Raw genomic sequence first — 57,356 nt, 5'->3', positions numbered from 1 at the left:
GATGAGGTCGGCAACGGCACCGGCGTTGGGGCGCGAGACGTCGAGGACATGATCGATCGGCGCGTCAGCCAGCGCCTGAACGCGCCCGGCCATTCCCGTGCCGTAGGCCGTCACGGCCGCGCCGAAGCTCTCGAGGTCGGGTGCGAACGTCGGACCGGCAGTGGCGATCACCCGGGCCCCACGATCCAGCGCGATCTGAACGGCGGCGAACCCGACCATGCCGCCGGCACCGTGGATCAGGACCGTCTGACCAGGACGTACGTCCATCAGGTCGAGGGTCCAGACCGCGGACTGCAGCACCATCGGCAGCGTGGCCGCGTGCACGGCATCGAGCCCGGACGGAACCGCGAACCACAGGCTCAGGATGGCGAAGTCGGCCACCCCGGCGCTCGGCTGCGCGGCGAAGTCCGACACCCCGAACACCAGGTCTCCGACCGCGACGTCGTCCACGCCGTCGCCGATCGCGTCGACCGTGCCGGCCACGTCGCAGCCGATGCCGCGGGGAAGCGCGCCCGGCATGAAGCCGCGGCAGAGCTCCCAGTCAGCGGGGTTCAGACCGGTGGCGGCGACGCGGACCCGGATCCTGCCCTCGCCCGGATCGGCGACCTCGGTCCGCTCCTGAAGGAGGACGTCCAGCGGCTCGCCCGTCGTGTGGAATCGGACAGCGCGCGACTCGATCATGCTCACCAGGCACTCCTGAATGTCAGTAACTGACGCCGCTTAGCGTCAGTGGCTGACGCTAACACGTTGCGACAGTGACTGCCACTACGTGCGCTAGGATGCCTTCATGCCGAGAAGTGGGAAGGAAGCACGAGAACGCCTGGAGAATGCGGCGCTCGAGCTCTTCGCCGTACGCGGATTCGACGCCGTCACCACAGCCGAGATCGCCGCGCTCGCCGGCGTGACCGAGCGCACCTTCTTCCGGCACTTTCCCGACAAGCGCGAGGTGCTGTTCGACGGCGAACGGCGGCTGACCGGGTGGGTGACCGAGGCGCTCGCCTCGGTGCCGGCCGGTGTCGCACCGTGGCCGACGATGCGCCGGACGGTCGACCTCCTCGTACCGCCGCTTGAGGCGAACCGCGAGGGTGGCGAGCGCCTGGCCGCGATCGCCGCCGCGACACCAGCTCTGCAGGAGCGCGCGGCCGCAAAGGAGGCTCACCTCATCGCCCTGATCGCCGAGCTGCTGATCGCCCGCGACGTGACGCCGGAGGAGGCCTCCCTCGTTGCGCGCACCTGCTGGGGTGCACTCGCGCACGCCATCGGATCATGGCGGGCGGCCCCCGGCACGTCGCTCCAGCCGCACGTCGACCGCGCCTTCGACCTGCTCGAGGGCCTCCTGTCCGGGGCATCCCCCGGTTCGCACACCGGCGCGGCCTGACCGGACAGCGGCAGCCCAGTCCCGGAACCCACGATGCCCGCAGCCCAGGCGAACTGCGGGCGTCGGTGAGGCGGGCTACTCCTGGATCACCTCGACGTTGTGCTTCGCCAGCAGGGCGAGCACGTCGTCGAGCCCTTCACAGTGCTGCCGCGCGACGGCGAAGTCCGTCCAGATCAGCCGGAACGGCCCCTTGGCACCGAAGTACGGACCGCTGAGGCAGTCGTCAAACGCATGCTCACCCCAGCCGTAGTAGCCGCCCGGACCGTTGATCGCCTCCCCCATAGCGCAGAAGAAGCCGGCAATCTCGGTGACGTGCCGCCCCTCCAGCCGGTACGTCTGCCCCGGCGGATGCTCCGGCTGCGTGCTGTGGTTGTTGAGGGCCATCAGAATCCAGTCGACCCGGCCGGCCGGGTCCAGGGACGCCCACGTCCCGTTCTCCCGGGGCGGGGAATCCAGCCAGGCCGTCCAGCGGTGACGTGCGGACACCGGCATGGGCTCCCAGAAACCGTCGTCCAGGGCGACGTCGAGCAGGTCCCCACCGTGGACGGACGGCCGCACCTCGGCGATCTCGGCGTGCAGACCCGAAATCGAGGTCCGGATCATGCGCCCGTCGCTGTCCTGGGCGATGACGGTCGCCCGGATCGTGACGGGCTTCCCCTCGCTGTGCCGCATCTCCTCCCGCAGCCACGGCTCGGGGCGGAACCCGATCAGGGTCACGTCGGGCGGCCAGTATTCCGGACGCTCGCGGTACAGGCCGGTGGCGGTCCGGAAGGTGCCGAGCAGTTCCGCCTCGCCCGCACCGATCCGGCGCAGCTCGATTTCGGGGACGTCCGGGTGTTCCTCGTCCGGCAGGTACTCCATGCTCGGATGGACCCGTCCTTCCAGGACCAGAGTCTCGCCGGCCACCTCCACCACGGTGACGTCCTGCAGGTAGTTCTCCCTGTTTCCGGCGGTCAGCGCTACCTCGCCGAGTGGCCCCGGGCCGATCGTGGTCGTGGCGGTCCAGCCGTGCAGGGTCCAGCGTTCGACCGCCGGGTCGGCCTCGTCGGCGAACAGGCCGTCGACCTCCACGCACACCCCGACCGGACGATCACCGTCATCGTGGTGCTCGTCGACCAGGAACCAGCGCAGCAGCGGATCGGCATCCTTCACCGCCCGAGCCTAGCTTTTCGGCACCCGCGTCGATGTCGGCGGTGGGCGCGGGTTCGCGGTCCTGTGTGCCGGGCGGTTCACCAGGGCATAGCATGGTCGCGACCCCGTACCGACCTCACAGCCGAGGAGCCCGCAGGTGAACACCGCGATCGTCCACATCGACTGCGCCACCGACTCGATTCCCGAGGTCGCCGAGGCGTTGGCGGCCCTCGACGGGGTCAGCGAGGTCTACTCGGTGGCTGGCAACGTCGACCTGATCGCCATCGTGCGGGTGCCCCGCTTCGACGACATCGCCGAAGTCATCGCCGGCCGCATCTCCAAGACCCCCGGCGTGCTCAACACCGAGTCGCACATCGCGTTCCGCGCCTACTCCAAGCACGACCTGGAGGACGCCTTCGCCATCGGTCTCCCCGACGCTGACTGACCCGGCACCGGGCTGACTGAGCCGACACCGGACTGGCCGGGGTCGACACGGCGCTGACCAGGAAATTCGCTGCGCAGACCCCGCAGCCGAGCGGATCCACAGTCGTCCCGACGCGGGGCACACGCCCGAGTGGACACCCGCCCGGCGGGGTGGACCCGCTCGGGCCGGCGCTGGGCCGTTTGGTGACTGCTCTGACGCGTACCCGATGAGAGATTTGTCCAGTCGAGGATGAGATCTGGGCGATATTCGGTCAGTTGAGCTGCGGTTACGCTCGCTTTCATGATCATTTCGCTGGCTGAAGAGATCGCGCTGATCGCGTACCACGACGACGGCATCGCGCGGGGCACCCGGGGCATGCTCGACTACGGCATCGGCGGGGCGCTCGTCGCCGAACTGCTGCTCACCGAGCGGATCACCGTCCCCGAGAAGAAGACCGTCGTCAGCGATGCGAGCCCGACCGGCAGCGCGGTGCTCGACGAGGCCCTCCTGCTGATCGCGGCCAAGGACGGGAAGCGCCAGCCGCACGAGTGGATCTACACGCTGGGGCGCAAGCTGCGGCCGCGGGTGCTCGATTCCCTCGTCGAGGCCGGAATCCTGCAGCGGCAGCAGGAGAAGGTGCTGCTCGTCGTCCCGGTCACCCGCTATCCCACTCCGGACGGTGCCGAGCCCGCCGCCGAGACCGATGTGCGGCAGCGCCTGATCGCCGCGGTGACCGGCGACGGCCCGGTCGACCCGCGGACCGCCTCGCTCTGCCTGCTGATCAAGACGCTGGGCTGGGAGAAGATGGTCTTCGCCGACCTCGGGACGCCCCGCAAGCAGGTCAAGTCCCGGCTTACGGAGATCAGCGAGGCGGCGTGGGCCCCCGAGCCGGTCCGCCGGACCTTCGACGACCTGTACCGCTATCTCGTCGTGGCGGCCGCCGGCGGCGCCTGACGGTTCCGCACCGCTCCACAAGAAGACAGCAGACCAGGAAAAGGCGAAGGGCCCGCCGGAGCGGGCCCTTCGGTGAAGCAGTGGTGCAGCGGTCAGCGACCGGACTTGATCTCTTCGCGCTTCTCGCTGCCGATCGGTGCCGGCGAGACCGGCACGTCGGCCGGCTTCTCGACCGGGAAGAAGAAGCCCTTCACTGCCGGGGCGAGGGCGCCCAGGCGGTTCATCTTCTTCGGGACGACCCAGCCCGCGTATTCCAGCGGGATCGGGTGTCCGTGGTCGTCGACCGGGCCGAGCGGCTGGTGCACCTCGACGAACGCGCCGTTGGGGAGGCGCTTGATGATGCCCGTCTCCACGCCGTGCGCCAGGACCTGGCGGTCGTGCTGCTGGAGGCCGAGGCAGATCCGCACCGAGATGTAGTACGCCAGCGGCGGCAGGATCAGCAGGCCGATGCGGCCGGCCCAGGTCATCGCGTTCAGGCTGATGTGGAACTTGTCGGCGATGACGTCGTTGCTGCCGGAGATGGTGGCGACGATGAAGAACGTCAGCGCCATCATGCCGATGCCGACGCGCTCCGGGTTGTCGCGGGGCCGCTCCAGCAGGTTGTGGGTGCGGTTGTCCTTGAGCTTCCGGGCTTCCAGCCACGGGTACGCCATCGGCAGCGTGAACAGTGCGCCGAGGCCGACCACGGCGGGCCAGAACATCGGCGGGAGGCTGTAGCCGTTGCCGATCGGGATGTAGATCTGCCAGTTCGGCATGAGCCGGACCAGGCCGTCCATGAACATGACGTAGAAGTCGGGCTGCGACGCCGACGACACCTCGGAGGCGCGGTACGGCCCGAACAGCCAGATCGGGTTGATCTGGAACATGCCGGCCATCAGCGCGATCACGCCGAAGACCGCCATGAAGAAGCCACCCTGCTTCATCGCGTAGCGGGGGAACATCCGCTCGCCGACCACGTTCGTGTTCGTCCGCATCGGGCCCGGCCACTGGGTGTGCTTCTGCTTGAACACGATGCCCAGGTGGACGCTGATCAGGGCGAGCAGGATGCCCGGGATGAGCAGCACGTGCGCGATGTAGAACCGGCCGATGATCAGCTCGCCCGGGAACTCGCCGCCGAAGACCGCCGCGGAGATCCAGGTGCCGACGACCGGGAGGGCCAGCATGATCGCCGAGGCGATGCGCAGACCGGTGCCGGAGAGGCCGTCGTCGGGGAGCGAGTAGCCGGTGAAGCCGGCGAAGAAGCCGAGCAGGAAGAGCAGGACGCCGATGACCCAGTTGATTTCACGCGGCTTGCGGAACGCGCCGGTGAAGAAGACACGGGCCATGTGCACGATGATCGACGCCATGAACAGCAGCGCCGCCCAGTGGTGCATCTGGCGCATGAAGAGGCCACCACGGACCTCGAACGACAGGTGCAGCGACGACTCGTACGCCGCGGACATCATGGTCCCGCGGAGGCCGAGGTATTCGCCGTCGTAGGCGACCTCCTTCATCGACGGGTCGAAGAAGAGGGTCAGGAACACGCCGCTGAGCAGCAGCACGATGAACGAGAAGAGGGCGATCTCGCCGAGCAGGAAGGACCAGTGGTCCGGGAAGACCTTGTTCAGCAGAGCTCGCAGCGGGGTGGCGGCCTGAAAGCGGTCGTCCACACCCTTGGCGAACTTGACCGGCGCATCGGCCAGGTCATTCTTTCGGCTTTTCACGGCCGCTCCCAGAAGTCGGGTCCGACGGTGTCCTTGAAGTCAGACGCTGCCACAAAGAATCCTTCCTCGTCCACCGTCAGCGGCAGCATCGGCAGACGCCGGGTCGCGGGTCCGAAGACCGGCTGCGCGTTGTCGGTGATGAGGAACTGCGACTGGTGGCACGGGCAGAGCAGGCGGTTCGTCTGCTGCTCGTACAGGCTAGCCGGGCAACCGGCGTGCGTGCAGATCTTGGAGTAGGCGACGTAGTTGCCCCACATCGACCCCACGTTGCGGCCGTTCTTGTCCTCTTCGGCGTTCTTGCGGGTCTCGGCCGCGTCGTCAGCCCGGAGGTGGATCAGCAGCGTCGGCGAGTCGGCGTGCTGGTTGGTCGTGCCGTGCGGGATGCCCGGGTAGACCGTCATCTGGCCGCCGGCGCTGACGTCGTCGGGACGGATCGGCGTGCCGTCGTCCCGGATCAGCCGAACCGGCTTGCCGCCGTTGTTCGACGGGTGGAACCCGGTGGTGTACATCATCGGGTGCTCGCCCTTGTGCGGGTTCTCGATCAGGCCACCGACCAGCGGGGCCGCCGCGGCCAGGCCGAGCGGCGCCAGGCCGAGACCGATCGCGCCCTTGAGGAGCGGGCGGCGCTGCACACCGAGCTCGTCCGCGACGAACATCATGGTCTGGCCGGTGATCAGGCGGTCCTCGTCCGATGAGGGCTCACCGTGGCGCTGCTGGATCGAGAGCTCGTGCGGCAGCAGCTTCTTGGCCCACGCCAGGATGCCGAAGCCGAGCGAGAGCAGCGAGATGCCGAGGGTGATGCCGAGGATCGGCGTGTAGTAGTCGCTCAGCGTGTGGCCGAGCTCCCACTCCCAGGGCCAGACGATGTAGAACACCAGGAACGCCAGGCCGGCGATGCCGGCGATGACGAACAGCAGGGAGATGTTGCGGACGACCCGCTTCTCCGCCTTGGAGTTCTGACCGTGGAACTGGGACTCGTACGTGACGATCTCGATGTCGTCGCGCCGGAGTCCCTCCTTGACGATGTCGAACCGCGTGAGGTGCGGATCGAGGACGTCGACCGGCTCGGCGCCGGTCTGGTCCGCGTGGTGCGTAGTCGTCATGACTTCCCCGCAATCCAGAGCGACGTGAAGACCAGCAGCGTGATACCGACCAGGAAGATGGCCATGCCCTCAGTCGACGGCCCGTAACGGCCGAGGTTGAAGATGCCGCCCGGGTCCTTGTCCTCCTGGAGCTGCGCGGTGATGTAGGTGATGATCTGCTTCTTCTGCTCCGGCGTGAGCTGGTTGTCGCCGAAGACCGGCATGTTCTGCGGACCGGTCAGCATCGCGGCGTAGATCTGCTCCGCCGTCGCGTCGCTCAGGCTGGGAGCGAACTTGCCGGACGAGAGAGCGCCGCCGCCGCCGCCGAAGCCGTGGCAGGAGGTGCAGTTGACCCGGAACAGCTCGCCACCGCGGGCCAGGGCCTCCGGGTTGCTCTCGAGGTTCTCGACGAGCGAGCCCGTCGGGATCTCCGGGCCGCCACCGAGCTCCTGCACGTACTGCGCGAGCTGCTTGGTCTGGTCCTCGTCGAACTGCGGCGTCTTCTGCTCGGCCTGGGCCTCCTGGCGGGCCATCGGCATACGGCCGGTGCCCACCTGGAACTCCACGGACGCGGAGCCGACGCCGATCAGGCTCGGGCCGCGGTCCTCGACACCCTGGCCGTCCCTGCCGTGGCAGGTGATACAGCTGTTGTCGAAGAGCGCCTTGCCCTCCTGCGCGGCAGCGGAGAGCTGGACGTTGTCCTCGGCGAACGCGCCCGGCGTGAAGGCGGTGTACACGCCTCCGGCGAGCACGAGCGCGGCGAGCATGCGTACCGCTGCGCCGATCCGCCGGCGTGCCCGGCTGGGCGCGGAGCGCCGCCGGGAGAACACCCGGGCACGCCTACGGGCGGGGGTGTCAGAAGTCATGGGCTATGTCCCTCTGGTGTTGAAACTTCAAGCTCGGCGGATGCGGCGTCACTGCAGCCAGTAGATGATGGCGAACAGCGCGATCCACACGACGTCCACGAAGTGCCAGTAGTACGACACGACGATCGCTGACGTCGCCTGCGCCGGGGTGAACCGGCCCATGGTCGTGCGGATCATGTAGACGATGAACGCGATGAGGCCACCGGTCACGTGCAGGCCGTGGAAGCCGGTGGTCAGGTAGAACATCGATCCGTACCCGTCACCGTTGAGCTTCACACCCTCATGGATCAGAGTGCGGTACTCGTTCGCCTGGCCGAGCACGAAGATCAGGCCCATCACGAAGGTGACGGTGAACCAACGCCGGAGCGCGAACACGTCGCCCTTCTCCGCCGCGAAGACACCCAACTGGCAGGTGACCGAGGAAAGCACCAAGATCACCGTGAAGGTGGTCGCGTACGGGAGGTTGAGCACCTCGGTGTGCTTCTCCCACTGCTCGGGCGCCGCCGCGCGAATGGAGAAGTACATCGCGAACAACGCCGCGAAGAACATGAGCTCGCTGGAGAGCCACACGATGGTCCCGACGCTGACCATGTTGGGTCGGGTCAGCGAGTGGATCCGGCTCTTGTCGATGGCTGCCGCTGTCACGGCCTCATTATTCATCCGAGATAGGTCCAAGGTCCCCCGGGGTCCCCAATCCGGCCCCGTGGGCGGCCCGGAATAATCCGTGACCAGGGGGTAGGCCTAGCCTCGAGGGGTGCAGCTTCCCGAATTGCCCTCACTTGTGGCCGCCGTGGGGGACACTGGTCTCCCACCGTTCACCGCGGCGGCGATCTTCACCCGTTGGAACCTGACGAGCCTGATCGCGCTGGGTCTGGTGGTCTCGGCAGCGCTGTATCTGTACGGCGTTCACCGGTTGCGCGAACGGGGCGACCACTGGCCCCCGGGACGCACCGTGGCGTTCGTCGCGGGTGGACTCGGCTCGCTGGCCGCGGTGACGGTGACCGGCATCGAGGCGTACGACACCACCCTGATCTCGGTGCACATGGTCCAGCACATGGTGCTGTCCATGGTGGGCCCGATCTTCCTGGCCCTGGGCGCACCGACCACTCTGGCGCTGCGGACGCTGTCGGCCGGACCTCGCAAGGCGCTGCTGGCCGTCGTCCACAGCCGGTACGTCCGGACCCTGACCCACCCGCTGGTCGCGTTCGGCCTGTTCATCGCGAATCCGTTCGCGCTGTACTTCACCGGCCTCTACCGGCAGACCCTCGAGCACCCGGTGCTGCACGAGTTCGTCCACTTCCACTTCATCGTGACCGGCTGCCTGTTCTTCTGGCCGCTGCTCGGCCTCGATCCGCTGCCGAACCGCTGGCCGTACCCGGGCCGGGCGCTGCTGATGGTGCTCTCCGTCCCGTTCCACACCGTGCTCGGTCTGACGATCATGCAGAGCCGGGAACTGCTGGGCGGCGACTGGTACCCGAACCTGGGCCTGAGCTGGCACGATCCGGCCGCCGACCAGGTCGCGGCGGGCGGCATCCTGTGGGCCGGCGGCGAGATCGTCAGCGTCACGATGCTCGGCATCCTGGTGGTCCAGTGGGTCCGTCAATCGGAGCGCGAGGCGAAACGGATCGACCGGGCTCTGGACCGGGCCGAGGCCGAACAGGCCCGCAGCACCGCCGGCACGATCACGAATCCCGACGTGGCGGCACGACCGGAGACCGACGCCGGATAACGGATTCGGTACGATCGGCGGGACCTACGACGTGAGGTGGGGCACAGATGAGCGACTACACCGTTCTCCTCTACAGCGACGACGCCGCCGTGCGCGACCGGATCCGGCTCGCGATCGGCCCGCGACCGGCCGCCGACCTCCAGGTCGAGTTCGCCGACGCGTCCTCCTGGGAGGAGTGCCGGCGGTTGCTCGACGACTACGAGATCGACCTGATGGTGCTGGACGGCGAGGCCACGCCCGCCGGTGGGCTCGGCATCGCCCGTCAGACCAAGGACGAGTACCGCGACCCCCCGCCCACCTGCGTCGTCATCGCCCGGGCCGCCGATCGCTGGCTCGCGGCCTACTCGCAGGCCGACGCGACCCTGCTGGCCCCGCTCGACCCGGTCACCACCGGTCAGACCGTGGCCGGCCTGCTCCGCGGCCGCCGGGCCGGTGCCATCCCGCTGGGCACCATCGGCACCACCCCCTGACCCACTCTGCACCCCTCGACGGAGGACCCGACATGGGCGCACGCACCTGGCCCAATCTGACGAGTTCCCTGCTGCGCGGCGAGGAGCTCGCGACCGCGGACACCTCCTGGGCCATGGGCGAGATCATGGCCGGCAACGCCACTCCGGCCCAGATCGCCGGGTTCGCCATCGCCCTGCGCGCCAAGGGCGAGACGCCCGGCGAACTGGCCGGCCTGGTCGAGGCGATGCTGGCCAACGCCACGCCGGTGACCCTCGACGAGACGGTGCGGACCCGGGCGGTCGACGTGGTGGGCACCGGTGGCGACCGGGCCAACACGGTCAACATCTCGACCATGGCGGCGATCGTCACGGCCGCCGCCGGGGTGACCGTGGTCAAGCACGGCAACCGGTCGGCGTCCTCCACCACCGGCACCGCCGACCTGCTGGAGAACTTCGGCATCCCGCTCGACCTGGGCCCGGCCGGGGTGGCCGCCACGGTCCGCGACGCGGGGATCGGCTTCTGTTTCGCGGCCCGCTACCACCCGGGCATGCGGCACGCCGCGGTCACCCGCCGGGAGCTGGGCGTGCCGACGTTCTTCAACGTGCTCGGCCCGCTGACCAACCCGGCCCGGCCCACCTCGGCCGCGGTCGGCTGCTTCGACCCGCGGATGGCCCCGGTGATGGCCGAGGTGTTCGCCCGGCGTGGCGACGCGGCGCTGGTCATGCGTGGTGAGGACGGCCTGGACGAGTTCACCACCGCGGCGCCCACCCGGATCTGGCTGGCCCGCGACGGCAAGGTGGAGGAGATGCTGGTCGACGCGGTGGAGCTGGGTCTGCCCCGCAGCCGGCCGGCCGATCTGCGGGGCGGTGACGTGGCGTTCAACGCCGACGTGGCGCACCGCACGTTCGCCGGCGAGCAGGGCCCGGTCCGGGACGCCGTGCTGCTCAACGCGGCGGCGGCACTGGCCGCGCAGAGTGGTTTCCCCGGTGATTTCCGCGACTGCCTGCGGGCCGGGATCAACCGGGCCGCGGAGACGGTCGACTCGGGTGCCGCGACCGAGCTGCTGGCCCGCTGGGTGACCGCTGCTCAGGCTGCCAAAGCCGCGGAGTGAGAGCCCTCTGACGGTTCTCTCCGGCGAGTGACGAAAAACCGCCTGACACGCCGGACTCAATGCCCCAGTTTGCCCGTTTCACATGACACCGTCTGAATGACATTCGGGTAATTCCACCTTCCGGCGAAGGAGACACCCGTGCACGAACGTGAACTCCGCTGCGTCATCTGCGACGGCGACATGCTCTTCGAGGTGCCGCCGTGCGAGGACGGCCACGACGAGTGCCCCGAACTGGTCTGCACACGCTGCGGCGCCGCCGAGGTGGTCGCGCCGATCGTCGTCCACTTCTGGCCGCAGCCGGGTCCGCCCGGTCGCGTCGCCCCACACCAGCGCCGGGCGGCCTGAGAGCGCCCCTCCCGCCTTTTCCGGTGTACGCGCAAAGCCCGGTGACCGTGCAGAACCGGTCGCCCGCAGGCCGTGATCACGGGCCGGGCCCCCGCACGGCCGGCGGGCGGCGCCACCGCCTCCGGAACCGCTGAACCGGCGGTCCGACCGCCGGCGAGCGGTGACCACGCGATGCCACTCAGCGCACGTTGATCATGAATGTGACCGTCGACTCTGCCGCGGCCGCGATCACGTCTGCCGGGCGCCGCCCCCGGTCGCCTCGTACGTAGCCACCGTTCAGCCACTCACGGCCTCCCCCGAGTCGCCGCCGAGATCGGAAGGGGTCGAGTGGCGTTCCGGCCATCCCGGCCGTAGGGCATCCCGGCTGTAGGGCATCCCGGCCGTAGGCCATGGTCCATCCCCGAGCCGAAAACAACCACGGACGACGGCCGGATGCCCCGAGCCGTCACCGACGGCTGACTCCACCCTCCCGAACAACCGCAACCGACGGCTCAACCAACCCAGCCGTCAACTACGGCCCACCCACGCGCCGAAAACAACCACGGACGACGGCTGGACACCCTGAGCCGTCACCGACGGCTGACTCCCACCCTCCCGAACAACCGCAACCGACGGCTCAACCAACCCAGCCGTCAGCTGCGGTCCATCCGCGAGCCGAAAACAACCGTGAGCGACGGCCGGCAATCGCACCATGCCACCCAGCCAAAGTTGACCTTGGACGTGACCCCGCACTGCGACAAACGGCTGAGCCGCGCTGATGCGACCGCCGCCACCGCCGCCACCGCCAACGCCGACCGCCGACCACTGACCACCGATCGCCGACCGCCGACCGCCGACCGCCGACCGCCGACCGCCGAGGATCGCCACGGCGAAGGGGACCACATAGTTACCTGGTCACAGCTTTGATCAACTTAAGCTAAGCGGCACTGGGTGATCACGCACGTCGGAGCCGGAAGTACAGCCCAAGCACCCTTCGGCAGCAGCCCTCGGCGCGGCACGGAACAGCACGACACGGCATGACACGGCACGGCACGGCACAGCACGGCACAGCACGGCTGGAGCTGCCGACGGATCATGGCCGGGCCCGGGGGTGGTGGCACGACGGGACCGGGCTTTGTGCGTACAAGACAAAGAAGGCCCGCACCCCGGTGAGGGTGCGGGCCTGTCTCCGAATGACTCAGTGTTCGGCCGGGCGGGTTCCGGTGTAGTACTCGAAGATCATCGCGCAGGACGTGAAGATCACGAGGACGAGGCCGAAGGCCAGCAGCCACCACATCCAGAACACCAGTCCCAGACCGGCGATCGCCGCCGACAGGGCGATACCGAACGGCCAGTAGCTGCCCGGGCTGAAGAAGCCCAGCTCACCGGCGCCCTCGGCGATCTCGCCGTCCTCACGGTCCTCCGGGCGCAGGTCGATGCGCCGGGCGACGAACCAGAAGAACCCGCCGCACATCGAGCAGAGCAGTGCGGAAAGGATCAGGGCAACGGTGCCGACCCACTCGACGCCGCCCTGGAAACCGTCGCCTTCGCTGCCGGAGGCGTTGCCGGAGTAGGCGGTGTAGAAGCCGTAGACGGCCGCGGCGCCGAAGAGGAAGACGGCGACGCCGGCGAAGATCTTGTATTCGGTCCTCACGTCGGTCCTACTTCCCTGCGGCTACGTTCTCGGACTGGTTCCAGGAGTGCGCCTGGCGACGGGTGTTGAAGGGCGACGTGGTGGTCGCGTAGGGCTCCTCGCCGATGGCGGTGAGCGCCTCCTGCGTGGTCTTGCCGTCCTTCTTGGCGTCCAGGAACGTGTCGAACTCCTGCGGCGTGACCGTGACCAGCTCGAAGTTCATGAAGGCGTGGTAGGTGCCGCAGAGCTCCGCGCACCGGCCGACGTAGCGGCCCTCCTTGTCGAGGGTCACCTCGAAGACGTTCCGCACGCTGCCCGGGAAGACGTCCCGCTTGAACAGCATCTCCGGGACCCAGAAGGAGTGGATGACGTCCTTGCTGGTCTCCTCGAAGCGGATCTTCTGACCGACCGGCAGCACCAGGATCGGGATGACGTCCGACGAGCCGACGGTCGACGCGACCGTGTTCGCCTCCTCGCCCATGCCGTCGCGGTAGTTGAACTGCCAGTTCCACTTGAAGGCCACGACCTCGACGACCTGGTCGGGGTTCTTCGACAGCTTGTCCACGTTGGTCTGCACGATCGCGGTGTAGTAGAAGAGCACCGAGACGATCAGGACCGGCGTGACCGTGTAGAGGATCTCCATCGGCATGTTGAACCGGGTCTGCACGGGCAGCTCTTCGCCACGCTTGCGATACCGGATGACACACCAGAAGATCAAGCCCCACACGCCGAAACCGACGACGAGAGCGGCGATCACCGATGCGATCCAGAGGTCGTACATTTCGTGCGCCTGCAGGGTGATGCCGTTGCTCGGCCAACCGAAATGGCCGAACGCACTACCCCAGTCCTCTATCGAGCAGCCCGAGAGCAGCATCAACAGCGTCGCACCGCCGAGACCCAGCCCGGCCGCCCGGCCAACTGCCCGCGGCCGTGTGGCCGAACTCCTTGCGCCCACCTGCTTCTGCCTCCTTAGCAGCGCCGCCCTGCCGAGAATCGGACACCTGGCGGCAAGGCTCACCGACGGTCGCACACTACTCGACCAGGCCCGGACGGCCCGCCACCGGGGGCCGTGCGGACCGGAAAAATCAAGTCCAGACAACCGGACGATACCGTTCCCTGTGTGGATTACACAGGCGATCCGGCCGGGGCGGCGGTGTACCTCGACGCCGCCACCGCTGCGCCGCTGCATCCGGTGGCCCGGGAGGCGATGCTCGCGTCTCTGGCCGACGGATGGGCGGACCCCACACGTCTCTACGCGGCCGGGCGGCGGGCCCAGCAGCTGCACGAGGCGGCCACCGCGGTGGTCGCGCAGATCCTGAGGGTACGCCCGGACGAGGTCTCCTTCTGGCCGTCCGGCACGGCCGCCGCGCAGGCGGCCGTCCTGGGCGGACTGGCCGGACGGCGGCGTTCGGGCAGCTCACTGGTGCATTCGGCGATCGAGCACTCGGCTGTCCTGCACGCCGCGCGCACGGTTGAGGCGCATGAGGTGGGTGTGGACCGGACCGGCCGTCTCGACCTGGACGCCTGGGAACGGGCGGTGTCCGCGTCCGGTGTGGCCCTGGCTTCGCTGATCAGTGCCAGTCACGAGGTCGGCTCCGTGCAACCGGTCGCCGCGGCGGCGGCATACTGTGCGGAGTCCGGGGTACCCCTGTTCGTGGACGCCGCCCAGTCGGTGGGCCGTGTCCCGGTCCCGGACGGCTGGTCGCTGCTGAGCGCGAGCGCGCACAAGTGGGGCGGCCCGCCGGGTGTCGGGGTGCTGGTGGTGCGCAAGGGTGTGCGCTGGGTCTCGCCGCAGCCACAGGATGATCTTTATCGCCCCCGGCCGGCGGGGGCCCCGAATCTGCCGTCGATCGTGGCGGCCGCCGCGTCCCTGCGCGCCGTGACCGATTCCGGCCAGTCGGAGAACGCCCGGCTGAGTGCGCTGGTGGACCGGATCCGCGACCGGGTGGCGGCGACCGTCCCGGACGTGGAGATCGTCGGGGATCCGGTGGACCGGCTGCCGCACCTGGTGACCTTCAGCTGCCTCTACGTGGACGGTGAGGCGCTGCTGCACGCCCTGGACCGGCACGGCTTCGCGGTCTCGTCCGGCTCGTCGTGCACGTCCTCGACGCTGCGGCCGAGTCACGTGCTGGAGGCGATGGGGGTGCTCAGCCACGGCAACGTGCGGGTGTCGCTGCACTCCGGGGTCACCGGCGCCGACGTGGACCGGTTCCTGGCCGTGCTGCCCGGCCTGGTCGCCGGGATCCGGGCCGAGGTGGGCATGTGATCACGCTGGACTGTCTCGGCCAGAAGTGCCCGCTGCCGGTGATCCGGCTGGCCCGGGCGATCCCGGGGGTGCCGGTCGGCGAGATGGTCCGGGTCCTCGCCGACGACCCGGCCGCGGCCAACGACATCCCCGCCTGGTGCCGCATGAAGGGCCAGGAGTTCGTCGCCGGCGACGGCCGGGCCTTCGACGTGCGCCGGATCAGCTGAGGTACGCGACGATCTGCGGGACCGGTTCCTTCGCCAGGAACGTGTCGACGACCAGGCGCGGGCCCGGATAGGGCTCGTACTCCGCCTGGCGCTCCAGCACCCGCACCCAGTCCGGCACCCCGTCGTGGTCGCGGACCGCGAACCGGGCCTCGACCCGGCGGCGGTGCTCGGCGTCGTCGCCGCAGACCACCTCGACCACGCGCAGCGGCACCTTGAGCCGCTCGGCCAGCTCGGCCCACACCTCACGGGCCGCCTTGACCGGGTTCACCGCGTCGATGATCACGCTGTGACCGATCTTGAGTTGTTCCTCGGCCAGCGCGGCCACCACCGCGTAGGCGGCGTGGCCCGGACGGGTCTCCTGCACCCCGTGCCGTTGCAGCGTGAAGTCGACCGTGTCGACGGCCAGCACCACCGCGGGCAGCTCAGCGCCGACCGCGGCGGCCAGGGTGCTCTTGCCGACTCCGGGGAGCCCGGCGAAGACCGCGAGGACCATCGCCGGTCAGACCGCGGGGAGGAACGGGGTGATCTCGGCGACGGCCGCCTCGCCGTACGCCACACCGAAACGCTTCAGGAAGTCGGTGATCCTGACGTCGTACTCCTGGGTGCCGACCGTCTCCAGCACCAGGGCGGCGACCAGCGAGCCGACCTGGGCGGCCCGCTCCAGACCGAGGCCCCAGGAGACGGCCGAGAAGAAACCGGCCCGGAACCCGTCGCCGACGCCGGTCGGGTCGGTGGCGGTGACGTCCGGCACCACCGGCACGTGGATCCGCTCGATCCCCCGGCCGGTGATCTCCACGCCGTCCTTGCCGAGCGTGGTGACCCGGATCTTGACCTCGTCCAGGACCTGCTCGGAGGTCAGGCCGGCCTTGGTCTCCAGCAGGGACCGCTCGTACTCGTTGGTGAGCAGGTAGTCGGCGCCGCGGATCAGGCGGATCACGTCCGAGCCGTCCATCCGGGCGAGCTGCTGCGACGGGTCGGCGGCGAACGCGAACCCGCGGGTGCGGCACTCCTCGGAGTGCCGGATCATCGCGGCCGGGTCGTTCGCGCCGATCAGCACCAGGTCGATGCCGCCGGAGCGCTCGACCACGGGGGCCAGCTCGATGTTGCGGGCCTCGGACATCGCGCCGGCGTAGAACGAGGCGATCTGGTTGAGGTCCTCGTCGGTGGTGCAGACGAACCGGGCGGTGTGCGCCACGTCGCTGATGTGCACCGAGTCGCAGTCCACCCCGTGCCGCTCGAGCCAGGAACGGTAGTCGGCGAAGTCGACGCCGACGGCGCCCACCAGGATCGGCCGCAGACCCAGCTTGCCCATCCCGAAGGCGATGTTCGGGGCGACCCCGCCGCGGCGTACCACCAGGTCGTCGACCAGGAAGGAGAGCGAGACCTTGTGCAGCTGGTCGGCGATGAGCTGGTCGGCGAACCTGCCGGGGAAGTGCATCAGGTGATCGGTGGCGATCGAGCCGGTGACGGCGATCTTCATGTCGGCCCTCAGGGGATCGGGAACAGGGGGCGTTACGAGATGAGACTACCGGCCCGTAAACCGGAACAGGCCGTCCCGTTAACGGGACGGCCTGTTCTTCGGTCACGGCCCGGTTCTCACCGGGCTGCTTTCACTGGGCTGCGGCTCAGTGGAACGAGTCACCACAGGCGCAGGAGTTCTGCGCGTTCGGGTTGTCGATCGTGAAGCCCTGAGCGTCGATGCGGTCCGCGAAGTCGATGGTGGCGCCCGCCAGGTACGGCGCGCTCATCCGGTCGACGACGACCTCGACACCGTCGAAGTCGCTCACGACGTCCCCGTCGAGCGAACGCTCGTCGAAGAAGAGCTGGTAGCGCAGCCCGGAGCAGCCACCCGGCTGCACGGCGATGCGCAGGCGCAGGTCGTCGCGCCCTTCCTGCTCGATCAGGGCCTTGACCTTCACCGCGGCGACGTCGGTCAGGAGGACGCCGGTCGGGGCGGCGGTCGCCTCGGTCGACTCGGTGTGCGCTTCAGTGGTCACTAGGTATCTCCCTGCCAAGTGCGGACATGTGCCGTACTGGCCAACGCTAACCCCATCCCCCCTGATTCCCAATCCGGGGGAACACAGATCACCGCCGCCACTGACCTGCCAGGCGTGCGGAGAGTTCACGCAGGCCACGTGCGGGCTCGGCGAGCGCGGTCTCGGTGGAGCCGAAGTGCTCGACGAGGGTATGGGTTTCGGTCACACCGGCCGCCGCCGCTTCCCGCGCACCGGTCTCGTTGCGCCCCGCCAGCACCACGCACGGCAGGCCCCGGTCGCGGGCGCCGGCGGCGATCCCGGCGACCACCTTCCCGCGCAGCGACTGGTGGTCGAAGGAGCCCTCACCGGTGATCACCAGATCGGCGGCGTCCAACTCCGCGTCCAGGCCGATCAGCGTGGTGACCAGGGCGATCCCGGAGGTGACCCGGCCACCGAGGGCGATCAGGGCGGCCCCGATGCCACCCGCCGCACCGCCGCCGGGAGCCGCCGCGAGACCTTCGAGATCAAAGGCCTTCTCGAGTACGCCGGAGAAGTGCTCGAGGGCGGCGTCGAGGCGCAGCACGTCCTCCCGCGAGGCGCCCTTCTGCGGTCCGAACACGCTGCTCGCGCCGTGCAGGCCCACCAGCGGGTTGTCCACGTCCGTGGCGGCGACCAGGCGGGCCTGCCGCAACTGGGGGATCCCCGACAGGGCGGCCGCGGTGATCAGCGGGCCGCCGCCGTAGGGCAGCGCGTACCCGGCCACGTCGACGGGGGCGGCGCCGAGCGCGGCCAGCATCCCGGCGCCCGCGTCGTTGGTCGCCGAACCGCCCAGTCCGACCACGATCTCGGCGGCGCCGGTCTCCACCGCGGCGGCGATCAGCAGGCCGAGGCCGTACGAGGTCGTCACCCGGGGGTCACGTTCCTCCGGCGTGAGCAGGTGCAGACCGCAGGCCTGGGCGCTCTCCACGTAGGCGGTGTGCCCCACGTGCAGGATCTCGCCCCGGGCCGGGCGGCCCAGCGGGTCGACGGTGGCGACCGGGATGCGCCGGCCGTTCAGGGCGGCGGCGAGGACCTCGACGAAACCGGGGCCGCCGTCGGCGAGCGGCCGCTGCACGAGGACGTCGCCGTCGGTGGACCAGCCCTCGGCGACGGCCTGGGCGACGGCGGGGGCGGAGAGGGTGCCGGCGAACTTGTCCGGACAGATCAGTACGCGCACCCCGCGAGTGTGTCAGCCCACCCTCCGGGGCGCAGCTACCGTCTCATCCCCTGTGCAACGATGACGACGTGACGTCGATCTGGACCGAACCTGACAACACCCCCGTGGCCCTCCTGCTGCTCGGACGTGGCACCGACCCGGCGAGCGAGCGTGGCGTGGACTGCCCCGGTGATCTTCCCGCACCGAGTGACCCCGGTCTCGTCGAGCGCGCCAAGGCGGCGAAGGAGGCCCTGGGCGACCGGGTCTTCGTGCTCGGCCACCACTACCAGCGTGACGAGGTCATCCAGTTCGCCGATGTCACCGGCGACTCGTTCAAGCTCGCCCAGCAGGCGGCGGCCCGCCCGGACGCGGAGTTCATCGTCTTCTGCGGTGTGCACTTCATGGCCGAGAGCGCGGACATCCTGACCACTCCCGAGCAGAAGGTGATCCTGCCGGACCTGGCGGCCGGCTGCTCGATGGCCGACATGGCCGTTCTGGGTCAGGTGGAGACGGCCTGGGAACACTTCCAGGATCTGGGCATCACCGACCAGATCGTCCCGGTCACGTACATGAACTCCTCCGCCGACATCAAGGGCTTCGTCGGCCGCAACTCCGGCGTGGTCTGCACCTCCTCCAACGCCAAGCGCGCGCTGGACTGGTCGTTCGAGCAGGGCTCCAAGGTCTTCTTCCTGCCCGACCAGCACCTGGGTCGCAACACCGCGGTCCTGGAGATGGGCTTCGAGCTGGACGACTGTGTCCTCTACGACCCGCACAAGCCGCACGGTGGCCTGACCGACCAGCAGCTCCGGGACGCCAAGATGATCCTCTGGCGCGGGCACTGCTCGGTGCACGGCCGGTTCACCCTGGACAGCGTCCGGGAGGTCCGCGAGCGGGTGCCCGGCGTCAACGTCCTGGTGCACCCGGAGTGCCGCCACGACGTGGTCCGGGCGGCCGACTACGTGGGCTCGACCGAATACATCATCAAGGCCCTCGACGCCGCCCCGGCCGGTTCGGCATGGGCCGTCGGCACCGAGCTCAATCTCGTACGCCGGATGGCCCTGGCCCACCCCGACAAAGAGATCATGTTCCTCGACCGGGCGGTCTGTTACTGCTCCACCATGAACCGGATCGACTTGCCGCACCTGGTGTGGGCGCTCGAGGAACTGGTGGCCGGACGGGTGCCGAACCAGATCACCGTCGACCCCACCACCGCGCACGAAGCACGCGTGGCTCTGGACCAGATGCTCGCACTGCCGTAACTGTCGGTAGTCGCTTGAATCCACCTTTGCGGTGGCCCCGGGGAAGCTGCGCAGTCCGCGGCATTCGGCGGCGTTTCGCACGCCGCTTCGACTGGCGCATTTGTCACTCAGCGCTATGCTTCCCCGGTTGCAGGAACGGGTACCCCCGCTCGAGTTCCTGCCCCCTCGATCACCGGGCGCCCGAACGCCCGCCGGCTGGAGGTTACGTTGACCGACGATGTCCTGATCGTGCACGGCGGTACGCCGCTGCAAGGACAGATCCGGGTCCGTGGCGCCAAGAATCTCGTCTCCAAGGCGATGGTGGCCGCCCTGCTGGGTGAGTCGCCGAGCCGCCTCTTCGACGTGCCGCGGATCCGCGACGTCGAGGTCGTGCGTGGCCTGCTGGAACTCCACGGCGTCAAGGTCAGCGACGGCGTGGAGGCCGGCGAGCTGGTCATGGACCCCACGAATGTGGAGAGCGCCAGCACCGACGAGATCAACGTCCACGCGGGGTCCAGTCGGATCCCGATCCTGCTCTGTGGGCCCCTGCTTCACCGCCTGGGCCACGCTTTCATCCCTGACCTGGGCGGATGTCACATCGGGCCGCGCCCGATCGACTTCCACATCCAGGCGCTGCGCGAGTTCGGCGCCCACGTCGAGAAGACCCCGGAGGGCATGCACCTGAGTGCCCCCGACGGTCTGCGCGGCGCCAAGCTGGAACTGCCCTACCCGAGCGTCGGCGCCACCGAGCAGGTGCTGCTCACGGCGGTCCGTGCCGAGGGCGTCACCGAGCTGCGCAACGCGGCCATCGAGCCGGAGATCATGGACCTGATCTGCATCCTGCAGAAGATGGGCGCCATCATCACCGTGCACACCGACCGGGTCATCGAGATCCAGGGTGTGCCGCGGCTCTACGGCTACGAGCACAAGCCGATCCCGGACCGGATCGAGGCCGCCAGCTGGGCCGCCGCCGCGCTCGCCACCCGTGGCGAGATCGAGGTGGTCGGCGCCCGCCAGGCCGACATGATGACGTTCCTGAACGTCTTCCGGTCCATCGGCGGCGAACTGAAGATCACCGACGACCGGGTGGCCCGCGACGGCGTCTCCGGTGCCGAGGGCGGCATCAAGTTCTGGCACCCGGGCGGCGAGCTGAACGCCGTGGCGCTGGAGACCGACGTGCACCCCGGCTTCATGACCGACTGGCAGCAGCCCCTGGTGGTCGCGCTGACCCAGGCCCGCGGCCTGTCGATCATGCACGAGACGGTGTACGAGCAGCGGCTCGGCTACACCGAGGCGCTCAACTCGATGGGCGCGACGATCCAGACCTACCGGGACTGCCTCGGTGGCACCCCGTGCCGGTTCGGCCGCCGCAACTTCATGCACTCCGCGGTGATCGCCGGCCCGTCCAAGCTGCACGCGGCCGACCTGGTCATCCCGGACCTGCGGGCCGGCTTCGCACACCTGATCGCGGCGCTGGCCGCCGAGGGCACCTCGCGGGTGTACGGCGTCAACCTGATCGACCGGGGTTACGAGGACTTCGAGGCCAAGCTGGCCGCTTTGGGCGCTCACGTCGAGCGTCTCTGAGCTGCGCTTTAGTCACGATCAACGGCGCGGTGTGCTGCACACCGCGCCGTTTGGCTACGCTTCTGGCGTGTCCCCGTTGTTTCGCCGCAAGCCAGACGACCTCGTCGCCGACGCCACCTCCTCGGTAACGCAGGAGGATTCCGTCGCGTCCCGCCCCCGGGCCTACACCCCCAGCAAGAAAGAGCTGGGTGTGGCCACGCCGAAACGGGTGCCCCAGGGCCGCCGGATCCAGGATCCCGCGCCGTCCAACCGCAAAGAGGCCTACAAGCAACTGCGCGACCGGCAGCGTGCGGAGCGGGCCGAGGCCAACGAGGGCATGCGCAACGGCGACGAGCGCTACCTGCTCGCCCGCGACCGGGGGCCGGAGCGTTCCCTGGTCCGCGACATCGTCGACTCGCGCCGCACGGTCGGCTCGTGGTTCATCGGTGGCGCGGTGGTCGTGCTGATCGGCTCGTCGGTGCCCAACCCGACGGTGCAGTATGCGAGCACCGCCATCTGGGCCGTGATGGCCCTGGCCGTGGTGATCGACAGCGTCTTCATCGCGTTGCGCATCAAGAAGCTGGTCAAGGAGCGTTTCCCGCAGACCACGCAGCGGGTGGGCGGCCTGCAGTTCTACGGCGTGATGCGCGGGCTGACGTTCCGCCGGATGCGCATCCCCAAGCCGAAGGTCGACCTGGGCTCCACCATCTGACCTGCACTTCTCCCTGTGGTGACCGTGGCGTCCACAACGCCACCGGTCACCACAGCCGTTTCCACCCCACCCACACCTCCCCGCCCGCCCCACGCTGCCCCGCCCCGCACTACCCCGCACTACCCCGCGCGCCTCTCCACCCCACCTTGCACCTCCCCGCACTGCGCCGCGCCGCGTCCCGCCTCCCCGCGTAGCGCACGCCTCCCCTCGCCGCGTCTCGCCGCGATCTTGGTGCGCTGACCACCGCGGGCGGACGCTAACGCACCAAGATCAGCCGATCGCAGGGCAACCGATCACGGGCAGCCGTTCGCGGGGCGGCAGACCACAGGACGGCCGATCTTGGTGCGCTGACCACCGCGGGCGGGGGTTAACGCACCAAGATCGGCCAATCACGGGGCACCTAATCGCGGGCGGTCGTGCGCGCGACAGTCGATCGCAGGTCAGCAGATCGCAGGCAGCCGATCACGGGACGGCCAATCACGGAGAGCCGATCGCGGGACGGCAAACCACAGGACGGCCGATCTTGGTGCGCTGACCATCGCGGGCGGGGGCTAACGCACCAAGATCGGCCGTTCGGGGTAGCCGTTCGGGGGTGGCCGTTCGAGGGCGTCGGCTCAGCCCTTGGTCAGAGGTATCTCCCGTAGCCCCGGCGGACACGGGAAGCGCTGGCGAGGCGCTCGGCCCGGCAAGTCCGGCTAGCCCCGGACTTCGCACATGACCCCGTCTGACCTGCGCTGATTACTTGAAGTGCTGGATCTTGCATGCGGTCTGACCAGCGGCTATGCGGCATGTGCGAAAGACAGGGCTAGCGTTCAGCGCTGTAACGGCACGGGTAGGACAGCGGTGAGGGCCAGCCGGGCCGGGGCGGCTGCCGTAACGGCGTGGCCTGGATGTTGAGCCTCCGTTCAGGAGCGCCTTCCGTGACCCCGGCGGGCTCAGGATGCGCCGGCGAAGCCGTCCAGCCTCGGGTCACGGGTAGGACTACCGACGACGCGATTAGGGGAGGCCGGCTAGGCGGAGCAGGGCGGCTACCGCGGCGGCGGCCACCACGACGATGACGAACGGGGCCTTGCGCCAGGCGAGGAGCGCGCCGACCAGGACGCCGGCCGGACGGGCGAACCCGGCGAACTCGCTGCCGGCCATCAGTGCCGCGGTCCCGGCCAGGGCTGCCAGCAGCGCGGCGGCCGCCATCGGGAGCAGCCGCTGCACGGGTTCGGAGAGTTCCAGGCGGTCGCGCAGCAGTACACCGCTCAACCGGATCGTGTAGGTCCCGGCCGCCAGGACGAGGATCGCAACGAGCAGCATCAGGCCTCCCGGGCCGTCGGGCGGACAGTCTCGGCACCGTCCGAGCGGCGGGCCGGACCGACAGCACCGCAACCATCCGGCGAACCGTCCAGGGGGCGAGGCGGGCGGACAGTCTCGGCACCGTCCGGCAAGCCATCCGAATCACGGGGCGGGCGGGCGGCGCCGGGACCGTCCGAACCGCGGGGCGGAAGGGCGGCGTCGGCACCGTCCGAACCGCGGGGCGGAAGGGCGGCGCCGGGACCGTCCGAGCGGCGGGCCGGGCGGAGCAGGACGAGCAGGCCGAGCAGGGCGCACAGCACCGGCAGGCCGGCCGGCAGCACCGGGGTGAGCAGCACGGCCACCGTCCCACCGGTGAGCGCGACCAGGCGGGTGTCCCGGTCCCGCAGCGACGGCAGGATCAGGGCGATCAGCGCCGCCGGGAACGCCGCGTCCAGCCCGAGCGCGTCCGGGTCGCCGGTGGCGCCGCCGAGCAGCACGCCCAGGGCGGTACCGGTGTTCCAGCTGATGAAGAGCAGGATCCCGACGGTCCAGTAGATCCGGCGGCGGCGTACCGGATCGGGCTCGGCCAGGGCGAACGCGACTGCCTCGTCGGTCATCAGGTGGCTGCCGATCAGGCGGTCCCGCCATCGGGTGCCCAGGGTCTGCGCGACTGCCAGGCCGAACGGTAGGTGCCGCGCGTTGAGCAGGAGCCCGGCGAGCACCGCGGCCACCGGGTTGCCGGCGGCCAGCAGCCCGGCCGCCAGGAACTGGGCGCCGCCGGCGAAGACCAGCGTCGACATGGCGAACGGCGTCCAGGTCGGTAGCCCGTACGCAATCGTGATGGCGCCGAACGAGGCGCCGACCGCGACCATCGCCGCGGCCAGGGCGCCCAGATCGCGCAGCGTTCGATATAACGTACTCATGTTCGCCATGCTGAACGCAGGCAGCGGCGTTCGTCAAACCGAACAACTCGACCGATGGAGCGAACATGCACGATCCGGCGCCGCCACTCGCCGCGATAGCCGCCGCGCTACGCCGGGAGCGTGACCGCGCCGGAATCTCCCTGGCCGAACTGTCCCGGCGCGCCGGACTGGCCAAGTCGACGCTGTCCCAGCTCGAGTCGGGCACCGGCAACCCCAGCATCGAGACGCTGTGGGCGCTCGGCGTGGCCCTCGGCGTCCCGTTCAGCCGCCTCGTCGAACCGCCCGTGTCCCCGGTCCGGGTGGTCCGCGCCGGCGAGGGCACCCGGCTGCGGGCCGACCAGGCCGAATTCACCGCCGCACTGCTCGCCACCGGCGCCCCGCACACCCGGCGCGACATCTACGTGATGGAGCTGGAACCGGGCGAACCCCGCGAAGCCGCCGCCCACATCCCGGACAGCGTGGAACACATCGTGGTCGCCGCCGGGCGGATCCGCACCGGCCCGGTCGGCGAGACCGTCGAGCTGGGGGCGGGCGACTACGTGACGTTCCCCGGCGACGTGCCGCACCGCTACGAGGCTCTGGCCCCCGGCTCCTGGGCCGTCCTGATCATGGAGCATCGCTAGGGTCCGGGGTGGCGTAGAGCCGGGCCACCACGTCCTCGATGTCTGGTTCGAGCAGCGACAGATCACGCACCCCGACCGCGGCGACCAGCCCCGCCACCGCCGCGCCCGCGGTGGCCCCCTCCAGCGCGAACGTCACCCGGTGCCGGTCCGCCTCGGTGGCCGTGATTGCCGCGCCCGGCAGCGCGAAACCCTCCGGCAGCGGGTCCACCAGGTCGGCGACCAGGCTGCGGCGGGAACCGTACCGGGCATGCAACGCCTCGATCGTGCCGTCGTGCACCACCCGGCCGTGGTCGATCACCACCAGCCGGCGGCAGAGCCGCTCGATGTCGGCCAGGTCGTGCGTGGTCAGCACCAGCGTCACGTCACCACCGGCGCCCAACTCGGCGAGGAACGACCGGACCGCCTGCTTGCTCACCACGTCCAGGCCGATCGTCGGCTCGTCCAGGAACAGCACCTCGGGCCCGTGCAGCAGGGCCGCGGTCAGCTCACCGCGCATCCGCTGCCCCAGGGACAACTGCCGGACCGGGGTGTCCAGGAACTCGTCCAAGTCGAGCAGGGCACGGCAGCGCCGCAGGCGGGCCTCGTGCTCGGCGGCCGGCACCCGGTAGACATGCCGCAGCAGCGCGAACGACTCGCGCAGTGGCAGATCCCACCAGAGCTGCGAACGCTGTCCGAAAACGACACCGATGCGCAGGGCCAGCCGGGTGCGCTGCGGCACCGGGGCCAGGCCGCACACCGACACCTCGCCGCTGGACGGGGTCAACACCCCGGTCAGCATCTTGAGAGTGGTCGACTTGCCGGCCCCGTTCGGTCCGATGTAGCCGACCATCTCACCCCGCTCGATGCCGAGCGTGATACCGCCGACCGCGGACACCGTCCGTTTGTGCCTCCGCAGCCGGCCCGCTTTCACCCGTACGGTGAAATCCTTGCGCAGATCGCGCATCACAATCATGACCCGGTGCTCCGGTAGTGTCGGATGCCGGCACGCCAGACGACCGCGGCGAGGACCGCCGCGACCCCGGCGACCAGCGGAGACAGGAAACCGGACCAGGGCGGCAGGCCCAGCGGATCGGTCCGGCCGAGAAGCGCCAGCGCCGGCTGATAAGCGACGAAGGCGAAACCGAGGGCGTACGCGAAAAGCCCCCGGAACGTGTCACCGAAAACAGTGATCGGATAGGCCGTGAAGTCCCGCCCGCCATAGGTGAACGCGCTGCCGATCTCCCCCGAGTCCACCCACCAGAACGCCAGGCTCGCACTCGACACGAAGATCGAGGAGAAGAAGACCGCCGCCGCGATCGGGGCGAGCACCACCAGCAGCACCCGGGCCGGCGTCCACGCCACGTCGTTGATCACCACGGCGCCGCCCAGCAGGGTGAACCCGAGCACCACCCGCAGCGCCTTGCGGAGCGGGATGTCCATCAACAGCAGCTGAGGCAGCGCCGCCAGCGGCCGGACCAGCACCGCGTCCAGCGTGCCGGCCCGCACATACGTCTTCAACCGGTCGACGTTGCCCACCGAGAAGTCCGCGAGCGCGAACCCGGCCGAGCTCAGCCCGACGATCAGCACCGCCTCACGCAGACTGAAACCCCCCACCGTCGGCGTGGCCCGGAACAGCACCAGCACCGCCAGCGCGTCGAACACCGTGCCACCCATGTTGGCGAGCATCTCGGTCACGAACGACCATCGGTACGTCGCCGCCGACCGGGCCTGCGCGCCGGCCAATGCCGCGTACGCCCGCAGCTCACCCACCCTGCACCACCAGACGGCGCTCGGCCCGCCGCTGCACCCACGCCGCCAGCCCGAGCGTGACCACCGCCCACACCACCTGCAGCGCGACCAGCCCGGCCTGCAACGCCGGACCGTCCCGCTCGCTGATCACGTCGAGCGGGGTCTGCAGCAGGCTGGGCAGCGGCGTCGCCACCCAGAGCGCCACCGTGAACTCCTCCGGCAGCAGGCGCAGCGGGAAGTAGAGCCCGCCCAACACCCCGGAACACAGCGTCCAGAACGTGATCGGGCCCCGCGCGTCCTGCAACCAGTAAGCGGTCGCGTTGACCAGATAACGACACCCGAAGCAGATGGTGACGGCCAGCACGGCGGAGATCGCGAACAGCGGCACCGTCTGCCAGCGGACCGGAGTGTGCAACGGAAAGAAGATCGCCCCGGCGACCAGCGGCGGACCGAACCGGGTGAGCATGGCGTACAGCGCCCGGCCCAGGTCAGCGGCGAGATATGCCACCAAGGGCGACACCGGACGTAACAGGTCGGCCGCGATGTCACCGCTGCGGATCCGGTCGGCGAGCTCGGTCCACCCCCAGATCCCGATCACACTGAGCAACCCCTGCCCCACCCAGACGTATGTCGCCAGCTGCCGCGCGTCGTATCCGCCCGGTTGACCACCCGCGGTGGACGCCGCCACGGCGAGCAACACGTAACAGCGCAGGAAGCCGAACACCGTGTTGGTGAACGTTCCGGCTATGGTGGCTTGCCGGTAGGTCGCGTACCGCCGGAAACCCGACCCGATCAGTGCACCGAAAGTAGTGGTTGAGCCGCGGAACGGCCCGATTCGAGAGATCGTCGGCACGCTGGCGCCTCCGGGGACCACGCCGCTAATCTCCTTTCGAAACCCCTGCAGTGGAGCCGGGCGACTCTACCCGGGTCCCCGGCCGACCGCGGCATGATTTTTGGACAAGGTGGAGTTCGCCGTGACGGAGCGTTGCCAACTGCCGCTGGGCGCCCGATGAACGGTTGGAGCTCACGGCCCGGCGCCGAGTGGGAGGACGAGCCCGCCTGGGTGTATGAGATCACCTGGGAATGGGAGCCGCTCCCCGGTCAGCGCTACCCGGGTGACCCGGGCCGCCGCAAAGCCGTGCACACGCCCGTCTACGAGGCCTCCCGGGGCAGCACGGACCCGGTCAGTTCGTCGCCGGTCAGCGCCTCCCCCGTCAGTTCGTTCCCGGTCAGCGCCTCCCCGGTGAGCGCCGCACCGGTCAGCTCCGCACCCGGTGACGGCCGCGGCCGCGGGCGTGCCACGGTGGGTGGCGCTCCGGTGCCCACGCCGTCCTGGCCGGAGGGCGCTCAGCCGCCCCGCGACGAGCCGTCCTGGAACCGTCCGGCCGCCGCGATGGACCAGCAGCGCCGCCCGGTCTACGGCCGTCCGGCACCTGACGAGTCCCAGCAGCACACCCCCCGTCCGGGTGAGAATCGTCCGGTTCCGGGCCGTCCGCCGGCGTCCGCGCCGGTCTCCCCGGGCCGTTCCGGCCGTCCGCCACAGCCTGGTGATCAGGCTTGGGCGCGCGGTCCGATGCAGCCTCCTCAGGGGTACGCGAACCGCCCGGTCTCGTCCCAGGCGGCCCAGGGCCGGCCGGGTCCGCAGGGTCCGCAAGGCCCCCAGAGTCCGCAGGGTCCCCAGGGTCCCCAGGGACCGCAAGGTGCTCAGGGGCCGCGGGGTCCGCAGCAGGGGCGCTCGCAGTACGGGCCGCCCGGACCCATGCCGCCGCAGGGCCCGACCGCCTACGGTCAGCCCTCGCAGGGGCAGCCGTCCCACGGTCAGCCGGGACAGCCTGGTCCGGCTGGTCAGCAGGCTTACGGCCAGGCCGGTCAGCAGCCCTACGGTCAGCCGGGTCCGGCCGGCCAGGGTTATGCCACGGAGCAGAGCTACCCCGGTGAGCAGGGCTTCCGCCAGGCTCAGGGGCAGCCGCTCCCCCGCCGCGACTCGGGCCGTCCGGCCGGCACTCCGACGTCACCCGCGGGCACCAGCGGCCCCGGCGCATACGGCGGCCCCGCCGATGCCGGTGGCCAGGGCGGCGTCAGCGGCCCCGGCGGCTACGGCAGTGCCCGTCCGGCGCCCGCCGATGCTTTCCCCGCCTACGCGGATGAGCGCCGTCCCGTCGACGAGCGCCGCCCCTACCGTGCTCCGGAGCAGCCCTTCGACCTGCGCCCGGCGCCCCAGGACCGGAACTCTCCGGCCCCGTCGCGCCCGGCCCCGCAGCCGACCCGGGTCACTCCGCAGTCGCAGACGGCACCCACCGCCTACACCCCTGGCCAGCTTCCGCCCGGTCAGGTGCCACCCGGTCACATGCCGTCCGGTCAGGTGCCGCCTGGGCAGCTTCCGCCCGGCTTCACCCCGTCCGCCGCGACCACACCGGTGTCGGGCGTGGCCGGCCCGCAGCAGACCTCCGGCATGCCCGGCCCCCACCCGGTCTCCGGTGCCCCCACCGCTCGCCCGGTGTCCGGCGTCGCCGGCGTTCGCCCCGTCTCCGGCGTGGCCGGTGTCCAGCCGGTCTCCGGCGTGGCCGGTGTCCAGCCGGTCTCCGGCGTGGCCGGTGTCCAGCCGGTCTCCGGCGTGGCAGGCGTCCACCCGGTATCCGGCGTCCCCGGTGTCCAACCGGTCTCCGGCGTAGCGGGCGTCCACCCGGTATCCGGCACCGCTGGTGTCCACCCGGTCTCCGGCACCGCCGGGCCGCAGCAGGTCTCGGGCTTCGCGGGATCGCAGCCGGTCTCCGGGACACCCGGGGTCTACCCGGCGTCGGGAATGCCCGGTCAGCCCGTCCAGGGCTTCGCCGGGGGCCAGTCGGCTCCGGGCGTGCCCGTGCGTCCGGCTACCGGCGCACCCGGCGCGCAGCCGGTCTCCGGCACGCAGCCGGTCTCCAGCGCGCAGCCGGTCTCCGGCCCGGCGGGCGTGGGCGAAGGCACTCGGGCGATCGACCCGAACCGCACCGCACCGCAGAAGCCCGTGGCACCCCGCCACGACCGCCCCGCGGACCTCGGCGGTGGCCTCCCGCAGCGCCCACGCCACGCAGGAGACCCAAGCGGCGAACTGCCACAGCGGCCACGCGCGGAAGACCTCAGCGGCAATGTCGTGTCGCGGGGCGGCCAACCGGTGGAGCCCCGGGCGTTCCCGGTGCCACCCGCCTTCGCACCCGCCGCGAATCCGAACCGTCCGGACGAAGCCGTCCCGCCGGTCACCCCCGTCCCGCCGGTCACCCCCGCTCCGCCGGCCGCCCCTGACTCGGCGGCCGCTCCGCAGTCGGCCGCCTCTCCGGTGTCCGCCCCGGCTGTCCCGGGCACCCCGGAGCCGTTCGCCATGCCCGAACCCGAGGCTTCCGGCTCCGGCGGCCTGGGTTGGCTGCTCTCCCAGAGCGGGCTCGGCGCCACCACCGCCGTGTCCGATACTGATCCGGCCGACCCGGAAACCCCGGCCGCCGAGCCGGTGGACCCGGCGAGTCGTCCGCTGGGCTGGTTCCGGCCGGCCGCCGACGATGACGCCGACCCCACCGACGGGGACACCACCTTCCCGGAGACTGCCGACCTCCCGGAGACTGCCGACGCCGACGCCGTCAGCGCGGAGCCCATCACCGCGGACATGGCCCAGGCGGATACCGGTGCCGGCGACACAGACGCCGACGGCACGGGAACAGCCGTCTCGGACATCCTCGGTGCGGGCTTCGTCCACTCGGATACCGTCAGCGCGTCGGATACCGCCGGCGCCCCGGATACAGCCGACGTGGAGGAGACTTCGCGGGCACTGTTCGAGGAGACCACGGACAACCCGCACGGCTCGGCATTCGATGAGGCGAGCGTCGGCAGTCCGGAACCTGCCGGGCCGCAGCTGACCGAGCCGGAGCTGACCGGGCCGGACCAGGTCGAGCTGGAGCAGGTCGAGCTGGACCTGGTCGAGCCTGAGCTGCCGACTCCTGCTGAGCACGAGACACATGCCGAGCGGGAGACCTACACCGAGTCGGTGGGCCCTGCCGACCCGGTAACCCTCTCGGAACCGGCGACTCCCGCTGAGCCGGAAAGGCTTGCGGAGCCGGAGCCGGAGCCGGAGCCGGAGCCGGAGCCGGAGGCGCTTGCTGAGCCGCTGCCTCGGATCGAGTTGAGACTTCCGCTCGTGCCGGTCAGCGCTCTGCCTGCCGACGGCACGGACGTGAACCCCGCCGCCGAGCCGGAGGAGACTCCGGGACCGGTGGAGGAGCCTTCCGGGCTGGAGATCGTCTACTCGCTCTCCGATGCTGCGGAAGCGGTCGACGAGATCCCGGTCGGCACGCAGGAGGACACCCTTCTCGCCGCCGAGCACGCAACCGAGGACGAGGACCGAGGCTTCTCGGTCGTTACCACCCGGCATGACCTGGTCGCGCCGGTCAGTGGACTGCCGCAGCACGCCCCGGAGCCTGCCGAGTCCCGGCATTCCCTGGTGGAGGACGTCCGGCCTGAACCGATGGTTCAGGAGCTGCCGGTTCGGCCGGTCAGCGCGCCCCGGCACGCCAGCCCCGAGGCCGAGGAGGCTGACGACGAGATCATCGTCGCCGACTTCGGACTGTCGGCGCCGGTCAGTGCCCTGCCCGCGCCCACTGTGCCCGAGACCACCGTGCCCGAGACCACAGAACCTGGGGACACGGAACCGGAGACCTCAGCGGCGGAATCGGACGTGGAGCCGGAATCTGCCTCCGAGGACGACACCCCCGCGGAAACCCCGGAACAGGCGACCCCGGACCGGGATTCGGCGGGCCCGGAGAGCCAGGACGATGCGGGGAGCCGGGACACCGCGGGTGATGGCGGTACGGGTGCTCCGGACGTACCCCCGAAGAAGCGTGAGCTGCCCACCGGGCCGGTGCGGCAGCGGCGTGATCAGCGGGCCGGCGGCGACCGCAGGCGGGCCGACCCGGAGGAGATCCTCGCGTCGTATCCGTGGACGTTCGATCCGCAGACGCTGCGGGAGCAGGTCGAGGACACCGACCGGCTGTGGGATCTCGTCGACCGGATCACCGACCGGCTGGAGTTCGCCGAGCGGGACAACGTGCGGGCCGGGCTGCTCAGCCTGCGGGCCGTCGTGTCCCGGGTGCTCGGTGAACTCGACGATGCGCTCGCGGACGGCCGGGAGGCGCTGCGGCACGCCGAGGCCAGCGGTGAGCTGCGGCCGGTGGCCATCGCTCAGGCGCGGCTGGCGCACGTCCTGCAGTGGCGGGGCGAGTTCGACGAGGCGGACCGGCTCTTCGCGCAGGCCGACGCCGACGAGTTGCCGGCCCGGGTGCGGGCCGAGATCCGGGAGCTGGCCGGGCGGTCGGCGTTCGAGCAGGGGCGCTTCCTGGAGGCGGTGAACCACTTCGAGCGTGCCATGAACCTGCGCCCGAGTGACGACCCGGAGCTGGTGGAACGGATCGAGCTGGCGCTCGACGTGATCGCGCGGCGGACCGCGGACGGCGGTTGGGGCCCGTATCCGCGGACCCGGGACGAGCTGCTCGGCCTGCCCGCGGCGCCGATGTTGCTGCCCGACGAGGGCACCGGTCTCTGGGGGTACGCCGCCGCGGTGGAACCGCAGTACACCCAGGCCCAGATGTTCGCCGAGGGTGTGGCCTGGGTGCGCCGCCCGGATTCGCCCGCCTGGGAGCTGATCGACACAGCCGGCGAGACGGTGATCCCGGCGTCCGCGGGTTACCTGGCGGTGGGCCGGTTCGCGGAGGGCATGGCGTGGGTCAGCCGGCAGGACGAGGGCGGCTGGTTCGCCATCGACCGGCAGAACCGGACGGTCGTGCCGGGCGACTTCGAGGATGCGCTGCCGTTCCGTCGTGGGATGGCGCTGATCCGGCAGGGCGGGCTGTGGGGGGCGATCGACCGGCACGCCCGGATCGCGCTGCCGCCGCAGTACCAGGGTTTCGCCACCGAGCTGTACGTCGGCGGGGAGCTGGACGGGTTCAGCGACGAGGGCCTGGCCGTGATCGACGCGGGTGGGCGGTACGGGATCCTGACCCGGACCGGTGAGGTCGTCGTGCCGCCGGCACATGCGGCGATCGTGCTCCACCCGTCGGCGTTCCTCATCGCCGACCCGGCGGGGGCGTGGGGTGCGCTGGACCGGCGGGGTGAGCCGCTCGTCGACGTCGTGCACCGGGAACGGGCCGACGCGGTCGCCGAGGTGGAACGTCTGCGGCCGGATCCCCGCCCGGTTCTCTGACCAGCGGCTAGGTTCGGGTGATGGAACACCGTCACCTGGGCCGGTCCGGTCTGCTGGTCAGTGAGCTCGCGTACGGGAACTGGATCACCCATGCCGGCCAGGTCGAGGAGGACGCGGCTCTCGCCTGTGTGCGGGCCGCCCTGGACGTCGGCATCACCACGTTCGACACCGCCGACGTGTACGCCGGGACCCGCGCCGAGGAGGTGCTGGGCCGGGCGTTGAAGGGTGAGCGGCGGGCCGGTCTGACGATCGCCACGAAGGTGTTCTGGCGGACCGGTTCCGGGCCGAACGACAGCGGGCTGTCCCGCAAGCACATCCTGGAGTCGATCGACGGCTCGTTGCGGCGGCTGGGCACCGACTACGTGGATCTGTACCAGGCGCACCGGTTCGACCGGCACACGCCGCTGGAGGAGACCATGGAGGCGTTCGCCGATGTGGTCCGGCAGGGCAAGGCCCTCTACATCGGCGTCTCGGAGTGGCGGGCCGAGGAGATCCGGGCGGCCGCGCCGCTCGCCGCGGCACTGCACGTGCGCCTGGTGTCGAACCAGCCGCAGTACTCCCTGCTGTGGCGGGTGATCGAGGACGAGGTGATTCCGGCGTCCCGGGCTGCCGGTCTGGGGCAGATCGTCTGGTCGCCGCTGGCGCAGGGGGTGCTGACCGGCAAGTACCGGGCCGGGGAGAAGCCGCCGGCCGGGTCGCGGGCCACCGACGAGAAGGCCGGGGCGGGGTTCATCTCCCGGTGGATGCACGATGATGTGCTGGAGGCGGTGGCGAGGCTGCGCCCGCTGGCCGAGGAGGCCGGTCTGAGCACCGGGCAGCTGGCGCTGGCCTGGGTGCTGCAGAACCCGGACGTCTCGGCGGCGATCATCGGCGCTTCCCGGCCGGAGCAGGTCCGGGACAATGCCGAAGCCTGCGGGGTACGCCTGGAGGCCACGTTGCTGGCGGCGATCGACGAGGTCGTGGACCCGGTGGTGGTCCGTGACCCGTCGCTCACCGCCAGCCCGGAGCGGCGTCCGTGATCAGCTCCAGAAGCGCATCAGCTCGAAGCCGTACGCGTACAGCCAGGAGGGCACCCCGATCAGGTCGGCCAGCCAGTTGACCAGGTCGAAGAAGTAGGTGCCCAGGTCGGACTGCCAGAGCAGCAGGAACAGCACGAGGAAGCCCCACGGGGCCGCCAGGTTCCACGCCCGTTGGTAGGCCGGGCTGAACCACGGCGACACGATGCCGCCGCCGTCCAGTCCGGGGACCGGCAGCAGGTTGAGGATGCTGGCGGTGATCTGCAGGAAGGCGAGCAGGGCCAGGGCCGCCCAGAACGGCAGGTGTTCCGGGGAGTCCGTGGTGTACCGGCCGTCGGTGTCCTGGCTGAGCGCCGGGGACAGTTCGAGCAGGAACGGCACGGCCAGCACCAGCGCGAGGACCACGTTGGTGAGCGGACCGGACGCGCTGATCAGCGAGTCCTTGACCTTGCTGCGGATGTAGCGGTGGTCGACCCAGACGGCGCCGCCGGGCAGGCCGATGCCGCCGAGGATCACCACGACCACCGGAAGCACGATGGACAGCAGCGGATGGGTGTATTTCAGCGGGTTGAGCCGCAGGTATCCGCGGTCGGCCACGGTCAGGTCGCCGGAGAAGTAACCGGTGACAGCGTGGGCGTACTCGTGCAGGCAGAGCGAGATGATCCAGCCCGAGATCACGAAGAGGAAGACGTCGAGCCCGACGTTGCCGAACCGGGTCCACGTCATGACGCCGGTCACCACGAAGACGGCGACGATGCCGACGAAGACCGGGCTGGGGATGAACGCGTTCCGCGGTGTGCGTGTGTAGACCGGTTCGTACGTCATGTCAGTCCGCCGGGGCCAGACTCATCTGATAGTCGACCCGGTCGTCCTCGACCAGCACGACGACGCTCACCCCGGCGGCGTGCAGCTGCCGCCATTCCTGACCGATCCAGGACTCCGCATCCGCCTGGTTGCTGAACGTCTCGGCCTGGACCTCGACCGGTTTTCCGTCGACGTCCTCGAACCGCCAACTCCACGGCATTGAGCCGCCCCCTCACGTCGTCCGTCGGTGGGCTTCCACCCTACGGCTTCCGCGTGCGCGGACCGGCTCTAAGGTACGGGGCATGTCCGAAGATCGGTGGAACACGGTCCTGGTGCTCGGCGGAATCCGCTCCGGCAAATCCGCGTTCGCCGAGTCCCTGGTGTCCGGCGCGCCGTCGGTGCGCTATGTGGCCACCGCGGCCGGCGGCGAGGACGATCCGGAATGGCTGGCACGCATCGAGGCGCATCAGCGGCGCCGCCCGCAGTCCTGGTCGACTGAGGAGACCGGGGCCGACCCGGTCCGGCTCACCGAGATGCTGCTCGCGGCGGAGCCGGGTGAGACGCTTCTCGTCGACGATCTGGGCGGCTGGGTGGCCGCGCTGCTCGACCCGTCCCGGCAGCCCAACGACGACGTGGCCGACGTGGCCGCGCTGGCCTCGGCCGTGCGCGCCTGTCCGGCCCGGGTGGTGCTGGTCAGCCCGGAGGTGGGGTTGTCGCTGGTGCCGGTCACGCCGGTCGGGCGGGCGTTCGCGGACGCGCTGGGCAGCACGAACCAGGCGCTGGCGGAGGCCTGTGACGGTGTGGTCCTGGTGGTGGCCGGCCGGCCGGTGTGGCTGAAGGCCCTGCCGTCGACTCCGGAACCCGTGCGGCCGGAGGCCGCGGGACCGGAGGCCGCGGAACCACCGGTGGAAGAGCCGGCGCCGATGCGGACGGCTCCGGCCGCCGCGGTGTCCGCCGCTGTCGTCACCCCCGCACCCCCACCGCCGCCGGTGATCACCCCCGTGGTCGTCGCGCCGCCGCTCGACGACGAGGCGACGATGGCGATCCCCGCCATCCCGGCCTCGAACCTCGCCGCGGCGCTCAGCGGCGCCACCACCGCGCTGCCGCTCGTCTCCTCCGGGATGACCGAGATCGGTCCCGGGATGGACCTGCCGATGCCCGACAGCGACGCCGGACCGGACGCCCGGGACCGCCTGGCCACCGTCGACCTGCCCGGCGCCGGTCTGGGCGCGCTCGGCGAGGCCGTCGAGTTCGCCGCTTCCACGCAGGACACCGTCACGCCGCGGCCCTGGTCCGCGGTGCGCGTGGTGCTGATCTCCGGCCGGCACGGCGGCGGCGCCGCGGCCGGCACCGATCCGTTCGACGTGGAACGCCGGGTCACCGAGGTGGAGGCCGGTGACGGTCTGCTGGGCCGGCTCGCCGGTCAGAGCGGTGCGGACATCACCGTGGTACGCGTGGACGACGCGGGCGCGATGGAGGACGGTCCGGTCGCCGAGGCGGACGCGGTCGACGCCGCGTTGCGCCGGGGCTGGCAGATCGCCGACGCGGCCGCCGATGCCGGCCGGGACGCGCTCCTGGTCGCCGGGATCGGTGCCGGGGTCGAGGCGGTCGCCACCGCGGTGCTGGCCGCCACCACCGGCGCCGAGCCGGTCGCCATGCTGCCCCGGGTGCAGCAGCCGGGTGGCCGGTTCGACGACACCGCCTGGATCGCCCGCTGTGCGGCCGTCCGGGACGCCCTGCACCGGATCCGGCACGAGCCGCGCGGCGCCACCGACATCCTGCGGGAGCTGGGCGGCCCGGACCTGGCGGTCGCCACCGGCCTGCTGCTCGGCGCGGCCGCCCGCCGTCTGCCGGTGCTGCTGGACGGCCCGCTGGGCATCGCGGCCGGCCTGGTGGCCCGGGATCTGGCCAGCCAGACCCGGCACTGGTGCCTGCTGCCCGAGGAGGGCACGCTGGCGCTGGTCAAGCAGGGCGCGGACGTGCTCGGCCTGACCCCGGTGCTGCGGGTGGGCCTGGATCTGGGCGAGGGTGCGAACGCGCTGACCGTGCTGCCGGTGCTGCGGACCGCGGTCGGCCTGATCGCCGGCCGGCCGGTGCACCCGGCGCTGCTGGCCGAGCAGGGCGACGGCGCCCTGGAGCCCGCGGACGAGGACGAGGACGAGGACGAGGACGAGATCGAGCCGGGTGTTTGACGGTCTGCGTCTGGCGGTCACCACCCTGACCGTCTTCCCGCTGCGCGCGGGCCGGGTGGACCGGTCCGCGGCGGCGGTGGCGATGACCGCCGCACCGCTGGTGGGCGCGCTGCTCGGCCTGGTCCTGGCCGGCCTGCACGAGGGTCTGCGGGTGCTCGGCGCGCCGGCGATGGTCGCGGCCGGGGTGACGGTCGCGGCGGGGGTGCTGCTCACCCGGGGCCTGCACCTGGACGGGCTGGCCGACACGGTGGACGCGCTCGGCTCCTACCGGTCCGGCGACGCCGCCCTGGAGATCATGAAAAAGCCGGACATCGGACCGTTCGGGGTCGCGGCGGTCGCGCTGACCCTGCTGATCCAGGCGGGCGCGCTCACCGCGGCCGGTCCGTGGGCGATCGTGACGGCCTGGGCGGCCGGCCGGCTGGCGATCACCGTCGCCTGCCGCCGAGGAGTGCCCGCGGCCCGTCCGGAGGGCCTGGGCGCGCTGGTGGCCTCGACGGTGTCACCGGTGGCCCTGCTGGGGGCCGCGGCCTGCGTGACGACGCTGGCGACCGCCGCGGTGCCGGGCCGTCCGTGGCAGGGCCCGGCCGCCGTCGCCGCCGCCATGCTCGTCGTGGTCCTTCTGGTGCGCCATGGTGTACGGAGATTCGGCGGCGTCACCGGGGACGTGCTGGGGGCGGCCGCCGAGTGTGCGACCACGGTCGCCGTGGTCGCACTGACGCTCGGCGCACCGCCGGATCCGCTGTGGTGACCTCAGGCGTGTAGGCCGCCCCGGATCACCACAGCCGGTGTTCAGCGCACCGACGGCGTGACGAACGGCGGTTTGACGACCTTCGCCTCGATGCGCTTGCCGCGGACCTCGATCTGCACCGGGTCGCCGTCCGCGACGCCGGCCGCGGTGTCGATCAGGGCCAGCGCGATGCCGACCTTCTTCGTCGGCGAGAAGGTGCCGCTGGTGGTCTCGCCGATCAGCTGCTCACCCGCGTACACCTGCATGTGCCCGCGCGGGATGCCGCGGCCGGTGAGCTCGAGGCCGCGCAGCTGGCGCCGGGGACCGGCGGCCTTCTCGGCGAGGAGGGCGTCACGGCCCCAGAAGGCGGGCTTGGTCCAGCCGACCGCCCAGCCGGAGCGGGCCTGCACCGGGCTGATCTCCAAGGAGAGCTCCTGGCCGTGCAGCGGGTAGCCCATCTCGGTGCGCAGGGTGTCGCGGGCGCCCAGGCCGCAGGGCCGGACACCGGCCGCGATCAGCGCGTCCCAGACGGCCGCCGCGTCGTCCCAGCCGACGACCAGTTCGTAGCCGTGCTCGCCGGTGTAGCCGGTGCGGCAGACGATCAGCTCGGCGCCGCTCAGTGTGGCGTTCTCGAACGACATGTAGTCGTGGGTGGTGGGCAGGCCCAGCCTGCCGAGGATCTCGGCCGACTGCGGGCCCTGCACCGCGAGGACGGCGTGCTTCGCGTGCTCGTCGGTGACCGTGACGCCCTCGGGCGCGGCGGCGACCAGGCGGCGCACCACCTCGGCGGTGTTCGCCGCGTTCGGGATCAGGAAGACGTGCTCGTCGCCGTAGAGGTAGGCGATCAGGTCGTCGACCACGCCGCCGCTCTCGTCGCAGCACAGCGTGTACTGCGCCTTGCCGGGCTCGATGCGGCCCAGGTCGTTGGTGAGGCAGGCGTTCACGAAGTCCGCCGCGCCCGGGCCGGTGACCCGTGCCTTGCCGAGGTGCGACACGTCGAACACGCCGGCCGCCTCCCGGACGGCCGCGTGCTCCTTCAGGACACCGCCGCCCGCATACTCCAGAGGCATCTCCCAGCCGCCGAAGGCGGCGAACTTGGCGCCCAGAGCGGCGTGGCGGTCGTGCAGCGGTGACTGGTGAAGCTCGGCAGACATGAGACTCAACTTACCGCTGACCTTGGGGCTCTATAGAGTCGCGGTGACACCACCTGACTCCGGTGCGGGCTCGCACCGGTTTTCCCACCCGCCGGGAGCGCGCCCACCGGCAGCGTCCCGGCACGACGTCCCGGAGTGCCCGAGTGACCCAGCCCAGCCTCAGCCTGGTCGACACCGACCCGGCCGAATCGGCGGTCGATGCCATCGTCATCGGCCTGCACAGCCAGCCCGACGAGGACGGCTCCCTGCTGCCCGCCGCCGGCGCCGAGAGCATCGCCGCCGCCTTCGACGGCAAGCTGATCTCGACGCTGGCCCTGCTCGGCGCGACCGGATCGGCCGGCGAGGTGACCAAGCTGGCCACCCTCGGCACGATCTCCGCGCCGCTGCTGGTCGCGGTGGGCCTCGGCGCCGAGCCGACCGGCGCCGCCCCCGACCTGGAGACCCTGCGCCGGGGCACCGGCGCCGCGGTCCGCGCGCTGGCCGGCAGCGCCACGGTCGCCCTCGCCCTGCCCGTCCCGGACAGCGCCGAGGGTGCACCCGCCCTGCGTGCGGTGCTGGAGGGCGCGGTCCTCGGCGGTTACAAGTTCGCCGGCTACAAGACCAAGCCGCAGAAGAACCGCCGTGACCCGGTGGCCGGGCTGCAGCTGCACGTCACCGACGCCACCGACCTGGCCGTCCAGGCCGAGGTCCAGCGGGCCGAGGTCGTCGGCCGCGCGGTCCGCCTGACCCGCGACTGGGTCAACATGCCGCCGAACGAGCTGCAGCCGCCGTCCTTCGCCGACCTGGTCGCCGCGCAGGCCACCGAGGCCGGGCTGGGCGTCGAGGTGCTCGACTTCGAGCAGCTCAAGGCCGGCGGTTACGGCGGCATCGTGGCGGTCGGCCAGGGTTCGGAGGCCCCGCCGCGCCTGGTCAAGCTGACCTACACGCCGGAGGGCGTCAGCGACCCCAAGCGGGTCGCCCTGGTCGGCAAGGGCATCACCTTCGACACCGGCGGCGTCAGCATCAAGCCGTCGGCCGGCATGTGGGAGATGAAGTCCGACATGGCCGGCGCCGCCGCGGTGGCCGCCACGCTGCTCGCGGTCGCCGCGCTCAAGCCGGGGGTGGCCGTCTCCGGTTACCTGGCCATCGCGGAGAACATGCCGTCCGGTTCGGCGTACCGTCCGGGTGACGTGATCACGATGTTCGGCGGCAAGCGGGTCGAGGTGTTCAACACCGACGCCGAGGGCCGGATGGTGCTCGCCGACGCGATCGCGCGGGCCTGCCAGGACGGCACCGACTACCTGTTCGAGACGTCCACGCTCACCGGCGGCCAGGTGGTCGCGCTGGGCAAGCGGATCGCCGGCCTGATGGGCTCGGACGAGGCCACCGCGCTGGTCGACGCGGCCGGTGCCGCGGTCGGCGAGCCGGTCTGGCGGATGCCGCTGCCGGACGACGTCCGCAAGGGCATGGAGTCGGAGATCGCCGACATCTGTCAGACCAACGCCAATCTGGACCGTGCCGGGCACATGCTGCAGGGTGGCGTGTTCCTGCGCGAGTTCGTCGGCGAGGGCGTGGAGTGGGCGCACATCGACATCGCGGGCCCCAGCTACCACACCGGTGAGGCCAGTGGTTACTGGACCAAGGGTGGCACCGGCGTGCCGGTGCGCACGTTCCTGAAGCTGATCGACGACCTGTCCTGAGACCCTGGGGCGTCGCCCGGTCTCAGACCGGGCGGCGCTTCTGGCGTTCGTTGTAGTCGCGCATCCGCTGCGGATAGCCCAGGAGCCGGACATCGTAGATCGGCAGGGAGATCTTGTGGGCCAGACGGCGGGCGATCTCCGGGGAGCCGATCCGGCGCCGGGTCCACTCGCCGTCGTGTGCGACAAGCAACAGGGTGGTCTCGGTCACCGTCGTCTGTGGCTCGATGAAACCCTCGACACCGCGGCGACTGCCGGCGAACTCCGTGAGATGCTCGAGAGCGGCCTGGTCGGCCGGCCTCCCTCCCGGGCCCTGAGACCGGGGACGCCGCCGGAACCACGCCACTGCTCCTCCTCGCGCTCGCTGCCGCAAGGGTACGTCGGGGTCACGCGTCATGGGGCACCTGACTGCATTGACCGGGTCCGCAAGTGACAAGATGTCATTGACGGGACTGTGACCGTTTCCATTGTGTGACCCACACGGAGACGATGCGACCACTGGAGTCAACGTGAGCCAGCCCAACGGCGGAACCTTCGACATCGTCATTCTCGGCGCCGGCAGCGGGGGTTATGCGACTGCCCTGCGCGCCGCGCAGTTCGACCTCAAGGTCGCGCTGATCGACAAGGCGGAACTGGGCGGCACCTGCCTGCACCGCGGCTGCATCCCGACGAAGGCGCTGCTGCACGCCGCCGAGATCGCGGACCAGACACGCGAGAGCGAGCAGTTCGGCGTCAAGGCCGACCTGGTCGGCATCGACATGGCGGGCGTGAACGCCTACAAGGACGGTGTGGTCGGCCGCCTCTTCAAGGGCCTCACCGGCATGCTCACGCACAACAAGAACATCACCGTGGTGCAGGGCGCCGGCAAGCTGGTGTCGAAGGACACCGTCGAGGTGGACGGCCAGCGCTACGTCGGGCGCAACATCGTCCTGGCGACCGGCTCCTACTCCCGCTCGCTGCCCGGCCTCGAGGTCGACGGCACGCACGTGCTGACCAGTGAGCACGCGCTCAAGCTCGACCGGGTGCCCAGTTCGGCGATCGTGCTCGGCGGCGGCGTCATCGGCGTCGAGTTCGCCAGCGTGTGGAAGTCGTTCGGCGCCGACGTGACCATCGTCGAGGCCCTCCCCCGGCTCGTCGCCGCGGAGGACGAGGAGATCTCGAAGCAGGTCGAGCGCGCCTTCCGCAAGCGCAAGATCAACTTCAAGGTCGGCAAGCCGTTCGAGAAGGTCGAGAAGACCGCGAACGGCGTCAAGGTCACCATCGCCGGCGGCGACACCCTCGAGGCCGAGGTGCTGCTGGTCGCGGTCGGCCGTGGCCCGACGACGGCGAACCTCGGTTACGAGCAGCAGGGCATCACGCTCGACCGGGGCTTCGTGATCGTCAACGAGCGCCTGCACACCGGCGTCGGCAACATCTACGCCGTCGGCGACATCGTGCCCGGCCTGCAGCTCGCGCACCGCGGCTTCCAGCAGGGCATCTTCGTGGCCGAGGAGATCGCCGGCAAGAACCCGGCGGTCATCGACGAGGCGGGCATCCCGCGGGTCACCTACTCCGACCCCGAGGTCGCGTCGGTCGGCATCACCGAGGCCAAGGCCAAGGAGAAGTACGGGGCCGACAAGGTCTCCACCTACAACTACAACCTCGGCGGCAACGGCAAGAGCCAGATCCTCAAGACCGCCGGCTTCATCAAGCTGGTCCGGGTCGAGGACGGCCCGGTCGTCGGCGTCCACATGGTCGGCGCGCGGGTCGGCGAACTCGTCGGCGAAGCCCAGCTGATCACCAACTGGGAGGCCTTCCCCGAGGAGGTCGCCCAGCTCGTACACGCCCACCCGACGCAGAACGAGGCGCTGGGCGAGGCCTTCCTCGCGCTCGCGGGCAAGCCGCTGCACGCGCACAGCTGATCGCACGCGCACAGCTGATCCGATCGTTCATAAGCGTTAAGGAGTTTGGGGAAAAATGCCGGTATCGGTAACCATGCCGCGGCTGGGTGAGAGTGTCACCGAGGGCACCGTCACGCGCTGGCTCAAGCAGGAGGGCGAGCGCGTCGAGGTCGACGAGCCGCTGCTCGAGGTCTCCACCGACAAGGTCGACACCGAGATCCCGTCCCCGGCCGCGGGTGTGCTCACCCGGATCGTGGTCGGCGAGGACGAGACCGCGGACGTCGGCAGCGAGCTGGCCGTCATCGCCGGCGAGGGCGAGGACACCGGTTCCGCCGCGCCCGCCCCGGCCCAGGAGGCCGAGCAGGCCGACGAGCCCGAGCCCGCCGCACCCACCACCCCCTCGACCGAGAAGCCGGCCGAGGACGAGGCCCCCGCGCCGCAGACCGCCTCCGCGGGTTCGGCCGAGGGCACCGAGGTCACGATGCCGGCGCTCGGCGAGAGCGTCACCGAGGGCACCGTCACCCGCTGGCTCAAGCAGGTCGGCGAGCGCGTCGAGGTCGACGAGCCGCTGCTCGAGGTCTCCACCGACAAGGTCGACACCGAGATCCCGTCGCCGGTGGCCGGCACCGTCCTGGAGATCAAGGTCCCCGAGGACGAGACCGCCGACGTCGGCGCGGTGCTCGCGGTGATCGGCTCGGCCGACGCCAAGCCCGCCGCCGCTCCGGCCCCGGCCGCCCCCGCCCCCAAGGCGGAGGCTCCGAAGGCCGAGGCGCCCAAGGCCGAGGCTCCGAAGACGGAGGCGCCCAAGGCCGAGGCTCCCAAGGTGGAGACGGCTCCGGCACCGCAGATCGCCAAGGCCTCCGAGGCCGAGCCGGCCGCTCCGGCGCCCGCCGCGGTCGCGGTCGCGTCGAACGGTGCCGGCGACGCCGGTTACGTCACGCCGCTGGTGCGCAAGCTCGCCGCCGAGAAGGGCGTGGACCTGTCCACCCTGACCGGCACCGGCGTGGGCGGTCGCATCCGCAAGCAGGACGTCATCGACGCCGCTGAGAAGGCCGCCGCCGCCAAGGCACCGGCCGCCGCGGCGCCCGCCGCCGCTGCTCCGGCCGCCGCACCCGCCAAGGCGAAGGCCGAGCCGAGCCCGCTGCGGGGCCGCACCGAGAAGCTCACCCGCATCCGGGCCACCATCGCCCGGCGCATGGTCGAGTCGCTGCAGGTCTCGGCGCAGCTCACCACGGTCGTCGAGGTCGACGTCACCAAGATCGCCAACCTGCGCAACAAGGCCAAGGCCGACTTCCAGGCCAAGCACGGCGTGAAGCTCACCTTCCTGCCGTTCTTCGCCCTGGCCACGGTCGAGGCGCTGCAGCAGCACCCGGTGGTCAACTCCTCCCTCGACCTCGAGGCGGGCACGGTCACCTACCACGGCGCCGAGCACCTGGGCATCGCGGTGGACGCGCCGAAGGGCTTGGTCGTCCCGGTCATCAAGGACGCCGGTGACCTCAACCTGGCCGGTCTGTCCAAGCGGATCGCGGACCTCGCGGACCGGACCCGCAACAACAAGATCGGTCCGGACGAGATCGGCGGCGGCACCTTCACGCTGACCAACACCGGCAGCCGGGGTGCGCTCTTCGACACCCCGATCATCAACCAGCCGCAGGTCGGCATCCTCGGTCTCGGCGCGGTCGTCAAGCGCCCGGTGATCGTGAACGACCCGGAGCTGGGCGAGATCATCGCGCCGCGCTCGATGGTCTACCTGGCCCTCAGCTACGACCACCGGATCGTGGACGGCGCGGACGCCGCCCGCTTCCTGGTCACGCTGAAGGAGCGTCTGGAAGCCGGTCAGTTCGAGGCCGACCTCGGCCTGTAGGCACGGGCGGTAAGAAACACCGGAAGCACCGAACCGGGAGGTATGTCACCAGACATACCTCCCGGTTTGTTTTGCGGCGTGGGATCTTCGGGAAAGAATCAGGACATGCGCATCGTCATGGCCGGGGCCTCGGGTTTTCTCGGCACCAGGCTCGCGGGACAACTGAGTCGGCACGGTCATGAGATCACCACGCTGGTGCGGCGGCCCGCCCAGCGCACCGGTGAGGTCACCTGGGACCCGGCGCAGGGACGCCTGGACCTCGCGGCGCTCGCCGGCGCGGACGCGGTGATCAACCTGGCCGGCGCGGGGATCGGCGACCACCGGTGGACCACGCGGTACAAGAACGTGCTGCGGACCAGCCGGGTGGACACCACCGACACGATCTCCCGAACGATCCGGCAGCTCCCCGAGGACGAACGGCCGAAGGCCCTGCTGCAGGCCTCCGGTGCGGGCTGTTACGGCGACACCGGCGACCGGGAGGCGGGCGAGGACGCCCCGCTCGGCACCACCTTCCTCGCCGACCTGTGCCGGGTGTGGGAGGCCGCCGCCCGTCCCGCCGAGGACGCCGGCGCCCGGGTCGTACTGCTGCGGACCGCCCCGACGATCGACGCCTCCGGCTCGCTGCTCAAGCCGCTGCTGCTGCCCTTCAAGATGGGCGTGGGGGGCCGGATCGGCGGCGGGAAGCAGTGGATGGCCTGGATCGCCCTGACCGATTGGCTGAATGCGGTGGAATTCCTCCTGGAGCGGGAGGACGTCGCCGGACCGGTGAACCTCGTCTCAGCAGAGCAGTGCACCAATGCCGCGTTCACCCGGGCGTTCGCCAAGGCCGTTCACCGGCCGGCACTGCTGTCGATCCCCGGGCCCGCGTTGGACCTGGTCATCGGCGAATTGGCGGGCGAGATGCAGATCAGCCAGCGGGTGGTGCCGGGGGTGCTGAAGGCTGCCGGGTTCACCTGGGCGTACCCGGAGATCGAGGCCGCGATGGCCGCTGCGCTGCGCCCCGAACCGGCGATGGCTCCCTGAGCACACGGAATATCTTGCTAACCTGCGGCTGATGTCAGTCGCCGCCCCCGCCCCCGCCGCATCCGCAGATCCCCCCGAGACGCCGGCCGCCCCGCCGCGCACCCGCCGGCCGTGGCGCGCCCACGTGACCATGGGTGTCGTCTCGGTGGCCCTCGCCGTCTATGTGACGAGTGGTCTGTGGTCAGACCCGTACCGGCACGTCCTCTCGGACAACGTCGGCGATCAGGCCTTCTTCGAATGGCTGCTGGGATACGGCGTCTACACGCTGCAACACGGCTCGGACCCGTTCTTTACCGAGTTGCTGAACGCCCCGCTGGGGGTCAACCTCGCGGCGAACACGTCGATCACGGTGTACACCGTGCTGTTCTCGCCGCTGACCCACCTGGCCGGCCCGCAGCTCTCGTTCGTGACCCTGCTCACGCTGAACCTGTCCGGCGCCGCCATGGTGTGGTATCTCTTCCTCCGCCGCTGGCTGGTCACCAGCCCGCTGGCGGCCGGGGTCGCCGGACTGTTCTGCGGGTTCGCGCCGGGCTTCGTCTCGCACGCCAACGGCCACCTCAACTGGAGTGCCGGCTGGGTGGCACCGGTGGTGCTGTGGCGGGTGCTGAAACTGCGCGAGGAGGGCCGCTGGCTGCGCAACGGCCTGCTGCTCGGCGTGACGCTGGCGGTCGGCTTCTCGATCGCGGCGGAGGGCCTGTTCTTCACCGCCATCGCGAGCGGTGTCTTCCTCGGCGTCTGGTCGCTGGCCCGGCCGGTCCGCGAGGAGGCCAAGGCGGCGTTCACCACCGTGCTGCGGGCGCTGGGCGTGGCCGCCGCGGTGGCCGGGACGCTCCTGTCGTACCCGCTCTACATGCATTTCGCCGGTCCGCAGTCGTTCTCCGGGACCGGCTTCAACCAGCGGTACTTCGTCGAGGACGCGGCGGCCTACCTGTCCTTCCCCAGCCGGTCGCTGGCGGGACTCCTCGGCCTGCACTCCGACCTCGCACCCAACCGCACCGAGGAGACGTCCTTCTTCGGCGTACCCCTGCTGATGTTGATCGTGGTGGTCTTCGTCGTGCTCTGGCGACGGGCCGCTCCGGGGCGGCAGGCGACCCTGCGGGCCGTCGGCGTGACCGGCCTGGTCTTCCTGGTGCTGTCCTGGGGGCCGCGGTTCAACTGGATGGGCGCGGAGCTGAACATCCCGCTGCCCTACGCCCTGCTTGCCCACCTGCCGCTGTTCGACTCGGCGCTACCTCTGCGGTACGCCCTCGCCCTGGTCGGCGTCTTCGGCGTGCTGCTCGCCCTGATCGTGCAGGAACTGGTCAGCGACCGGATCACCTCGGTCAACCTGCGCACCGGCCTGATCTCGGCGCTCGTGGTGAGCCTGCTCCCGCTGGTGCCGCTGCCGCTGCGCATCCAGGAGCGGGCCGCCGAGCCGGACTTCATCGCCGACGGCACCTGGCAGCGGTACGTGTCCGACAACGGTGTGCTGACCGCCCTGCCGTTCGCCCTCAACGTGCAGGCCGACGGTCAGCGCTGGCAGTCGTACACGATGGCCCGTGGTGGTCCGCAGTTCCGCATCCCGTCCGGCTACTTCCTCGGCCCGCAGACCACCGGCGAAGAGGGCCGGAAGCAGATCGGCCGGATCGGCGCGCCGCCGCTGGCGACCGACTGGCTGTTCACCCGGGCCGCCCTGTACGGCTACGTCACGCAGCTGACCGACGCCGACCGCGAGCAGGCCCGGTCCGATTTCGCCTACTGGGGTGTGGAGGCCGTCTTCCTGGCCGAGGAGATCACCGGCTCGGATCACATGACGTTGTACCGCGGTGCCGTCGAGGCCACCGCGCGTGATCTTCTGGGCGAACCGGAACAGGTGGACGACGTGCTCGTATGGCGGATCCGTCCCGGCGTGGACCCGGTCGATCGGTGAATTCCGAGATCGGTAACCTCCCGCAGGTGACGATCGCCGCTGACGCCCCGATCACCGCTGAGAACGCTCCCACCACGCCGTCGCCGACTGCTGACGGACCGTCCTCACCAGACCGTCCATCCCGGTTGCGCCGCTGGTCGGCGCACCTTGTGATGGCCCTGATATCGCTGGCCGGGGCGGTGTACGTCACGCAGGGTCTGTGGTCCGCGCCGTTCCGCAACGTGCTCGCCGCGAACGTCAGCGACCAGGCCCAGTTCGAGTGGGTCCTGTCGTACGGCGTGTACTTCCTGCAGCACGGCACCGACCCGTTCTTCACCACGCTGTTCAACGCCCCGCGCGGCGTGAACCTGGCGATGAACACGTCGAGCACGTTCTACGCCACGCTCTTCTCCCCGGTGACCCGGTTTCTCGGCCCGGAGATCAGTTTCGCCACCATCCTGACTCTGAACCTGGCCGGGTCCGCCTTCGCGTGGTACCTCGTGCTGCGCCGCTGGCTGGTCCGCAGCGGACTCGCGGCCGGCATCGGCGGCCTGCTGTTCGGGTTCTCCCCCGGTCTGGTCTCGCACGCCAACGGCCACCTCAACTGGACGTCCGGCTGGATGGTCGCGATCGTCCTGTGGTGGGTGCTGAAGCTGCCCGAGAAGGGCCACTGGCTGCGCAACGGCATCGTGCTCGGTCTGCTCTGCGCGGCCGGTTTCTCGATCGCCGCCGAGGCGCTCTTCTTCACCGCCCTGGCCAGCGGGATGTTCCTGGCCATCTGGGTGTTCTCCCGGCCCGGGCTCAAGCGGCTGCGCGCCGGACTGCCGCCGGTGCTGGCCTCGCTCGGCGTGACCGCGGTGATCGCCGGGGCGTTGCTGGCGTACCCGCTGTACATGCACTTCGACGGGCCGTTGAAGTTCTCCGGCACCGGGTTCGTGATGAAGTTCTACGCCGAGGACCTGGTGGCGTACATCTCGTACCCGCTGGCGTCGGTGGCCGGTGCCTTCGGCCTCGGCGCGGACCTCGCCCCGAACGCCACCGAGGCGACCAGCTTCCTCGGGGTTCCGCTGGTGTTGCTGTTCCTGTTCTCCCTGGTGATGCTCTGGCGGCGGGCGTCGCCGGAGCGCCGGGTCACGCTGCGCGCGCTGAGCGTCCTGGCGTTGTTCTTCTTCCTCCTCTCGCTCGGCCCGCGCCTGCGGGTGATGGGTGAGGAGACCGACATCCCGATGCTGTACGCCCCGCTCGAGCGGGTCCCGCTGTTCGACTCGGCGCTGCCGGTCCGGTTCACCCTGGTGGTCGTCGCGATCGTGGCGATCGTCGTGGCGCTGGTCGCCGACGAGCTGTTCAGCGGCCGGATCCGGTCGTGGGCCGGCCGGGCCACCCTGCTGGTCGCGATCGTCGCCGCGCTGGCCCCGATCGCCCCGCTGCCGCTGAAGACGATGGAACGGGCCACCGAGCCGGACTTCATCGCCAACGGGACGTGGCGTGACTACGTGTCGGACAACGGCGTGCTCACCTCGCTGCCGCTCGCGATCGACGTCTCGATGGACACGATGCGCTGGCAGGCCGACACGATGGCCCGGGGCGAGGAGCACTTCCGCATTCCGGGCGGCTACTTCCTCGGGCCGCAGAACTACGACGAGAGTGGCCGGGAGATGGTCGGCCGGGTCGGCGCTCCGGAACTGCCCACCGACCGGATCTTCTACCGGGCGGCCCGGTGGAACTCGCTCACCAAGATCACGAATCTGGAGCGGGCGCAGGCGCGGGCCGATTTCGCGTACTGGCAGCTCGAGGCGATCTTCCTGCCGAACCAGGTGACCGGCCCGAAGGGCATGCTCAACCGGGAGGCGCTGCGCAAGGTGGCCACCGATCTGCTCGGCGAGCCCGAACGTGTGGACGACGTTCTGGTGTGGCGCATCCGTCCCGGGCTCGATCCGGTCGACGTTCCCGAACGGGATTAGGATTTCGGTGTGACTTCCTCCGTACTCACCGTCCTGCGCCCGGGCCTCGTCGACTACGTCGAGGCCTGGGACGAGCAGAAGCGCCTACACCAGGCCGTGGTGGACGGCACCCAGCCGGACACGATCCTGCTGCTGGAGCACCCCAGCGTCTTCACCGCGGGCAAGCGCACCAAACCCTCCGACCGGCCGTTCGACGGCACCCCCGTGGTCGACGTCGACCGCGGCGGCGAGATCACCTGGCACGGCCCGGGTCAGCTGGTCGGCTATCCGATCCTCAAGCTGGCCACCCCGGTCGACGTGGTCGCCTACGTCCGCCGCACCGAGCAGCTCCTGATCGACGTCTGCGCCGAGTTCGGCGTGACGGCCGAGCGGGTGGAGGGCCGCAGCGGCGCCTGGGTCAAGGCCACCGACGGCGGGCCCGACCGCAAGATCGCTCAGATCGGCATCCGGGTGCAACGCGGCGTGACCCTGCACGGCTTCGCCATCAACGCCGACTGCGACCTGGCGAATTTCAACCGGTTCGTGCCCTGCGGCATCAGCGACGCCGGTGTCACCTCACTCAGTGCCGAGCTGGGTCGCCCGGTGCCGGTCGCCGAGGTGCTGCCGGTGGTCGAGCGGCACCTGCCCACGCTGTTCTGATGGCGCTCTACCGCAACCCGCAGGACAAACGGGTCTTCGTCGCGAAGAAGGGCGGCGGGATGGTGCTGAATTTCGGCCACCCGATCGCCTGGACCATCCTGGTCTGCACCACGATCGTCCCGTTCGTCATCGTCGCCGTGGTGACGCTGGCCGTGTTCCTCTAAGAACCGATCTCCCAGACGGTGTGGCCCCCGGCAGCATCCGGACAGGCCAGGAAACGACCGGCCGTGCTGCAGAACGACGGCACCGCGTTCTGCAGCACGCCACGCAACTCCCCGGTGGCCGCCTCGGTCACCACCACGCCCTCGGTGCTGATCCGGAGCGTCCACGGCCCGGCCACCCCGCCCTGCCCCAGTTCTCGCACGGTCCACCCGCTGGACAGGTCGATCTCGTTGACCCGGGAGTCCTGGGTGATCGCCAGCCCGCGCGCGGCCGGCACGCCCGCCTCGACCACCTGACCGCTCACCGGATCGATCACCACGCTCTGCGCGTTCGACCCGAGTGGTTCGAAGGACAGGTATTCCGGCGCGGTCCAGACCATCCGCCCGCTCGCCGGGTCCAGCGCCGTCATCCCGTTCATCCCGGTCAGGCAGATCAGGTCCCCGCAGCTCACCGCCTGATGCGCCCCGGTGCCGGGCACCCGCCACAGCGGCGTCAGATCGGGCAGCCGGTACGCCGACAGGCCCCGCGGCCTGATCAGCAGCACCAGGTCACCGACGATCGGCGCCACGGTGAGCGCGGTGTCGGTCGACTCCGCGAGGTTCCGCCGGGTCAGCTCCCGGCCGTCCGCCATCGACCGGACCACCGCCATCCCGCCGGCGGCCATGCTGAGCACCCAGCGACCGGCCGGGTCGACCTCGGCGGTCGGCGCCGCCCCTGGCACGGTCCACAGGGCATCCCGCGGCGCCGCCGGGTCCACCAGGCTGAGATCGCCGTCCTCGCTGGTCACCAGCAGCTTGTCGCCGGCCACCACGGCGTACGACGAGTCCGGTGTCCGCAGCAACTCCTCGCCGGTCGCCGTGTCCAGCACGACCGTCTCCAGGCCCATCGAGACGAGCAGCATCGAACCCACCAGACCGAGCAGCGGCGCCGCGTCGGCCGAGTTCACCGGATGCCGCCATGCCACGCCACCGGTCTGCAGCGGCTGCGCCACGATCTCCGGCCGGTCCCCGGAACCGACCGTGTAAAGGGTGGACTCGGTCAGCAGGAAAGCCCCGTCGACGTGGGCGGTCTCTCGTACCCCCGGAGAACGATGATCGGCGGGCGCCGCCGCACCCAGGGTGAGCAGCAGCGCGCCCGCGCCCGCCGCCCGCGTCCAGCGGGACGGGCGCCACCGCTGCGGCGACACCGGTTCCGGCACGGCGACGTCGAGATCGATCATCACCGGATCATGACGCAAGGCGCCACACCGTGACCCGGTAGTCGTCGACCTGGCAGGCGAGGTGCCGGCCCGCGCGGGCGCATCCGAACGGCAGGACCTGCGGGATCGTCCCCAGGACGGCCCCGTCCCGGGTGACCCAGCTCCGGCCCTGACCGGGTCGCAGGAACACGTCGCCGACCACGAACCCGCGGCCCAGCGTCTCCGCTACCTCGCCGGTCTCCGGGTCCAGGCGCACCAGGCCGTCGTCGTCCCCGCCGGCCGCCACCCCGTCGATCCAGGCCGTCCATTCGGCCCGCCGCCAGTTGATCTCCCCGGTCGCCGGGTCCACCCCGATCAGGCCCGAGGCGCCGCCCACACAGAGCAGCGTGCCGCAGCCGGTCAGTGCCAACGGCGTCGGCATCGCCGTGATCCACCGGCGCCGGAGATCCGGCAGGGTCAGCGCGATCAGCTCCAGGTCGCTGAGGACGAACACCCCACCGTCCTGGATCGTCAACCGGTCACCGATCACCGCCGCGTTGCTCGCCAGCACCGCACCGGTGTCCCGGTCGTAGGCCCACACGTCGTTGTTCCGGTCGAGGGTCACCAGATGGTGATCGTCGGTGGCCGCGGCCACCACGGGGTCCGGCAGCGGCACCGACCAGAGAACCCGGGTCGTCGCCGGGTCGAAGAACTCCAGGTTCTCCTCGTCGCTCAGCAGGAACCCGTCCCCGGCCGGCACCGCCGTCCCGAAACCCTGGTATTCCCAGCGCACCGCCCCGGTCGCGGCGTCCACGACCAGCGGCGTCGAGCCCTCCGACAGGACCGCCAGGTTCGGCCCGGCCACGGTCAGCGTCGGGAACTCCGCCTCGACCAGCCGGCTCCACAGCACGCCGCCGCCGGTCAGCGACACCGCCGACAACTCCAGCGCGGTCGCGCCCTCCTGCTTGTCGGCGAGGTAGAGCACGTCCTCGGTGAGCAGCCACGACTCCACCAGGTCGTCGGTGACCGCGACCCGGTGGAGCTCGGGCGTCCACGGCCGGGCCGCCGACGCGCCGCTGAGCAGCGTCAACGCCACGGCCAGGAGCAGCGACACCGGGCGCCACGGCACGCGGGGACGCGGCTGCGGACTTGGCGGCCGCTGGACGTCGAGATCGATCAGCACGCCGCCATCGATACCACTACGGCGCCATCCGGTGCAGGTCACGCGGGAAGGCGGTGACCTCGCGGACGTTCGCCGCACCGGTCAGCCGGGCCACGAACCGTTCCAGGCCGATCGCCCAGCCACCGTGCGGGGGCATGCCGTACCGGAATCCGTCCAGGTAACCCCGGTAGGCCTCCAACGGTTCGCCGGCCGCGGTCAGGGCGGCCACGTAGTCCTCGTACCGGTGCAGCCGCTGACCGCCGGTGACGATCTCCAGGCCGCGGAAGAGCAGGTCGAAGCCGTTCGACCAGGCCGGGTCGGGATGGGTGTAGAACGGCCGCTTGCGCATCGGGTAGCCGGTGACGAAGAGGAACTCCGACCCGTGCTCGCGGCGCGCCCACTCCCCCAGCGCACGCTCGTGCGCCGGGGCCAGGTCGGGTTCGTCCGCGGGCGCGCCGGCGATCCGCAGCGCCTCGGTGAAGTGCACCGCCGGGATCTCCGCGGGCACCTCCGGGACGGTCGTGCCGGTGCGTTCCCGGACCTCACCGATCATCCCGGCGACCGTACGGGTCAGCGCGGCCATCACGTCCCGGTGGTCGCCGACGAACCCCATCTCGGCGTCGAGCGAGGTGTACTGCGCCAGGTGCCGGGCGGTGTCGCTGGGCTCGGCCCGGAACACCGGCCCCACCTCGTAGACGCGTTCCAGCACGCCGACCATCAGCTGTTTGAAGAACTGCGGCGACTGCGCGAGGTAGCCGGGCCGGCCGAAGTAGTCGAGGGCGAACACGTTCGACCCGGACTCGGTGGCCGACTCCACGATCTTCGGGGTGTGGATCTCGACGAAGCGCTGCGCCTCCAGCGCCGCGCGGAAGCCCGCGGTGGCCGCGGCGGCGACCCGCAGGGGTGCGCTGCGGGTGGGATGGCGCAGGCTCAGAGCCGCGTGGTCCAGCTGGGCGGCCAGGCCCGCGCTGAGCGTGGGCCGATGCAGTTCGAATGGCGGGGGTACGCGCACCGCGGACAATTCCCGGATCTCCGGCGAGGTCAACTCGATCCCGCCGGGCGCCTGCCCGTTGGCGGTCACCACCGCCACCACCTCGACGACGCTCTCCTCGGAGAGCCGTTCGAGCTGGTCCCGGACCGCCGGTTCGGTGACCACCACCTGACTGAACCCGCCGGCGTCCCGCACGATCAGGAACGCCACCGATTTGAGCAGCCGGCGGCGGTGCACCCAGCCGGCCACGGTCACCTTGCTGTCCACATGCGCCGAAAGGTCGGTGGAGAGGATGCGTTGCACGGCGATGACCTCCTCTGGTGCGGCAACGCGGCCCCAGGGAGGTGTGGGCGAGCGGGAACCTCGCGGTGCCACCACACCTTCGCGCCCTCGCGGGCGCCTCTTGTCCTGCCCGGCTCGGGGGTGTCTTCGTGCTCCGGCGCTCGGGCCACCCTCACAGCTGTCGGTGGCTCTCTCGGCCGGCATTCCGGAGCCTTACTCGGTCCCGTCGTCGCCGTGCCGCCGAGGTTAACAACCGGCCCTCGAATCGGCACGAGCTTTTTACCAGCAAGGGGTGACGGCAGTCACAACATACGTCACGTGAGCCTCGTCGCCCCTGACTCGCGTCGCGCCGTGACGGGCGTATCTTCAGGTTGTGACTATTGCTCCCGAGGGCCGCCGCATGCTGCGCATCGAGGCGCGCAACGCCGAGACTCCCATCGAGCGGAAGCCGCCGTGGATCAAGGTCAAGGCGAAAATGGGTCCCGAGTACACGCAGATGCGTGGACTCGTGCAGAAAGAGGGCCTGCACACCGTCTGTCAGGAGGCCGGCTGCCCCAACATCTACGAGTGTTGGGAAGACCGCGAGGCGACCTTCCTCATCGGCGGCGATCAGTGCACCCGTCGCTGTGACTTCTGCCAGATCGACACCGGCAAGCCGGCCGAGTTCGACGCCGACGAGCCGCGCCGGGTCGGCGAGTCCGTCGCCACCATGGGCCTGAAATACGCCACCGTCACCGGCGTGGCCCGCGACGACCTGCCGGACGGCGGCGCCTGGCTGTACGCCGAGACCGTGCGTCAGATCCACAAGCTGCTGCCCGAGTGCGGCGTGGAACTGCTGATCCCCGACTTCAACGCCGACCCCACCCAGCTGGCCGAGGTGTTCGGCGCCGCTCCCGAGGTGCTCGCCCACAACGTCGAGACCGTTCCGCGCATCTTCAAGCGGATCCGTCCCGGCTTCCGCTACGAACGCTCCCTCGACGTGATCACCCAGGCGCGCGCCGCCGGGCTGGTCACCAAGAGCAACCTGATCCTGGGCATGGGCGAGGAGCGGTCGGAGATCTCCGCCGCCCTGCGCGACCTGCACGCGGCCGGTTGCGAGCTGATCACCATCACGCAGTACCTCCGGCCCACCCCGCGGCACCACCCGGTCGAGCGCTGGGTCAAGCCGGAGGAGTTCGTCGAGCTCCGCGAGGAGGCCGAGCAGATCGGCTTCGCCGGCGTGATGAGCGGTCCGCTGGTCCGCTCGTCGTACCGGGCCGGCCGGCTCTACAAGCAGGCCCTCGAAGCCCGCGGCTGACCAGGCTTCTCGCACCATCGCAGAAACTCCCGGCGCGTACGCACCGGGAGTTTCGCCGTTACTTCTTCTTCTTGCCCTTCTTGTCCTTCTTGGCGGGGAGCGGCGTGCTGTCCGGCACCATCACCGGCCACAGCAGCTTCCCGAAGACCATGAGCAGTGGGGCGACCCAGGCCCACCACGGGACGATGGCGCCGGGGCCGATCAGGCTCTCCTGCACGGCGTAGGCCACGTCGACGGCGGTATCCATGTGTTACCTCCCGGGGACGAAGGGCCTGACCCGTTGCGGGACGCCCTCACTGGTTGGAGCCCTCTGATCGGGTCCCGGCGGGCGCTGCTTGAACCTTCCGCGACGACGCAACCCGGGCGCACCAGCCTCACTCCACCCCGGCACCCGCTCCGGCATGGGGTCGCCTCCGGTTCGGGCCGGTTCCGGTTCGGGCCGGTTCCGGGGGAAGATCAGACATTCCTGGCGGCCGGTTCGGGCGGAACCGGACCGGCCCTTCGCGTGAAGGATCGGGGCCCGCGGGCGCCGGACGCCCGGTATCGCCGTCCACCTCCCGGTAGCTCACGATCAGCGCGGTCCCCGGGACGCCGTGAGTTACCTGAGCACCACTACACTTTGCGGCTATGGCAAAGCCCCAGGAGAAGGTGTCGTTCCGCGATCGCCTGAAGCAGATAGGCCAGGTGTTCTCGTTCACGGCAAAGCAGGACAAGTGGTTCCTTCCACTCGTCGTCGCAGCGGTCGCGATCCCGGTCGCGCTGACCGTGACGGCCGTGCTTCTGGGCTGGGGACTGCTGTGGATCCCGGTCGGCATCCTGATCACGCTGCTGGCCGTGCTGATCGTTCTCAACCTGCGATCCAACACGGCGATGATGAACGTCGCGGAGGGCCAGCCCGGCGCCGCAGCCTCGCTGATGGAGAACATGCGCGGCGACTGGCGGGTGCGTCCCGCGGCCAGCTCGACGACGCAGTTCGACATGGTGCACGTGGTGATCGGCCGGCCCGGCGTGATCCTGCTCGCCGAGGGTGACCCGCAGCGCGTCCGGTCCCTGCTGGGCCAGGAGAAGCGCCGCCTGTCCAAGGTGATCGGCAGCGCCCCGATCTACGACTACATCATCGGCACCGACGAGGGCCAGCTGCCGGTCCGCAAGCTGCGCGCCACGATGCTGCGCCTGCCGCGCAACCTCACCGGCAAGGACGTCAACTCCCTCGACAAGCGGCTCGGCGCGCTGATGGCCCGCCCGCAGATGCCCAAGGGTGCGATTCCGAAGAACATGCGGCCCAGCAAGGGCATGCGCCAGCAGCGCCCCCGCTGACTCCTCGTCAGGGATGGCCGGGCTGCGACGCCCGCCCCCTCACGAAACCGAAGCTGGATCCCAACCTTCCGGGGTACGAGCCACTCGATCGATTTCCGCCATGATCTGCGCCGGGGCGTTAGCCTCGGCGCAGAGCCTTTTCCGGGCTGGACAGTGGATTGAGGAGTTCCACTCGTGGTCAGCACCCTGGCGGTTCCCGGCACCTTCCCGACTCTTCGTGACGCGCTCGAGGCCGCCTCGGACGGCGCTGTCGTCCTGCTCGCCCCGGGCACCTACCCCGAGCTGATCGCGGTGACCCGCCGGCGGGTCACCCTGCGCGCCACGGGCGACCCCGGTTCCGCGGTGATCGACGCCTCCGGGCTGCCCGGTCCGGCGCTCGACGTCACGGACGGCGACGTCGAGATCGACGGCCTGACCCTGATCGCGGGCGATCACCCCGTGGTCGCGGTGTCCGGCGGCCGGCTGCGGTTGCGCCGCTGCGATCTGGCCGCCGGCGACGGCGCCGGCGTTCAGGCCGGTGACGGCGCGACGGTGCAGGCCGTCGAGGTCCGGGTGACCCGCGGCCGGCACGGCTTCGTCTTCTCCGACGCGGGCGGCACGGTCGACGCGTGCGAGGTGCACGGGGTCGGCGGCGACGGGGTGATCGCCCGGCTCGGCGCCGATGTGGTCCTGCGCACCACCGAGGTGACCGGCTGCGGCGGCCGGGGCGTCTACGTCTACCAGGGCGGCCGGCCCGTGATCGAACGCTGTGAGGTGTCCGGCGCGGGCGGCGCGGGGATCGCGGTGGCCCAGGGCGGTGCTGCCCGGATCGTGGAGACGTGGGTGCACGGGACGGCCGGGCCGGGCATCGTCGTCGGGGCCGGTTGCACCGCCTGGGTCGAGCAGTGCCTGGTCGAGCGGACCGCCGACCCGCCGGTCCTCGTCGACCCGGCGGCCCGGGCCACGGTGACGTTGCGCGACGGCGGGAGCCTGCCGTCCGCCGGAGTGGGCGTGGCCGGCTCCGCCCAGGACGCCGCCGAGGTGGAACGTCTGCTGGGTGAGCTCGACGCGATGATCGGCCTCGCCGGCGTCAAAGGCGAGGTCCGCGCCCTCATCGACGAGATCCAGGTCAACGAGTGGCGGCGCAGCGCCGGACTCTCCGTCGGCTCCGCCAGTCACCACCTGATCTACACCGGCGCACCGGGCACCGGTAAGACGACCGTGGCCCGCATCTACGGCCGGTTGCTCAAAGCCCTCGGTGTCCTGCCCAACGGCGAATTCCGCGAGGTCTCCCGCCGCGACCTCGTCGGCCAGTACATCGGGCACACCGCCGAGAAGACCACGTCCGCCTTCGAAGCCGCCATGGGCGGCGTGCTCTTCATCGACGAGGCCTACACCCTGGCCAGAGCCGGCGGGGCGGCAGCCGACTTCGGCCAGGAAGCCATC

At 70.8% G+C, this 57,356-nt stretch carries 54 protein-coding genes (1 of these 54 running past the window's edge); 28 read left to right on the top strand and 26 right to left on the bottom strand.

Annotated features, from left to right (window positions below; translation table 11 throughout):
• Positions 1–681 carry the 5' portion of an NADP-dependent oxidoreductase gene (locus tag WH85_RS25815; RefSeq protein ID WP_045744619.1) on the bottom strand. It extends 264 nt beyond the left edge of the window, so the window shows 681 of its 945 coding nt (coding positions 1–681); the start codon lies at positions 679–681; its stop codon lies off the left edge, out of view.
• A 106-nt stretch (positions 682–787) separates the two neighbouring features.
• On the opposite strand from WH85_RS25815, the gene WH85_RS25810 reads away from it, so the two are divergent.
• The gene (locus tag WH85_RS25810) at positions 788–1,378 is read left to right on the top strand and encodes a TetR/AcrR family transcriptional regulator (RefSeq protein WP_045744589.1); all 591 of its coding nucleotides are present in this window, start codon (positions 788–790) and stop codon (positions 1,376–1,378) included.
• A gap of 75 nt (positions 1,379–1,453) precedes the next feature.
• On the opposite strand, the gene WH85_RS25805 is transcribed toward WH85_RS25810, so the two are convergent.
• The gene (locus WH85_RS25805) at positions 1,454–2,530 is read right to left on the bottom strand and encodes a barstar family protein (RefSeq protein ID WP_052720793.1); all 1,077 of its coding nucleotides are present in this window, start codon (positions 2,528–2,530) and stop codon (positions 1,454–1,456) included.
• Between the two features lie 136 nt (positions 2,531–2,666).
• Between WH85_RS25805 and WH85_RS25800 the strand changes: the two genes are divergently transcribed.
• Both WH85_RS25800 and WH85_RS25795 read left to right on the top strand, forming a co-directional pair.
• Positions 2,667–2,954 (top strand): Lrp/AsnC family transcriptional regulator, encoded by a 288-nt coding sequence (locus tag WH85_RS25800; protein ID WP_045744588.1) that lies wholly within the window; start codon positions 2,667–2,669, stop codon positions 2,952–2,954.
• A gap of 279 nt (positions 2,955–3,233) precedes the next feature.
• A complete protein-coding gene (locus tag WH85_RS25795; protein ID WP_052720792.1) occupies positions 3,234–3,887 on the top strand; it encodes a GOLPH3/VPS74 family protein in 654 nt (217 codons plus the stop codon).
• 92 nt (positions 3,888–3,979) lie between these two features.
• On the opposite strand, the gene qcrB is transcribed toward WH85_RS25795, so the two are convergent.
• The 4 genes from qcrB to ctaE are packed head-to-tail and all read right to left on the bottom strand — an operon-like array spanning position 3,980 to position 8,183.
• Positions 3,980–5,590 (bottom strand): cytochrome bc1 complex cytochrome b subunit, encoded by a 1,611-nt coding sequence (gene qcrB / locus WH85_RS25790; protein ID WP_045744587.1) that lies wholly within the window; start codon positions 5,588–5,590, stop codon positions 3,980–3,982.
• The gene (gene qcrA, locus WH85_RS25785; protein WP_045744586.1) at positions 5,587–6,693 is read right to left on the bottom strand and encodes a cytochrome bc1 complex Rieske iron-sulfur subunit; all 1,107 of its coding nucleotides are present in this window, start codon (positions 6,691–6,693) and stop codon (positions 5,587–5,589) included. Before qcrA ends, qcrB begins: the two co-directional genes overlap by 4 nt.
• Positions 6,690–7,538 (bottom strand): cytochrome bc1 complex diheme cytochrome c subunit, encoded by an 849-nt coding sequence (gene qcrC / locus WH85_RS25780; RefSeq protein WP_045744585.1) that lies wholly within the window; start codon positions 7,536–7,538, stop codon positions 6,690–6,692. The genes qcrA and qcrC overlap by 4 nt, the downstream gene beginning before the upstream one ends.
• A 48-nt stretch (positions 7,539–7,586) precedes the next feature.
• A complete protein-coding gene (gene ctaE / locus WH85_RS25775; RefSeq protein WP_045744584.1) occupies positions 7,587–8,183 on the bottom strand; it encodes an aa3-type cytochrome oxidase subunit III in 597 nt (198 codons plus the stop codon).
• A gap of 109 nt (positions 8,184–8,292) precedes the next feature.
• Here ctaE and WH85_RS25770 point away from each other — a divergent pair, with 109 nt between their 5' ends.
• The 4 genes from WH85_RS25770 to WH85_RS25755 all read left to right on the top strand — a co-directional run bounded on the left by WH85_RS25770 (position 8,293) and on the right by WH85_RS25755 (position 11,173).
• Positions 8,293–9,267: a cytochrome c oxidase assembly protein gene (locus tag WH85_RS25770; RefSeq protein WP_045744583.1), complete on the top strand. Its 975-nt coding sequence runs from the start codon at positions 8,293–8,295 to the stop codon at positions 9,265–9,267.
• Positions 9,268–9,314: 47 nt separating this feature from the next.
• Positions 9,315–9,737 (top strand): response regulator, encoded by a 423-nt coding sequence (locus WH85_RS25765; protein WP_045744582.1) that lies wholly within the window; start codon positions 9,315–9,317, stop codon positions 9,735–9,737.
• Positions 9,738–9,769: 32 nt separating this feature from the next.
• Entirely contained in the window at positions 9,770–10,828 is a 1,059-nt protein-coding gene (gene trpD, locus WH85_RS25760) for an anthranilate phosphoribosyltransferase (RefSeq protein WP_045744581.1), read from the top strand.
• A gap of 138 nt (positions 10,829–10,966) precedes the next feature.
• On the top strand, positions 10,967–11,173 hold the full coding sequence (locus WH85_RS25755; RefSeq protein WP_045744580.1) for a hypothetical protein: 207 nt from the start codon (positions 10,967–10,969) through the stop codon (positions 11,171–11,173).
• Between the two features lie 1,177 nt (positions 11,174–12,350).
• On the opposite strand, the gene WH85_RS25750 is transcribed toward WH85_RS25755, so the two are convergent.
• Positions 12,351–12,806, bottom strand: coding sequence for a cytochrome c oxidase subunit 4 (locus tag WH85_RS25750; RefSeq protein WP_045744579.1), 456 nt, complete (start codon positions 12,804–12,806; stop codon positions 12,351–12,353).
• Positions 12,807–12,813: 7 nt separating this feature from the next.
• Positions 12,814–13,659, bottom strand: a complete 846-nt coding sequence (gene ctaC / locus WH85_RS25745) for an aa3-type cytochrome oxidase subunit II (protein WP_083449258.1) — start codon at positions 13,657–13,659, stop codon at positions 12,814–12,816.
• Between the two features lie 246 nt (positions 13,660–13,905).
• Between ctaC and WH85_RS25740 the strand changes: the two genes are divergently transcribed.
• Positions 13,906–15,051: a cysteine desulfurase family protein gene (locus WH85_RS25740; RefSeq protein WP_045744578.1), complete on the top strand. Its 1,146-nt coding sequence runs from the start codon at positions 13,906–13,908 to the stop codon at positions 15,049–15,051.
• A complete protein-coding gene (locus WH85_RS25735) occupies positions 15,048–15,257 on the top strand; it encodes a sulfurtransferase TusA family protein (protein ID WP_045744577.1) in 210 nt (69 codons plus the stop codon). Before WH85_RS25740 ends, WH85_RS25735 begins: the two co-directional genes overlap by 4 nt.
• Here WH85_RS25735 and WH85_RS25730 read toward each other — a convergent pair.
• The 4 genes from WH85_RS25730 to WH85_RS25715 form a co-directional block, all read right to left on the bottom strand.
• On the bottom strand, positions 15,250–15,750 hold the full coding sequence (locus tag WH85_RS25730) for a P-loop nucleotide/nucleoside kinase family protein (protein ID WP_045744576.1): 501 nt from the start codon (positions 15,748–15,750) through the stop codon (positions 15,250–15,252). The genes WH85_RS25735 and WH85_RS25730 overlap by 8 nt on opposite strands.
• Before the next feature lie 6 nt (positions 15,751–15,756).
• On the bottom strand, positions 15,757–16,737 hold the full coding sequence (locus WH85_RS25725) for a carbohydrate kinase family protein (RefSeq protein ID WP_045744575.1): 981 nt from the start codon (positions 16,735–16,737) through the stop codon (positions 15,757–15,759).
• Between the two features lie 145 nt (positions 16,738–16,882).
• Complete coding sequence (gene erpA, locus WH85_RS25720) at positions 16,883–17,254, bottom strand: iron-sulfur cluster insertion protein ErpA (protein ID WP_045744574.1); 372 nt, start codon at positions 17,252–17,254, stop codon at positions 16,883–16,885.
• Positions 17,255–17,342: 88 nt separating this feature from the next.
• Positions 17,343–18,449 carry a glycerate kinase family protein gene (locus WH85_RS25715; protein WP_045744573.1) on the bottom strand — a complete coding sequence of 369 codons (1,107 nt, stop codon included), beginning with the start codon at positions 18,447–18,449 and terminating at the stop codon, positions 17,343–17,345.
• Positions 18,450–18,517: 68 nt separating this feature from the next.
• Here WH85_RS25715 and nadA point away from each other — a divergent pair, with 68 nt between their 5' ends.
• The 3 genes from nadA (at position 18,518) to WH85_RS25700 (ending at position 21,941) form a co-directional block, all read left to right on the top strand.
• Positions 18,518–19,687, top strand: coding sequence for a quinolinate synthase NadA (nadA, locus tag WH85_RS25710; RefSeq protein WP_045744572.1), 1,170 nt, complete (start codon positions 18,518–18,520; stop codon positions 19,685–19,687).
• Between the two features lie 168 nt (positions 19,688–19,855).
• Positions 19,856–21,250 (top strand): UDP-N-acetylglucosamine 1-carboxyvinyltransferase, encoded by a 1,395-nt coding sequence (gene murA / locus WH85_RS25705; RefSeq protein ID WP_245674091.1) that lies wholly within the window; start codon positions 19,856–19,858, stop codon positions 21,248–21,250.
• 67 nt (positions 21,251–21,317) lie between these two features.
• Complete coding sequence (locus WH85_RS25700) at positions 21,318–21,941, top strand: DUF3043 domain-containing protein (protein ID WP_045744616.1); 624 nt, start codon at positions 21,318–21,320, stop codon at positions 21,939–21,941.
• Positions 21,942–22,937: 996 nt separating this feature from the next.
• Here WH85_RS25700 and WH85_RS25695 read toward each other — a convergent pair.
• Positions 22,938–23,246: an AzlD domain-containing protein gene (locus WH85_RS25695; protein ID WP_045744570.1), complete on the bottom strand. Its 309-nt coding sequence runs from the start codon at positions 23,244–23,246 to the stop codon at positions 22,938–22,940.
• Positions 23,246–24,148, bottom strand: coding sequence for an AzlC family ABC transporter permease (locus tag WH85_RS25690; protein ID WP_245674089.1), 903 nt, complete (start codon positions 24,146–24,148; stop codon positions 23,246–23,248). The genes WH85_RS25695 and WH85_RS25690 overlap by 1 nt, the downstream gene beginning before the upstream one ends.
• Positions 24,149–24,213: 65 nt before the next feature.
• On the opposite strand from WH85_RS25690, the gene WH85_RS25685 reads away from it, so the two are divergent.
• Positions 24,214–24,771: a helix-turn-helix domain-containing protein gene (locus WH85_RS25685; RefSeq protein ID WP_045744569.1), complete on the top strand. Its 558-nt coding sequence runs from the start codon at positions 24,214–24,216 to the stop codon at positions 24,769–24,771.
• Here the strand turns inward: WH85_RS25685 and WH85_RS25680 are convergent.
• The 4 genes from WH85_RS25680 to WH85_RS50695 all read right to left on the bottom strand — a co-directional run bounded on the left by WH85_RS25680 (position 24,755) and on the right by WH85_RS50695 (position 27,801).
• Positions 24,755–25,723 carry an ABC transporter ATP-binding protein gene (locus WH85_RS25680; protein WP_045744568.1) on the bottom strand — a complete coding sequence of 323 codons (969 nt, stop codon included), beginning with the start codon at positions 25,721–25,723 and terminating at the stop codon, positions 24,755–24,757. The two genes, WH85_RS25685 and WH85_RS25680, sit on opposite strands and share 17 nt — an antisense overlap.
• A complete protein-coding gene (locus WH85_RS25675) occupies positions 25,720–26,520 on the bottom strand; it encodes an ABC transporter permease (RefSeq protein WP_045744567.1) in 801 nt (266 codons plus the stop codon). The genes WH85_RS25680 and WH85_RS25675 overlap by 4 nt, the downstream gene beginning before the upstream one ends.
• A complete protein-coding gene (locus WH85_RS25670) occupies positions 26,513–27,352 on the bottom strand; it encodes an ABC transporter permease (protein ID WP_157411214.1) in 840 nt (279 codons plus the stop codon). Before WH85_RS25670 ends, WH85_RS25675 begins: the two co-directional genes overlap by 8 nt.
• A gap of 299 nt (positions 27,353–27,651) precedes the next feature.
• The gene (locus tag WH85_RS50695; RefSeq protein ID WP_157411213.1) at positions 27,652–27,801 is read right to left on the bottom strand and encodes a hypothetical protein; all 150 of its coding nucleotides are present in this window, start codon (positions 27,799–27,801) and stop codon (positions 27,652–27,654) included.
• Positions 27,802–28,258: 457 nt separating this feature from the next.
• On the opposite strand from WH85_RS50695, the gene WH85_RS47395 reads away from it, so the two are divergent.
• The gene (locus WH85_RS47395; protein ID WP_157411212.1) at positions 28,259–32,719 is read left to right on the top strand and encodes a WG repeat-containing protein; all 4,461 of its coding nucleotides are present in this window, start codon (positions 28,259–28,261) and stop codon (positions 32,717–32,719) included.
• Positions 32,720–32,739: 20 nt separating this feature from the next.
• Positions 32,740–33,738: an aldo/keto reductase family protein gene (locus tag WH85_RS25660; RefSeq protein WP_045744565.1), complete on the top strand. Its 999-nt coding sequence runs from the start codon at positions 32,740–32,742 to the stop codon at positions 33,736–33,738.
• On the opposite strand, the gene WH85_RS25655 is transcribed toward WH85_RS25660, so the two are convergent.
• Together WH85_RS25655 and WH85_RS25650 are read right to left on the bottom strand one after the other, a co-directional pair.
• Positions 33,739–34,560, bottom strand: coding sequence for a site-2 protease family protein (locus WH85_RS25655; protein ID WP_045744564.1), 822 nt, complete (start codon positions 34,558–34,560; stop codon positions 33,739–33,741).
• A gap of 1 nt (position 34,561) precedes the next feature.
• Positions 34,562–34,759, bottom strand: coding sequence for a hypothetical protein (locus WH85_RS25650; protein ID WP_045744563.1), 198 nt, complete (start codon positions 34,757–34,759; stop codon positions 34,562–34,564).
• A gap of 82 nt (positions 34,760–34,841) precedes the next feature.
• Here WH85_RS25650 and WH85_RS25645 point away from each other — a divergent pair, with 82 nt between their 5' ends.
• Together WH85_RS25645 and WH85_RS25640 are read left to right on the top strand one after the other, a co-directional pair.
• Entirely contained in the window at positions 34,842–36,731 is a 1,890-nt protein-coding gene (locus WH85_RS25645; RefSeq protein ID WP_083449257.1) for a bifunctional adenosylcobinamide kinase/adenosylcobinamide-phosphate guanylyltransferase, read from the top strand.
• Positions 36,724–37,479 (top strand): adenosylcobinamide-GDP ribazoletransferase, encoded by a 756-nt coding sequence (locus WH85_RS25640; protein WP_045744562.1) that lies wholly within the window; start codon positions 36,724–36,726, stop codon positions 37,477–37,479. The genes WH85_RS25645 and WH85_RS25640 overlap by 8 nt, the downstream gene beginning before the upstream one ends.
• Positions 37,480–37,520: 41 nt before the next feature.
• Here WH85_RS25640 and gcvT read toward each other — a convergent pair whose 3' ends face one another.
• Entirely contained in the window at positions 37,521–38,612 is a 1,092-nt protein-coding gene (gene gcvT, locus WH85_RS25635) for a glycine cleavage system aminomethyltransferase GcvT (protein ID WP_045744561.1), read from the bottom strand.
• A gap of 143 nt (positions 38,613–38,755) precedes the next feature.
• Here gcvT and WH85_RS25630 point away from each other — a divergent pair, with 143 nt between their 5' ends.
• A complete protein-coding gene (locus WH85_RS25630) occupies positions 38,756–40,291 on the top strand; it encodes a leucyl aminopeptidase (protein ID WP_045744560.1) in 1,536 nt (511 codons plus the stop codon).
• 22 nt (positions 40,292–40,313) lie between these two features.
• On the opposite strand, the gene WH85_RS25625 is transcribed toward WH85_RS25630, so the two are convergent.
• Entirely contained in the window at positions 40,314–40,685 is a 372-nt protein-coding gene (locus WH85_RS25625; RefSeq protein WP_045744559.1) for a hypothetical protein, read from the bottom strand.
• A gap of 112 nt (positions 40,686–40,797) precedes the next feature.
• On the opposite strand from WH85_RS25625, the gene lpdA reads away from it, so the two are divergent.
• The 7 genes from lpdA to WH85_RS25590 all read left to right on the top strand — a co-directional run bounded on the left by lpdA (position 40,798) and on the right by WH85_RS25590 (position 49,707).
• On the top strand, positions 40,798–42,189 hold the full coding sequence (gene lpdA / locus WH85_RS25620) for a dihydrolipoyl dehydrogenase (RefSeq protein ID WP_045744558.1): 1,392 nt from the start codon (positions 40,798–40,800) through the stop codon (positions 42,187–42,189).
• A gap of 55 nt (positions 42,190–42,244) precedes the next feature.
• Positions 42,245–44,032: a 2-oxoglutarate dehydrogenase, E2 component, dihydrolipoamide succinyltransferase gene (sucB, locus tag WH85_RS25615; RefSeq protein ID WP_045744557.1), complete on the top strand. Its 1,788-nt coding sequence runs from the start codon at positions 42,245–42,247 to the stop codon at positions 44,030–44,032.
• A gap of 105 nt (positions 44,033–44,137) precedes the next feature.
• On the top strand, positions 44,138–45,055 hold the full coding sequence (locus tag WH85_RS25610; RefSeq protein WP_045744556.1) for a TIGR01777 family oxidoreductase: 918 nt from the start codon (positions 44,138–44,140) through the stop codon (positions 45,053–45,055).
• A gap of 31 nt (positions 45,056–45,086) precedes the next feature.
• Positions 45,087–46,964, top strand: a complete 1,878-nt coding sequence (locus WH85_RS25605; protein ID WP_045744555.1) for a DUF6311 domain-containing protein — start codon at positions 45,087–45,089, stop codon at positions 46,962–46,964.
• 26 nt (positions 46,965–46,990) lie between these two features.
• The gene (locus tag WH85_RS25600; RefSeq protein ID WP_342669802.1) at positions 46,991–48,904 is read left to right on the top strand and encodes a DUF6311 domain-containing protein; all 1,914 of its coding nucleotides are present in this window, start codon (positions 46,991–46,993) and stop codon (positions 48,902–48,904) included.
• Positions 48,905–48,913: 9 nt separating this feature from the next.
• Entirely contained in the window at positions 48,914–49,543 is a 630-nt protein-coding gene (gene lipB / locus WH85_RS25595) for a lipoyl(octanoyl) transferase LipB (RefSeq protein ID WP_045744554.1), read from the top strand.
• A complete protein-coding gene (locus tag WH85_RS25590) occupies positions 49,543–49,707 on the top strand; it encodes a peptide ABC transporter substrate-binding protein (RefSeq protein WP_045744553.1) in 165 nt (54 codons plus the stop codon). Before lipB ends, WH85_RS25590 begins: the two co-directional genes overlap by 1 nt.
• Here WH85_RS25590 and WH85_RS25585 read toward each other — a convergent pair.
• Genes WH85_RS25585 through aspS form a run of 3 tightly spaced genes read right to left on the bottom strand, consistent with a single transcriptional unit; the run spans position 49,704 to position 53,338 of the window.
• Complete coding sequence (locus WH85_RS25585) at positions 49,704–50,924, bottom strand: outer membrane protein assembly factor BamB family protein (RefSeq protein ID WP_045744552.1); 1,221 nt, start codon at positions 50,922–50,924, stop codon at positions 49,704–49,706. The two genes, WH85_RS25590 and WH85_RS25585, sit on opposite strands and share 4 nt — an antisense overlap.
• Before the next feature lie 7 nt (positions 50,925–50,931).
• Positions 50,932–52,065, bottom strand: a complete 1,134-nt coding sequence (locus WH85_RS25580; protein WP_045744551.1) for an outer membrane protein assembly factor BamB family protein — start codon at positions 52,063–52,065, stop codon at positions 50,932–50,934.
• Between the two features lie 16 nt (positions 52,066–52,081).
• A complete protein-coding gene (gene aspS / locus WH85_RS25575) occupies positions 52,082–53,338 on the bottom strand; it encodes an aspartate--tRNA(Asn) ligase (RefSeq protein WP_045744550.1) in 1,257 nt (418 codons plus the stop codon).
• A gap of 352 nt (positions 53,339–53,690) precedes the next feature.
• On the opposite strand from aspS, the gene lipA reads away from it, so the two are divergent.
• Positions 53,691–54,614, top strand: coding sequence for a lipoyl synthase (lipA, locus tag WH85_RS25570; RefSeq protein ID WP_425394664.1), 924 nt, complete (start codon positions 53,691–53,693; stop codon positions 54,612–54,614).
• A 58-nt stretch (positions 54,615–54,672) separates the two neighbouring features.
• On the opposite strand, the gene WH85_RS25565 is transcribed toward lipA, so the two are convergent.
• Positions 54,673–54,861 (bottom strand): hypothetical protein, encoded by a 189-nt coding sequence (locus WH85_RS25565; protein ID WP_045744548.1) that lies wholly within the window; start codon positions 54,859–54,861, stop codon positions 54,673–54,675.
• Positions 54,862–55,241: 380 nt separating this feature from the next.
• Here WH85_RS25565 and WH85_RS25560 point away from each other — a divergent pair, with 380 nt between their 5' ends.
• Complete coding sequence (locus WH85_RS25560) at positions 55,242–55,931, top strand: DUF4191 domain-containing protein (protein WP_045744547.1); 690 nt, start codon at positions 55,242–55,244, stop codon at positions 55,929–55,931.
• Positions 55,932–56,105: 174 nt separating this feature from the next.
• On the top strand, positions 56,106–57,356 hold a 1,251-nt coding region (locus WH85_RS25555; RefSeq protein ID WP_045744546.1), incomplete at its 3' end, for a right-handed parallel beta-helix repeat-containing protein.

It is taken from the genome of Actinoplanes rectilineatus, assembly GCF_000962825.1.
GTDB lineage: Bacteria > Actinomycetota > Actinomycetes > Mycobacteriales > Micromonosporaceae > Actinoplanes > Actinoplanes rectilineatus.
The sequence above is the reverse complement of the archived record's forward strand: the minus strand, read 5'-3'. Positions and strand labels throughout refer to the sequence as shown.

Excerpts from the sequence above, each read along its gene's own strand:
- WH85_RS25810 (WP_045744589.1), top strand. The coding sequence starts at position 788 with ATGCCGAGAAGTGGGAAGGAAGCACGAGAACGCCTGGAGAATGCGGCG.
- WH85_RS25795 (WP_052720792.1), top strand. The coding sequence starts at position 3,234 with ATGATCATTTCGCTGGCTGAAGAGATCGCGCTGATCGCGTACCACGAC.
- qcrA (WP_045744586.1), bottom strand. The coding sequence starts at position 6,693 with ATGACGACTACGCACCACGCGGACCAGACCGGCGCCGAGCCGGTCGAC.
- qcrC (WP_045744585.1), bottom strand. The coding sequence starts at position 7,538 with ATGACTTCTGACACCCCCGCCCGTAGGCGTGCCCGGGTGTTCTCCCGG.
- WH85_RS25765 (WP_045744582.1), top strand. The coding sequence starts at position 9,315 with ATGAGCGACTACACCGTTCTCCTCTACAGCGACGACGCCGCCGTGCGC.
- trpD (WP_045744581.1), top strand. The coding sequence starts at position 9,770 with ATGGGCGCACGCACCTGGCCCAATCTGACGAGTTCCCTGCTGCGCGGC.
- ctaC (WP_083449258.1), bottom strand. The coding sequence starts at position 13,659 with ATGCTGCTCTCGGGCTGCTCGATAGAGGACTGGGGTAGTGCGTTCGGC.
- WH85_RS25730 (WP_045744576.1), bottom strand. The coding sequence starts at position 15,750 with ATGGTCCTCGCGGTCTTCGCCGGGCTCCCCGGAGTCGGCAAGAGCACC.
- WH85_RS25725 (WP_045744575.1), bottom strand. The coding sequence starts at position 16,737 with ATGAAGATCGCCGTCACCGGCTCGATCGCCACCGATCACCTGATGCAC.
- WH85_RS25695 (WP_045744570.1), bottom strand. The coding sequence starts at position 23,246 with ATGCTGCTCGTTGCGATCCTCGTCCTGGCGGCCGGGACCTACACGATC.
- WH85_RS25690 (WP_245674089.1), bottom strand. The coding sequence starts at position 24,148 with ATGAGTACGTTATATCGAACGCTGCGCGATCTGGGCGCCCTGGCCGCG.
- WH85_RS25685 (WP_045744569.1), top strand. The coding sequence starts at position 24,214 with ATGCACGATCCGGCGCCGCCACTCGCCGCGATAGCCGCCGCGCTACGC.
- WH85_RS25680 (WP_045744568.1), bottom strand. The coding sequence starts at position 25,723 with ATGATTGTGATGCGCGATCTGCGCAAGGATTTCACCGTACGGGTGAAA.
- WH85_RS47395 (WP_157411212.1), top strand. The coding sequence starts at position 28,259 with ATGCCGCCGCAGGGCCCGACCGCCTACGGTCAGCCCTCGCAGGGGCAG.
- WH85_RS25660 (WP_045744565.1), top strand. The coding sequence starts at position 32,740 with ATGGAACACCGTCACCTGGGCCGGTCCGGTCTGCTGGTCAGTGAGCTC.
- WH85_RS25655 (WP_045744564.1), bottom strand. The coding sequence starts at position 34,560 with ATGACGTACGAACCGGTCTACACACGCACACCGCGGAACGCGTTCATC.
- WH85_RS25650 (WP_045744563.1), bottom strand. The coding sequence starts at position 34,759 with ATGCCGTGGAGTTGGCGGTTCGAGGACGTCGACGGAAAACCGGTCGAG.
- WH85_RS25645 (WP_083449257.1), top strand. The coding sequence starts at position 34,842 with ATGTCCGAAGATCGGTGGAACACGGTCCTGGTGCTCGGCGGAATCCGC.
- gcvT (WP_045744561.1), bottom strand. The coding sequence starts at position 38,612 with ATGTCTGCCGAGCTTCACCAGTCACCGCTGCACGACCGCCACGCCGCT.
- WH85_RS25625 (WP_045744559.1), bottom strand. The coding sequence starts at position 40,685 with ATGACGCGTGACCCCGACGTACCCTTGCGGCAGCGAGCGCGAGGAGGA.
- sucB (WP_045744557.1), top strand. The coding sequence starts at position 42,245 with ATGCCGGTATCGGTAACCATGCCGCGGCTGGGTGAGAGTGTCACCGAG.
- WH85_RS25610 (WP_045744556.1), top strand. The coding sequence starts at position 44,138 with ATGCGCATCGTCATGGCCGGGGCCTCGGGTTTTCTCGGCACCAGGCTC.
- WH85_RS25605 (WP_045744555.1), top strand. The coding sequence starts at position 45,087 with ATGTCAGTCGCCGCCCCCGCCCCCGCCGCATCCGCAGATCCCCCCGAG.
- WH85_RS25590 (WP_045744553.1), top strand. The coding sequence starts at position 49,543 with ATGGCGCTCTACCGCAACCCGCAGGACAAACGGGTCTTCGTCGCGAAG.
- WH85_RS25585 (WP_045744552.1), bottom strand. The coding sequence starts at position 50,924 with ATGATCGATCTCGACGTCGCCGTGCCGGAACCGGTGTCGCCGCAGCGG.
- WH85_RS25565 (WP_045744548.1), bottom strand. The coding sequence starts at position 54,861 with ATGGATACCGCCGTCGACGTGGCCTACGCCGTGCAGGAGAGCCTGATC.
- WH85_RS25560 (WP_045744547.1), top strand. The coding sequence starts at position 55,242 with ATGGCAAAGCCCCAGGAGAAGGTGTCGTTCCGCGATCGCCTGAAGCAG.